We start from the raw sequence: 57671 nt of genomic DNA, 5'->3' as shown, positions 1-57671 counted from the left end.
GGGGGAATTCCATAGCGGCAGAAACAATATACAGATCGTATTGCTGGTTTAATTGCTGTACTACTTCCACACAGCCCGACATCAACGGGGCTTCCAGGAAAAATCCCGGTGAATTGACATACGTCCTTACATTTTTAAATGCCTCCCGTTCTGTTTTGCCAATAAGGGCCGCCTCTTCCTGCTCGATGCCCAGGTCTAACCGCTCATATTTCCGGAACTGGCTGTACACATCGGCCAGTACTCCGTCCATATCGATAATCAAACGTTTCATATAAATATTTTCCCATGAAGCACCGTCTTACAAGGTCATTCTTTAGGGGTTTAAACGGCTTCGAATTCTTTTGCATACACCACAATACCCGATACTTTTTTCAAACCGCATTCCACCAGTTCCACGGCCATAAAGGCCTCATCCGGTACATCAAACGGAGCCTGAATATTCCAGCGTGAAGCCGGTTGAAAACCAAATTTCGGGTAGTAGGTTTCATGTCCCAGCACAATTACAGAAAGATAGCCGATTTCCCGGGCCTTATTCAATCCGGCCTTTATCAGGGCTGCACCGATACCCTGCCGCTGAAAGGAGCTGCGGACCGCTATCGGCGCCAGCGCCAGACTTTCAAAGTGATGATTGAAACTGTCAATAATCTTTATTTTGGTAAAAAGCACGTGCCCTACAATCACGCCGTCAATTTCCGCTACCAGCGAAAGTTCCGGAACAAAAGCACCGCCGTTTCTGAGAAGGTCTACCAGGTTCGCTTCGTCTGCCCTTCCAAAAGCCTCTTCGTTTACCTCGGAAATGGCCGTTATATCTGCACTGTGCTCTTCCCGAATCAATACGTCCATTGATCTGAAATTTTACCAAATTTAAAGAAACGGGATACGGAATCAAAGAAGGACTGAAAATCTTTGCGAAATTTTAGAATTACGAAGCGGTTCAGGGTTTTATAGGATGGTATACGCGTTTTCCCGCTCCCGGCTTCAAACCCATATAAAATTCCGGTTTATCATATAGCGGTCTTTCCATACTTCTTGTACCAGCCTATAAGCCAGATCACCACTTCATCGTACGCATATTTCCCTGCGGGCTGGTTGTTGATCTTCAGATAATTGGCATACAACCAGCTGATCATGGTTTCTACCCGGCCCTGGTATTTTTCGTAAAACGCCCGGTACTCGGCCATATCCCGCTGCACCTGCGGGTGAAGGGTGCTGTCATATTGTTTCATCTTTAAAGAATCGGCCATGTATAGCATACTTTGTGCATAAGCATACATTACAAAATCGGTGGCATACTGAAAATGGATCGAAGGATGTTGCCTGCTGGCTAAAAAACTCAGGAAATTGGCCTCGCTTTCCATTCCATAACCGGCCTGGTGGCCGATTTCATGCGTCACCACTGAAGGCAGGAGGAAGGAAGGTATGGTTGTATTCACCTGTGCTTCTCCTGAAAATGGGTTATAATACCCCTGAACGCCCGTATAATTCATGAGCCGGCCAAAAAGCGAGGCCTTTACCGACACCGGCCGGCTGTCTAAAAAAGGGTATTTTTTCCGGGTAAGCTGGTAGGCTTGCTCTGCCTGATTAAAAAGATAAGCCTGGTTGGCAAGCGAATCCCGGTCCTGTACCCGCAACAAGGTTACATCATGATTGATGCGGTTATGCAGCAGCCACACCAGGGTATCCAGATCCTGTGTGGTCGGCTTTTTATCCGGAAGACCAAACTGAACGGCAATCCCCTGCCGGCTGTAATTGAGGCCCCAGGCAGCATAAAAAATCACATAAAGCAGCAACAGCGCAAGGCCTAGCTTCCGGAAACCGGCACTCCATCCGACATCTTTTTTGCGCCCGCGGAAAAGCCAGGCAAGACCACGAAGGCCGCGGTATATCAAAAAAAAGATCAGAACCGCATAAAGGATATCTCCGATACTAAAAGGAATCCACCCAAACAGAAACCGCAGCGCCTTTGAAACAAGGATATAAAAGCCGCGGGTGTACCAGGTTTCCACCAAAGCAGGAAACAGTGAAACCAGCTTAATCAAAAGCGCCGCTGCGCCCAGCAGCACCCAGGTCCTGTGTTTACGTGTCCATATCAGCCAATTCATAAAAACAAATGTATCATATTAAATGAATGATCATACCCCGGCTCTCGTTAATTTTGAGTATGAAAATCGATCCGGTTATTGTAACACTAAAGAACAAAATTACCGTTACCATAAGAGCCGCAGTAAAAACAGATGCGGAAGGATTGCTGGAGGCAGGCTGGCGTTATCTGCAGGAAAGCCCTTACCTTATTACCACCATTAATGAATTTAATTTTACCAGGCCTCAGGAACGGGCCTGGATCCGTTCGCTGAACGAAAGCGACAACAGCCTGTTATTGGTCGCCGAATACAATCATCAAATCATCGGGAACCTTCAGTTGCGCGGAGAGGCGCGCAGCAAGATCCGTCATAATGCCCTGCTGGGGATTGCCATCCGGAACCAATGGCAATCTGTTGGTCTCGGAACCTCCCTGATCCAAACGGCCATAAGCTGGGCCCGGCAAAAACGCACTCTCAAACATATCTGGTTGCATGTACACGCCACCAATGAAAAGGCTATTGCACTTTATCAGAAAATGGGATTCCGGGAAGCCGGGCGGCAACTATACTATATAAAAGAACCGGACGGCCGGTTTACAGACAATATTCTTATGGGACTATTGCTGGATGAGCCGTTCTAAGCATTTTGCAGCCACCGGAGCGCGGTATAGGCCATTAGTCCCATTCCCAGTTCCAGGGCATCCTCATCAATATTAAATGTAGGCGTATGCAATGCCGACCGGATTTCACGCGCTTCATTACCTACCCCCAGCAGATAGAAAAAAGAAGGTAACTCCTGGCTATAATAAGCAAAATCCTCTGAGGCCATCCAGATATCCTGGTGAAGGAGCTGCTCCCGGCCTGCGTATTCCTCAAAGAAAGCCCGCATCTGTGCTCCCAGCCCTTCGTCATTTTTCAGGTGGGGATATCCCTTCCGGATCTCGATCTCGCAGCGGCCGCCCATGCCTGTAACCAGTGTATGAGCCAACTCTTTTATACGGCGATGTGCCTGCTCACGCCACGATTCATCGAGCGTGCGGAATGTTCCTTCAATGAGCACCATATCCGGAATGATATTGATCGCCCCATCAGCCTTCAATTTCCCAAAAGAGAGCACGGTTGGCATTAACGGAGGTGCATTGCGGCTGACCACCTGCTGCAATGCCTGTAATAGCGAACAGGTGATCATCACCGGATCAACGCCTTTATGTGGCTCTGCACCATGGCCGCCCTTTCCGTATACTTCTATTTTTATTTCATCCATAGAAGCCATAAACAAACCGGTACGCAAACCGATCTTCCCCGCAGGGATCGCCGGCATGACATGTTGCCCCAGCACCACATCCACCTGCGGATCGGTTAAGCCACCATCTTTAATCACCTGTTTCGCTCCACCCGGCAACACTTCTTCCCCCGGCTGAAAAATCAGCTTAACCGTTCCTGAAAAATCGGCCTTCATCGATTCCAGAATCCGAGCCACGCCCAGCAGCGATGCCGTGTGCGCATCATGCCCGCAAGCATGCATCACTCCTTCATTCACGGAACGGTAGTCAACGGCGTTGGCCTCGGTAATGGGCAACGCGTCGATATCTGCCCGCAACGCGATAACCTTGTCAGAAGTTCCGCCCCCCTTTATGACCGCAAGAACACCGGTTCCTGCAATGGGCTCCCAGGTAATGCCCATTTCATCCAGCGCTTCTTTTATAAATGCTGAAGTACGGAATTCTTTAAAAGAAAGTTCCGGATGCTGGTGCAGATGCCTCCGATAACCGGTCACTTCCTCTTTGAGAGCCGCAGCCGCAGCCTTAACCTTTTGTTTTAGCTCCATTTTGTAATCCTGTATTTGCGTTTGTATACCAATAACCAGCAAGGAGTAAAATTAACACAGCTGCCTTAAATTACAACGGGAAACAGCTGTAATTTGTTCACCCGCCCTAATAATAGGCCTGCAATAACCCCTCTTCCCATAAAGATGTTAGCCCCTGTAATTTACCAAATCAAGGGCAGAACCGGATAGTTCCTTTAAAAGAACAAGCAAAAATACACGTAGAAATCAGAGCCATCATCAGGGAAAGTTATCCTCAATTATTTCAATGAAGCAATTAAGATGCTCCGGCCCTGCACGGTCTTATTCCGAAATAAATATCTTTGTTCCGGAATCCTTATTAACATGACGATGCACAACGATATTATTGAAAAAACCATTCATTTTGTTCAGCAGCAATTGCAGGGAGCGGAAGCCGGGCACGACTGGTTTCATGTAGAGCGCGTTTGGAAAACCGCAAAACAGATTGCCATGCAGGAAAAGGCCGACCTGCTTACCGTAGAGCTGGGGGCCTTATTGCATGATATTGCAGACGCCAAATTTCACAATGGGGATGAAAGCCTGGGCCCGCGCATCGCCCGGGAGTTCCTGGAAAGGGAACAGGTGGCCGAACCCGTTATCATCTCGGTGGAAAACATCATCCGGCATATATCCTTTAAAGGAAGTTATGACACGGAAAGCTACCGGACCATTGAACTGGATATTGTACAGGATGCTGACCGGCTGGATGCACTGGGCGCCATCGGCATTGCCCGTGCTTTTAACTATGGAGGCTTTAAGAACCGGAAATTGTACGATCCTGCAATCAAACCAGTACAATATGCCACCAGGGAGCAATACAAAACCAATGAAGCGCCCACTATCAATCATTTTTATGAAAAGTTGTTTTTACTAAAGGATAAAATGAACACGAAAGCGGGTAAAAAAATGGCAGAAGACCGGCACCGGTTCATGGAAACCTTTGTGGAACAATTTTACCGGGAATGGAACGGATTAAACTAATCAAGACCCTGTTAAACCAAGCACATGGCAATCATCCCCAAACATACAGCTGCAGCACTTAATATTTTTACGACCATGTCTTCCCTTGCCCGGAAAGAAAACGCCTATAATCTTTCGCAGGGCCTGCCCGATTTCCCGGTATACCCGGCATTGAGTGACCTGCTGAAAGAAGCCACTACCGAAGGGTTCAACCAGTATGCCCCGATGCCCGGCCTGATGGAACTGCGGGAAAACATTGCCACTGTTTTTAACAACCGGTACCGGAATTCCTGCTGCAACCCGGATACAGTGACCATTACCCCTGGCGCTACTTACGGTATATTTACCGCACTGGCAACCGTGCTGAATAAAGGCGATGAAGTTATTTACCTGGAACCAGCCTTTGATTGTTATGTACCTGCCATCGAGATCAATGGCGGCATTCCGGTTTGTATCCGGCTTAATGCACAGAAAAATTTTGAAATCGACTGGCAGCAGATCAGCGATGCCATTACGGCTCAAACAAGGGCCATCATCATCAACACGCCACATAATCCTACCGGCAGGGTATGGACGCAGGCAGACTGGGCCCAGCTGGCTTCGATCATTGGCGGCCGGGAAATCTATGTCATATCGGATGAGGTTTATGATACGATTGTATACGACGGCCTGCAACACCTGCCGGGGTTTCTTCAAAGAGGCCTGGAAGGTAAACTACTGTCTGTGTATTCCTTCGGCAAAATGTATCATATTACCGGCTGGAAGGTGGGGTTTGTTATTGCGGCACCGGTACTCACCGAAGCGTTTCGATCGATCCATCAGTACCTCAGCTTCAGCGTCAATACACCGGCCCAGTACGCCCTGGCAAAATATCTTTTACTGCCCGACCAGGATCCTGCCTCTGTAATGCTGCAGGCCAAAAGAGATCTGCTGATAAGCAGGATGCAACCTTCCCGGTTTCGGCTCAATGCCGTATCAAAAGGCACCTACTTCCAGCTATTCGATTATAGCGCCATCAGTGATATGGATGATGTAGCTTTTGCCCGCTGGCTGGCTATCGAGCATAAAGTAGCGGCTATTCCGTTAAGCGCCTTTTACCGGAAAGCTCCGGGAATAAAACAGGTACGATTGAGCTTTGCAAAAAGTGACGATATCCTGTACGCCGCCACGGAAATCCTCTGCGGTTTATAAATATTACCTGCTGCCGTAACTGATCTGATTGGTTTTGCAATAAGATTCAAAGGTATCCAGGATGGCCTTCCATTGCTTTTGAGTAAACGTACATGCAACCTTATGTTCTTTATCAAATACCAGTGTATACTTGAATCCTAACTGGTTGACAGTTTTAACACGCATGCCTTTAATCTCGGTGATCACTTTATCCTCATGGCTGTATTTTTCGGAGAACGCCGCAATTTCCTGCAACAGGCTATACATCTCTGCGGCGCTTCCTTTAAAATATTCCACTTCATAAGCACCGGTGGCCCAGTTGTCGTGATACAGGTGATATCCCCAAAGCGAAAACGTATCCTTTTTTTCCCGGTTTACCCCGCCCTCAAGCGGTTTCCAGTAAGAAAGGTAAGCACTGCGTCCCCTGTTAGAAAACACCGTCTCCAGTTTATATACCTGTGAAAACAATGCAGTAGAACAAAACATCCACAACAGGAAAAGCGTTAATTTTTTCATAGACGGCGGTTGCTCGTTTTAATTATAAGCAAAAATAAACCGAGGCGTTTCTTAATTTGATCCTTCAAAGCCGAATTAAGAAAAGATTAACCCGACCCACTGAGGTGAACTTAAATATGGAATGTGAAATATTAAATGAGAAAGTAGAGGTGTCGTTGCTGCTTTATGGTCTGTCCTCCGATCCAGGATATTGTAGAGCCCGGAAATTAAACGCCAGCACCGAGCGAAACGCAAGATCCGACCTGAAACGTTGAACTTTGAACGTTAAACCTTCCTCCTATCCCGTCTGCACTCCAAACAAATAACCCACCAACGCGGTTGCGCCCATCGCTACCGTACCCCAGAAACAGACCCTCAGGATCCCTTTTATGACGCTGGACCCGCCGGCACGGGCGGCCACCATCCCTGCAAGAGCCAGGAATAGGATGGCGCAAACATATTCGCTAACCACCATATATTTAACCGGAGCGAAAATGGCTACCAGCAGGGGCAGCAAGCCGCCTGCAATAAAGGACGCGCCGGATGCCATGGCCGCCTGGAAAGGCCGGGCCTGGGTTATTTCATTAATGCCCAGTTCATCCTTGGCATGCGCCTCCAGGGCATTATGCGCAGTAAGCGCCTGGGCTACTTCCATGGCCAGTTCCGGAGCCAGTCCGCGGCGCTCATATATTTTCGCCAGCTCTTTTAATTCCACCTCCGGCATGGTGGCTAGTTCTTCTTCTTCTCTTTTCAGATCGGCTGTTTCAATATCCGACTGGGAGCTTACTGACACATATTCTCCCGCCGCCATGGAAAATGCTCCCGCTACAATACCCGCCAGCGCTGCCAGCACAATCGGGTTACGCAGCTCCGTTGCCGCTGCAATACCAATCACAAGACTCGATGTCGACAGGATGCCGTCATTGGCTCCGAGTACCGCAGCGCGCAGCCAGCCGCTCCGGTTAATATAATGTAGTTCTAAAAAATGTTGACGCTCCATAATAAATCATTAAGCCGTTTGAAATAAGAATCCCGACAGACCATTTCCTGTGCCGCTCCATGCATTGCTAAATTAATCATTTATCCGGCACCCGATGCATAACCGATCCATATTCAAAGAAAGCCTTTAACTTTGTTCCGGCACCTGTTATCGGTTCATCAACAAATAATTTTTACGACTGTGTATATTCCTTCGATCAATCGAATAACCAACAACAATGAGATCCGCGCTTTTATAGAACGGTTTTCATTCGGAACTATTGTTACAGCCGGTACCGATGGATTGCCCGTTGCCACACATTTGCCCTTTCTTGTAGAGCAGGATGATGATGCGCTGGTGTTGGTTTCGCATTTTGCTAAAGCGAATCCTCAATGGAAGCACATCGAAAATAATGAGCAGGTGCTGGTACTATTCCAGGAGCCGCATGCTTATATTTCCCCCTTTCATTATGAAAAGGAACTGAATGTACCTACCTGGAATTATATGGCCGCTCATGTGTATGGCGAAGGCAGCCTCATTACTGAACAGGATGCAGTCTTCCGGGTACTGGATCAGACTGTTGCCCATTATGAAGCGGCCTACAAAGTCCGGTACGATCAGCTTCCGAATGATTTCAAATTCAAAATGAGCCAGGGCATTGTGGCATTTAAGATCCGGGCTACGGACATCCAGGCCAAACAAAAACTAAGTCAGAATAAAACCGCAGCCGAACAGGAAAGGATCATTCATACCCTTTCTCAAAGCCAGGATAGCAGCGCACGTTATATAGCAGCATATATGCAAAAAAACCGGCAGTGCCATGACGGCTTATAACACCGGCACAATAAGATGCATTTGTTTATCTGTTCCGGCGATTATGTTTTCTTTTATAGCAGGTTGTCTTCGCCCACCCGCATCCCCGGCACACCGGTTATCGAGTTCCTGCGCAGACGCCAAAACCGCCGCTGAAAAGGCCACGTTATTTTCAAAACAGCAGCCATACCGTAATGCACTGGCAGCCGTCATCAGGGCTGCAACTGATCAAAAGGAACATGCCGTATCCTTCGGTTGCATATCCACTGACAGCATCCTTTACTCTGCCGTCAGTAACGGCGCTGTGAATACGGCCATCGTCCCTGCTATTATTAATCGTTTTGCAGACCTGCACAATCACCCCGAGAACCGCCCGCCGTCAAGTGGCGACCTCTATCAGTTTATTGACCAGGCAATCGCCAGCAACGGAGAATACCAAAAATTTGTTGTGTTGCCCAACGGAACCCAATATGCGCTCGTACTGGTCAATATCGAGGCCGCTAAAGCCTTTAATACACGGTTCCCAAGGGTACGGGGCATCCGCGATAACCTTGCTCAGATGCAGTATCAGCCTACATTCCCAAAATCACTGGTGGATGAGGTCAATCAACTGAAAGGCTGGAACGGGGCCACAGAAGAAGCCGCGATGACGTATCTGCTTCAGAAATACGATGCAGGTGTGGCATTGTTAAAAAAAACAACCGATGGTAACTTCAGGAAAGTATATACAGTGGAACAGCAACAAAAGGACGGTACCCCTACTTATACTGCTTATACCTGCGCGAGGTGATGATCATTTAGAGGAGCAATAACCAATAAGAAATATTGAATGTAAAATTTAAAAGTATAAGACTCCCGTTACCCGCTTTTAGATCTGCAGCTTTACCGGAATCCGATTCCCTCCTTTTATTCCGCAGATGCCGTTCCCGTGAAAAATCACTTCTGCATGTTACATTTAATATTTTATATTTTTCACTCTAAACCAGGTCAGAACCGTTTATACTTCAAATATATCTCCAGCGCACGGGCCTGGCGCGCGCCGCCGTCCCGGACGGCTTTTGCACGAAATGTGGCCTCACTCATTTTCCGTTCCAGCCTTCTCAGGCGCCATAAAAAGAAGTAGGCGATGTTTCCCACCACCGGTTTGGGGATCTGCAGCAACCGGCAGGAATAGGTTCCCAAAAAGAAATAGTTATAAAACAGGTGCAGCTGCTGCATTAGTCTCCTTGCCCATATCGACTTGGGGAAACCGGATGTAACGGTTTCACTGATCAGCGCCTGAGCCAATGCCACAGAATCAGCATCACCTTTCGATTGCGTCATCGTCCAGTAATACAGCGCCTCAATCGCTTCCGGTTCGTTCTCCGGCAATAATTCTAACGGAATACCTAAAAGATAACCAATATATTTCCACAGGTGAAAGAGGCCATCCGTTTCTTCGGCAGAAGGCCGGAACCCCATACGCCGCAGTCCGGTAAGAAAAACCAGCGAAAAGCCCAGCTGGGTGGCCAGCATGTCCCAGATATTCAGCGGCACACCCCACTGTGCGGTGTCCCAATCGGTTTTTTCCAGGATGCTTACCCGGGAGTATGCATGAATCAGCCGGGTGCTGAGCACCTGGAACAATCCGTGTCCCCCTTCTTTGAAGGTTCCCGTGCGGGTAATGCCGATCCAGAAAAGCGTGGTTTCCGTAAGCCGTTTTGCCGCACCTTTCTTTAATGCACCGGTATAGATCAGCGGCTTGTTGATGGCCGCCGATTCATAACCGCCCATTAAACAATAATTCCGCAGTACCAGCAGGCCGGGAATGCCGGAGCGCTGGCTCAATTCAATCCCTTTATCTATTTTATCATGATCCAGCCAGGAAGGGTTGGTTTCAAAAGTGCTGAAGAAGCAGTCCAGTACCGCGGCAGCTTCGGCGCTTACCTCCTCCTTGTTCAGGTATGCTTCCAGTGCAGCATGTGCCGTTGCAAACCCCAACTGGTTATACAGCTTTTGTACAACCGTGTCTCCGTCCCGGTCCCATTCCATTAAATAGCGTTTAAACGAATCCGCATTCCGGATATCGGGTATGTATCCTAATTGCTGTAATAATGAACGACCAGCTCCTTTTTTCCAGTAGTAATCAAAGGATGTGGTATTAACCTGGTAACGGGAAGGCGTTTCCATAAAATTTCAAAACAGGAAAACCGGCAAAAAGTTCAGGTAAAAAACAGGTAACTGATGCCGATAGCCGTAATTACACCGGCCAGATCGGCTAATAACATGGTGCCGATGGAATACCGCGTATTTTTAATACCCACTGCTCCAAAATAAACCGCCACCACATAAAAAGTGGTATCCGCAGCCCCCTGAAAAACACCGGAAAGCTTGCTGGCAAAAGAATCCGGACCAAACGTGGTCATGGTGCTTACCATCATGCCCCTGGCGGCGCCGCCACTCAGCGGACGGATGAGCGCCGTTGGAAGGGCGTCAACAAAACGCGTATCGGCCCCCAACGCATGAAACATGTATTTCATGCCATTGATGACCATATCAAACGTACCGCTGGTACGCAGCATACTTACAGCCACCAGGATGCCCAATATATACGGGATAATTTTTATTGCAGTATCAAAGCCTCCCCGGGCACCATCGATAAACGCACTGAATACATCAATCTTCTTATACACCCCACCCAGCACAATAAGAATAAAGACCAGCAGGATCAGTCCGTTGCTAAGCACACCGGAAAATGATTGAATGGAGGCTGCATTCAGGGACGACACGTAAAGGACCAGTGCCACTACTGCTGCAGATATACCCAGTAGCCATACCAGGATTACGGGTTGGAACAGGTTCACTTTCTGACGGAGCGACACAATGATCAATGCTACGAGTGTACCCACAAAGGTTACGATCATACAGGGAATAAAAACATCGGTGGGATCAGAGGCATTCTGAGCGGCCCGGATAGCGATCACACTAACCGGTATTAAATTAAACCCGGCCGCATGTAAGCACAGGAACATGATCTGGGCATTGGAAGCCACATCCTTGTTGGGATTCAGCTCCTGCAAGCTTTCCATGGCCTTTAGTCCAAAAGGAGTTGCGGCATTGTCCAGTCCCAGGAAATTAGCAGAAAAATTCATTACCATATGTCCCATCGCCGGATGATCCTTGGGCACATCAGGAAAGATCTTTGAAAAGAAGGGGCCGATGATCCGGGATAAAAACCGGATTCCTCCTGCCCGCTCGGCAATGCTCATAAAGCCCATAAAAAGACAGAGTACCCCGATCAGTTTCAGACAGATCTCCACCGCCACCCAGCAGGTTTCAATCACACCATCCAGTTTCAACGGGTTGGCCGGATCACTGGCCTTACCACTGATCATATAGCTGAAAAGCTGCGTTTCTCCCAAAAAAAAGCACTTAAAAGCGGCAACAAGAATCGCTATAATGATGAATGCCGACCAGATCCTGCTCAATGCCATAATGCGTCAGATTATGATTTTAAATCGAAAGCGGGAAGTTAGGCTTTATTTGAGAATTGCGGCAGAGAATTTGTACCTTTGCGGCCGGAAAATTGAGATCAGAGATCAGAGATCAGAGATCAGAGATCAGAGATCAGAGATCAGAGATCAGAGATCAGAGATCAGAGATCAGAGATCAGAGATCAGAGATCAGAGATACAAGACCCGGATCCGGAATTTAATATTTAGAATTTGTAATTTAATCAATAATGGCATTACAGGCAGGCATCGTGGGATTACCCAATGTAGGAAAATCAACTTTATTCAACGCGGTTAGTAACAGTGCAAAAGCACAGGCAAGCAATTACCGCTTTTGTACCATTGAGCCCAATGTGGGGTTAGTGAACGTACCCGATGAGCGGCTGAGCGTGCTTACAGAACTGGTGCAACCAGAACGTGTGGTGCCTACCCAAATCGAAATTGTAGACATTGCCGGCCTGGTGCGGGGCGCCAGCAAGGGTGAGGGACTGGGTAATAAATTTCTGGCCAATATCCGCGAAGTGGATGCCGTCATTCATGTCATCCGCTGCTTCGAAGATGAAAACATCTTGCGGGATGAAGGCGCCATCAACCCCGTGGGTGATAAGGAGATCATCGACACGGAACTGCAGCTGAAAGACCTGGACAGCGTGGAAAAGCAGATCCAGAAAAAAGAAAAGCAGGCCAAGACCGATCCGAAAGCGAAAGCCGAACTGGAGGTGCTGCAGCAATGCAAGACCCACCTGGAACAGGGAAAAAGCATCCGTTCTTTAGACCTGAGCAAGGAGGAGAAAGAGATCATTGCCGACCTGTTCCTACTTACAGACAAACCGGTTTTATATGTGGCAAATGTGGATGAACCTTCCATGCATACCGGCAATAAATTTTCCGAAGCATTGAAAGAAGCCATCAAAAGTGAGAACGCAGAGATGATCGTGATGAATAATTCGATTGAAGCGCAGATTTCTGAGATGGAAGACCCGGATGACAAGGCCCTGTTTATGGATGAATACAAAATGACCGAACCCGCCCTGGATCGCCTGATCCGGTCGGCGTACAAATTACTGGGCTTAAATACCTATTTCACTGCCGGTGTGCAGGAAGTACGGGCCTGGACCTTCCACAACGGCTGGAAAGCACCGCAATGTGCCGGTGTGATTCATACCGATTTTGAAAAAGGCTTTATCAAAGCCGAAGTGATCGCCTACAATGATTTCGTACAGTACAAGTCTGAGGCGGGTGCCCGTGATGCCGGCAAGCTGCGCATTGAAGGCAAGGAATACCTGGTGAAGGACGGCGATATTATGCATTTCCGGTTTAATGTTTAAAAAAACGTGGAAATGTGAAGATGTGGGAATGAGATTAGTGCCGTTTCCTTAAAGCGGTAGATCGTACCCCGAAAAGTATAGTAGCTGCCTTTTATACATCCCATGCCCCGGCATCCTGGTGATTGAATGCAACCGTAAGAGGCTAGAGCCACGCAGGGAGAGCCAGGAGAATTCTCAATATTTAGGTTCCTCCCATTGCGACCGTTGCGAACACGTTGCGTCCATCGCGGTTAAATCAAGCCCCGGATTTGGTTGTATTCAGAGATCAGAGATCCACCACCACCTGGTTACGCGTCAGGTCTTCCAGCGTATCTCTCTTGCGAATCAGTTGTGCCTTGCCGTTGCGGATGATGACCTCTGCCGGGCGAAATCTTGAGTTGAAGGTAGAGGCCATTTCATAGCCATAAGCCCCCGCATTATAAAACACCAACAGGTCTCCTTCCCGCACTTCCGGCAGCGGCCGGTCCCAGGCAAACGTATCCGTTTCACAAATATTTCCCACCACAGAGTAGGGCTTTACGTTCCCATCGGGGTTTGAAAGATTCTCAATCCGGTGATACGCATCATAAAACATGGGACGGATCAGATGATTGAAACCACTGTTGATGCTCACAAAAGTGGTAGCGGGCGTTTCCTTAAGCAAGTTCACCGAAGTGACCAGGTATCCGCACTCACTCACCATAAATTTACCCGGCTCAAACCATATTTCCAGTTGGCGTGCAGCTTCATGGGCGTCAAAGGCTGCCAGTACCTTTTGGGAAAGATCCTCGATATTGATCACCGGGTCTTCGTCCTTATAAGCCACTTTAAATCCGCCTCCCAGGTCTATCGATTTCAGATCCGGGAAATGCGGAATGATATCGAACAACACATCAATTCCTTTTATAAATACATCGGCATCTTTAATATCGCTGCCGGTGTGGATATGCAGATTCTGAATCCGGATACCATAGGTTTTTACCAACTGCTCCAACAGCCCCAGTTGCTCTACAGGAATCCCGAATTTACTGCGATCGTGCCCTGTGGATATTTTAAGATTGCCGCCAGCCATAATATTCGGGCGCAGCCGTACACCTACCGGATATTGGCCGCCGTATTTTTCACCCAGCTTCTGAAGATTATACAGGCTGTCTATGTTTACAAATACGCCCAGCTTTAACGCTTCCTCAATTTCCGAAAAATGGATACCGTTGCTGGTATAGAGTACACGTGCAGGCTCAAAACCGGCCTGCAGGGCCAGCTTTACCTCGTTGATAGAGCTACAGTCTACATTTGCACCCAGCTGATGAATAAAACGAAGCACACTCAGGTTGGTCAGCGCCTTTGCCGCATAAAATATTTTAACGCGTCCGCCTTCAAAAGCAGTGCGCAAACGCTGGTATTGCACTTCAATTTTATCAGCATTGTATACATATACAGGGGTTCCGAATTCCTGCGCAACCTGAATCAGCTGTTCGTTTGTTAATTGTTCGCTCATAATCGTATTTACAAAAAAAGCAGTAAAACTACTGCTACATAAAAATAATGGGCCGGGCAGCAGTTACTCTTCATCCGGCGTCTTCGTATCTTCTGTTTGATCTTCAGATCCCGCTTCGGCATCATCGGCATTCTCCTGCACTGGAGCTTCTGACTCAGCCGCTTCGGTTATTTCTTCAGTTGTTATTTCGCTCTGAGTCTCCGGCAGCGTTGCAGCCTCTGCATCGGCGGCGGTATCCGTTCCGGCGGCTTCGATCAGTTCGCCGTTTTCGGCAATCACCAGTGGATGGCCGTCTTCATTAACCGGGGCATCCGGTGCAATGGCATTTCCTTCCTCATCAACCGGGGTTGGTAAGATCTCCTGCTCTGCCAGCACTTCCTTTATCTTGGGCAACTCTTCAGCCGAATTGATCCCAAAATAATCCATGAACGTTTTTGATGTAGAATATACTAAAGGATGACCGGGCAGCTTTTCGTTACGGCCACTGATGATCACCAGTTCCTTTTCCAGCAATTTCTGAATGGCATAATCTGCACTAACTCCCCGGATAGCTTCGATTTCGCCCTTTGTAACTGGCTGCTTGTAAGCAATGATCGATAAGGTTTCCAAAGCTGCCGGCGACAGGCGTTTCATAAATTTATCACCATTGATCTGGGCAACGGTTTTATGATAGTCTTTTTTGGTAAGGAATTGCCAGCCTCCACCGCTCTCGCGTACTTCAAACGGGTAAAATTCCGAGTTGTACTTTTCTACAACGCCTTCAATCGACGCTTCCACCTGGTCCAGTGTGATCTTATCTTCCATAAACCCAAATGCGCTGTTCAGCAGGTCTGTCAGCTCCAGCGGGGTAAGCGGCTTGTCGCTTGCGAAGATCAGCGCTTCAATATGGGGGATCAATCCGGTTATATCCATGAGAAACTTCGAGGTTTAACGTTCAGGGTTTAAAGTTAAGGGTAAAACAACATCGACCCTAAACCTGAAACATTGAACAAGTATCTTATCCCTGTAAGGCCGCGGCTCCGCTTACGATTTCGGTAAGCTCTGTGGTAATTGCCGCCTGCCGTGCCCGGTTGTAAGAAAGCTTCAGGTTCCGTAACATTTCATTGGCATTCTCGGAAGCTTTATCCATGGAGGTCATCCGGGCACCATGCTCAGAAGCGTTGGAGTCCAGCACGGCCTTGAATAACTGGGTATTCAGGATCTTGGGCATCAGCTCCGCGATCAGTTCTTCCTTATTGGGATCAAAAATAAAATCGGCTTTAGCAATGCCTTCCTTCTTTTCCACTTTGGGAATCGGCAAAAAAGGCTCCACCGTAAAAACCTGCGTGGCAGCGTTTCTAAACTGGCTGTACACGATCTCTACAGCATCAAATTTTTTTTCTTCAAAGGCCTTCATGGCTTCGGTAGCGATCTTTTGCACATTCTCAAATGAAAGTTGCAGAAAAATGTCCCTATAGGTGTCATTTGTTTTATACCCGGCCTTGGTCAGCGCCTCGTATCCTTTTTTACCCAGGTTCCAGATGGTTACATTACCTTTCTCAAACTGGCGCTGGTATTTTTCGCGAATCAGGGACTTGGTCAGTTTGATTACATTCGCGTTAAATGCGCCCGCCAGTCCCCGGTCGCTGGTAATGGCAATCACCAGTACATTTTCAACGGGTCTTTCCGCCGCCAGTGCAATTTCGGTATCACCATCATTGTTGCTTACAATATTGCTCAGCATTTCCTGCAGTTTCTGCGCATAGGGCCGCATCTGAAGGATGGCATCCTGTGCACGACGGAATTTTGCAGCACTTACCATTTTCATTGCCTTGGTGATCTGCTGCATGCTTTGTACCGAACTGATGCGATTCCGAACCTCTTTTAACTGACCTGCCATAGTTTTCTGACTGTTTTAATGCTGAATATCCGTGATTTTAAGGCGCAAAAGTACGCGCTAATTGCCAGATTTCCATATCTGAGCGCGGCAAATTGAATACCATGTGGAAAAAGGTCGGATAAATTCCGATATCAAGTGGATTATTTGCTGTAATACAACACGTTAGCGACAGGCCGCTCGCCTTCATGATCCCATTTTTTATTATCCGAAGGATGATTGACCACGCCCCTTTTCCGGGTCCACAAAGTGGAAGAGCCGCCCCCATCGAAATTGATAGCGGAGCTACAGTTAAGCCAACGCATGATTTTTTGTAATTCACCGAGGCTCAAGCCTGCAGCATTTGTATACCGTCCATCGGCTACCAGCAGGATCACCTTACCTCTTTTTGTAAGGCCCACCGCAGTACGGGGATGCCGGTTCCGCGAAAAAGCCGAGGCATCCATTACCTGGTCCACCGCATCCAGGGTTAGTAAAGGGCCGTTGGCCATAACCGAGCTGGCGGCAATGGCATCCGGCCAGTCTGCCTTGTCATTGCCGGCAACAATGGATAATTTTCCTCTTTTTATGGCTATGGCAGACCGCTGGTGGGCGCTGAGTTTTCCACCGCCTCCCACAAGGTTTTCGCTGATCAAACGACCATCGGTTTTCACATAGTCTACCGAACCACCGTCTTTTGTATTAAAAAAATTGCCATTCACGGCAACAATCGCATTCGCCTCCCTTGCGAAAACGGATACCGGTTTCAACATTTTTTTTTCGGCAGCTATATGAAACCGTTTTTTTCTACCCCTGTTTTTTATTACCGCATAAACAATAAACTGGTTGGAAGCAAAAAGCGCTTTATCTGTGAACTGCCGGGTGTACAACTGCACGCCGGCTCCCAAACGTTCTTTTTTCCAGGCCGCTTTTACAAACTGAACCGAATCCATATCCTGTGCTGCAGCCATTAAAAAGCCCATTGTCAACAACAGTAAAAAAGCACCCTTCCGGGCTATGCAACCGGTAAACATCGTTTTGAATTTTTTGGGGTACAAAAATGCAATGTTTTTGTCGCATTATTTTGATTAAAGAAAACTATAATGTAATTTTAATAACGGGTCGCTTTATGTATCAACAGCCTGTTTTAAATAAACCTGCACGTATTTATGATACGGTTGGGAAACAGTTGTTACCGGGGATCCGGCCCGCTACGTACCTTCATCAACCATTAAACGATCGACCATGCTACAATTTATCCACCGCGTGCTGGTGTTACCGTTGCTTCTTTGCGTATGCACCGTTACACAGGGACAATCCTTAAAAACAAAACAGGAAAAGGGCTATTTTAATATTACCACTCCGGCGGAATTACAGGTAATGTGGTCCATTGATTCTGCCATGCTGAACGAAGGGAATGCCCGGTTTAAAGCAGGGTTTGAAATGCAGACCGTCAACGGTTATTTTGTAAATCCTCAGTTTTCGATCGGCCTTGGTGTAGGTTTGCAGTTTTCGCATTACAAATATTATCCGTCGGCTGCAGTATCGGATGATACCCTGCAATTTCATGGAGCGCGGATTACTTCACTTCCCATTTTTGCCGATTTCCGGTACTATCCCAGGAACAGTATCAACGGCACAATGTTTCTTGTGAATGCCGGGTATGCCCCTTCCTTACAAGCCAGCAATAAAGACCATAAGCCTTTTTTCAACGGCGGCCCGTTCATCAAACTGGGTGCTGCCTATAAATTTTACCTGAGCGACCTTATTTCGCTGGTTCCTTCGTTGAATTTTAAAGCCCAGCGCTATGGCGATCATACAGTTGCCGGCGGAACATTGGGGTTGGGGTTGATGTTTTAATTGTTTATTGTCAACGGTTAGCTTTTGGTACCTGTACATATCTGATGCCGATGCGGCCGCTAAAACCCAAATGCGCCATCCGTATCGATTAACGCCGAAACATGAAACCAGGAACACCAGCTGTAATGCACGACTGGTAACAGGATCGATCGCCGGGAACTGGCGGCTGTCACTACCCTTTCATAAAACGCTTGCGCAGCTGCTCCGTTTTGCGGCCGATCAGCCAAAAAGAAAGCGCCAGGATGGCAAAAAAGATCCCTTTATTGGTTTTATCCCAGAAATATTCAAAATACCGGGTATAGATATTCAGCAGAAAGAACAGCAATACCAGGTCACGGAACAGCTCGTCCTTAAACTTATAAGCATATACAATAAGGCCGCACAACAGCAGGGTATAACCGAGTGCCCAAGGGAAAAGACGTCCCTGGCGGATATTGCTCCATACATCATAACTAAGGTTTCCCGATACAGACAGGAACAAACCCGACAGCAGGAAGAAGATCCAAAAGAAATAGATCGTGATCTCGTAAAAAGGTAGTTGGGTTGTTTGCAGCCGCCGGCCTGAAAAACCGGTTACCGCCAGCAGCACCGCGCAGAAAATCGTCATCCGCAACGGATAATTCATTCCCAGGAAATACAAATGCGCCGGAGCCGACCATGTCCAGGTTTGAATACACCAGCTTACGACAAGCGCCAGCAAGGCACAGACCCATACCAGTTTTGATTGCAGGTAGGTAGCTGCAAAACCATAACTGACGGCCAGTGCAAAAACGACCAACCCATAAAACCGGTATCCATCCCCCAGGCCGCGGGTCAAATAGGTAATGGCAATTCCCAGGCTTAACACTGCAAGGATGTTAAAGCTTTCATTGCTCAGGGCCGCGTCGGGATGCTTTTGTTTTCGCTTCCGGGCGAACCAGATCAACAAAATAGAAAGCAACAAAAAAATGCTCCCGATCAGAACTTCCGAAAACGCGAAGAACCGGCGAAGCCGTTCAATCCATTTTTCATCCAGTACAATGGCTCCAAATGCAAGAATAGCGCAGGAAACGGCTGCCACAAAAGCATAAAAGGTAAAAGATCCCAGGTCGTCTTTATATACAGTCACAGCGTTTCGCAACTGGTCTGCTTTTTCCGAATCAACCACCTTTTCTTCCTCCCACCGGTCAATGGCATTATGGATTATTTCTGCGTCTTTTTTGGATACCCGCATCGTTCAAAGTTCGCAATAAAAAACTAAAAAAACAGGCGGAAACAGAAAACGAACGTTCGAAAGTAATTCGCGTATATATTCTAAAAACAACTTATTATTGTAAACACAGCAAAATGCTATAACAATAATAACGTGTTTAATAAAAAGGATGAAAGGAACAATTGATCTTTTCCGGTGCATTGACGATGGTAACACCGGGTATATAAAAGAAGCCCTAACCCGCAGCCCCAACCTGGAAAGAAGCAATCCGGAAGGACAAACACCGCTGCTATATGCCTTATACAAAAAGCAGGTAGAAACGGCCCTGCTGTTGATTGCACATGGAGCCAATGTGAATGCCCAGGATATGGTACTTTATACACCGTTTTTATATGCTGGTGCACAGGGATTTACCACCGTGGTAGCAGCTTGCCTGGAACATGGCGCCGATTTCAGGATTTTTAACCGCTACGGTGGTACGGCGCTGATTCCGGCAGCTGAAAAAGCCCACCTGGACGTGGTACGGTTGCTGGCGAACACCCCTGGCTTCCCTGTTGATCATGTGAATAACCTGGGCTGGACTGCCTTGCTGGAAGCTATTATCCTGGGAGAAGGCGACGCCACACATGCCCCTGTTGTTGCAGCGCTCATTGCCGGAGGCTGCGATGTAAACCTCCCGGATAAAAAGGGCGTATCCCCTCTGGCGCATGCACAGCGCCTGGAATATCCCAAAATAGCGGCATTACTAAAAGCCGCCGGCGCTCTTCCATAACAACCTTTTGCTCCGATACTGCGTCTTACAAGAAACCAGTTGTTTAAGAATTATGAAACAGGCCGGTGTTTTTCTTTTATGGATGTTGGTAATCAATGCCACCAACGCGCAGCAGATTGAAAGCATTCATTTTCATCTGTATACAGACAGCCTGAAAAAGGGCACCTATAATTATATTAATGTAGACGGAAAAATGAGTGACGGCAGCTGGCAACCCCTTACCGACAAGGAACTGCGGTTTACTACCGACTATGGAAAGTTTGAAGGTAACAGCCTGGTATTGCCCGAAGCACCCGCCGCGCAAAAAGTTTCTATCACCGCGGCTTTGAAAAGCAATCCTAAAATGACGCGCAACATCGTGATCTGGATCAAACAAAAACCTGACCCCCCTCTACCGAAATATGAGGCCGAAGTTCCCCGCCGCGCAAGAAGGCGATAAGTTTACGGTTTCTGATTTTGATTGCTATGTAATGCATTACTGGTCTAAGAGGCCGGATCGATCCGTAATCTGTGAACGAAGACATCAACCAGGAACCTTAAACTTTTAAACCTGAAACAGCATTGGTTAGGCCTGTGCCGTTGGTCCGCCAAAGTTCACCGGCAATTGCATTTCATCCAAGTCCTTGATCACACCCTGTGTAGCCTCGAATTTCTCAATATTATCGATCAGGGCCTTCATAAAACGCTTGGCATGCTGGGGAGTAAATACGATCCTCGATTTCACCTTACTCTTGGGTGTTCCCGGCATCACATTTACAAAATCGATCACAAATTCCGCCATCGAATGAGTAATGATCGCCAGGTTGGCATACGTACCTTCCGCTACTTCTTCCGAAATTTCTATATTTAACTGGTTGGATGGTTGTTCGCTCATTGTATTGTATTTGGGCGAAGGTAGTAAAAAAGGCCGCTCTAAAAAGGCGCCCTTAATGTATTTTCTACAGCAATCCTGTTCATTAACCAAGAATCATATATATACTGGTGGACCATAGGGCCCTCTTATATAAACCAGCTTTGTAAGCGTGCCATTACAGCCCGTGAACTTGACTTTCGATACTGCAGAACCCGTGCTTGGTTTAATATTGACCTGGGTTTGGTCACTTGGAAGTACATTCAGAGCCACTATAGTAATGTTGGATTTTGAATACAACTCAACAGTCATACCGGATACGTTTTGATCTCCAATCCCAACAACACCCCCATACCAGTTTGGCCCCCCATCGTCCACCAATGCAAAACTGTAATCATCAGAGTAAATTGTCTGGCCGGATCAATGCATAGTTATTCCGTTTCACGACGGCCTTCATATCGTTCTTTGAAAACCCCAAAACTGAGTCATTATAAAATAACCGGAATTCCGAAATAACAAAAAACCGCTCCATTTTGGAGCGGTTCAATCTAACGTATTTTAAAGATATTATCTCGGACGATTATATACAGCGGTCGCCACCATATACCTGGTATTACCACTATACCCAAACTCCATATGAAACGTTCTCGTTGCTGGGTCGTAATAGTTCTTCGCAGGATCATACGGCGTCAATACAACGCTGGATGATGTGATTGCTAGTTTATTATCTGCTTTAATTTCAACATCAACCACAACCGAAAATAATGCCGTCGTATTCAACTGGAATTGCAAAGCATTTGCGCTTGTAGTGATCATTTTCCATTCCTTGTTGCTGAAATTACCACCCAGTGTCGGGTGTGTAAATACACCAGAAGCCAAATAAACTCCGTCGTATTTGTTCTTGATCACAATCGCCGCAACACCACTATTATAATTGCCAATATTATAACCCGCTTCACTAACGCTTTTTATTTTGAATCCAAGAGCGTAACTAATACCGATCAGATTGCTTGGCTTAAATTTCACCTGGAGAAATCCAACCCGGCCTCCTTTAGGAATGATAACAACCGGGTTAACAATCGTCACATTATTAGGAACCAGGTATTCTTCTTCATGCTCCTCATTATACTTGGTAACCAGACTATTGTCCTGTTCCACTGTAACATGGATGTCTTCCTGTGCATTTGAAGTGCCCCCGAGCTCCACGGGTACCAGATTAACGATTGTATCATTATTCGAATTGTCAAATGCCACAGAAGCAAAATCATCCGAACTCGTCGTAGCCAGTCCCAGGCTGATCACTTTGATTCCTTCCCGGTCTCTAACTGCCTGATAGGCCCCGCTATCATAACTATCATCCTTTAAGCAACTGATCAGCAATACCGGCAGTAATAACAGTCCGGCAATATATACAGCAAAATACTTTTTCATTTCTTATATTTTTGATTCTTATGGTTGCCAAAACAATTTTGTGTTGAAAATATTGATATTGCCTTGTGCTGAAACGTTTGCAGCGTTTGTCCTGCGTTCAATATCGGGGTATACCAACCGAACAGGCAATGTGTTTGAAACTCTCGCAGGATTTACAGAAATATAGCCGTTATCCGGCATCATATGTAACCTGTTCAAATCAAACCACGCTTCAAACACATCAATACTGTTAAGCGCTATATATTTTTGAAATGCGATAAATTTAGCCCTGGATGCTGCCGTATTTCCTGCATTCGAAAAATCAGCGATTTCGGCTCCGTCGGGGTTTTGACTTCCGTCTAAATACCATGCTGCATCTTCTTGTGCGTCTGTAACATTTAGCCATACATAATTTTCTGTTACAGCCTGCTCATAAGCCGTTTTCGCATTGGTGAGGTTGTCAACATACCATCCCCTTGCAATTGCTTCCGCTCTTAAAAACATGGATTCAAAAGATGGATAGATCCAGGCATTTTGTGTGGCGCTTCTGGCAGTGCCGGTACCAACGATTGAACTTGACGCACCTGTTGGGTTACCGTTAGCAAGACCGTAAGTACATCCAACAATATTACCGCTAATTGGACGGTAATAATATAGCCACCTGGAATCAGAGGAATTAAATAAAATATCCGCCATATAGTTATTGGCACGAACGGTTGCGCTTGCTCCGGTTCCTAATGGTGTATAAGCAAAGTTACCGTAGAAAGGCGATTGCTTGTTATCTGCATCGGTATAACCAGGATTAACCGAGAACGATTCTCCGGCAAGCAGTACTCCACCATTTGCCTTGACCTTAGCAATCTCCGGGGCGGGATTAAACCCGGCCACTTCCGATTGCCGGATACAAAGCCTTAGCCTGTAGGTATTGGCTAGCTTATTCCATTTCGCCAGGTTTCCACCAGTGGCAATATCTGATTTATTGAATGCCGCCGTTTGTGATTCATTCATGTTTGCCTTTAAATACTTTACAGCGGTATCCAATACTTTTGACAAATCTTTATAAATATCCTCAGCTTTATCATATACGGGCTGCGGTGTTCTATAAGAGTTAAAACATTGGGAATAGGGAACATTTCCAAAAATGTCCACCAGGTCCTGAAAGTATCGCACTGAAAGGATCATTGCGCATCCCGCCGTTACCGAATCCTTCTCAGCTAATGCTTTTGTTTTTGTCTGATACAAATCAAATAATAAATCGTAAGTAGAAGTCCACACTCCGTTTGTAAACGAGTTGGGAACATTATACGTTGTTTCAGATTGATCAATAGCATAGTCTCCAGGTGATGCCCAATACCCCATCCAGTGCATCAAAAAAGTGGGCCCACCTGCCTGTTGCTCAGCTGCAGACTCAAGCGCTCCGGTAAATAAAGTCCTGTAGGGTATATTTTTATCAGTAGCCTGGTTTGGATTCTGATTCACATCCAAAAACTTTTTGCATGATGCCAGCATCATCAATGCTGGAACCAGCAATAAACTAATTCGTTTAAGATTTATTTTCATCAGTCTAAAATTTAAGTGTTTAAAATTGGATAGAAATGGTTCCACCATAAAATCTTGAGGCAGGCGATTGATAACTGCTGCTTACCCCGTAGGTGTTCCCGTCCGAACTATAGTTAAATTCAGGATCACCCCATTGATTCGACTTGGGAACAAAAATCAAGAGATTTCTTCCAATAGCACTAACTGTAAGCTTTTTAATAACGCTGGAAACGTTACCTAATAATTTCTGAGGAATGATATATGACAAATTCAGTTCCCGGAGCCGTACGGCCGCCGCACTGCTTAAATAGTTGGTCATAATTAATGTGTTCACCTTTCCACCAGTCCAGAAGCCGTAGTTACCATCCTGTACCATGATGGTTTTATTATCTACATATTTCTTGGCAGCCTCATCATAGTAAACCGAATTCGGGAATACAAAGCGTTGTCTTCCGTATTCAGCACTTCTGGCTGATATACCGGAGAAATCCAGGTCGCTTCCCATTCCGGCAAAATATGTATGCCCGGTTTTATAATCCCAAGTGAGGCTCAAACTCAAATTACCATAGCTAAAGGACGGTGTGGCACCTACCACCCACAGCGGGAGTGTTCTGCCGATGTTCGAAGTTAATTCGGCTTGTGTAGGATACCCCGTAACCGCGTCAACAATTACTTTACCTGTAGCAGGGTCTCTTGCGTAATCATACCCCTGGAACATAAAGGCATGTGATCCTTCCTGCGCCACCAATGTTACACTTGGAGAGCCTACAGAATTCTGGATAAACCCGCCATTTCCTCCAATGGAAATAGTGTTACCATTTAACGTCTTTGTTACCTCGTTGTCGTTATACGTTGCATTTATTTTTAAATCAATCTTGCCTTTGGTGCCAATGTTTACAAGAGGCGTCAGCCCAAGATCCAACTCAACCCCGTAGTTTTTAAAACTGGCAGCATTGGTTAAATACCCCCTGTAACCGGTAGCAGGAGACTGATTCACCAACAATATTTGGTTATCGTTATTCTGGTTGAAATAAGTGGCTTCAACATTGATTCGGTTCTTGAAAAAACCCGCTTCAACACCCGCTTCCAGCGTTTTCACAAATTCCGGAGTCAGATTAGGATCTACATCCACATTCCCCGCTGTAAACCCGGGAGTTGTTCCATAAGGGAATCCACTAAATTGGGAATACGTGGGTTCCAAAGCGTATACACCAAGATTCACGTTCCCTGACTTAGAATACCCTCCTCTAACTTTAAGATAGGATAAAAGTGAACTGTTTTTTAAGCTGGAAATAGCATCAGATAAAATCAGCGATCCGTTCACACTTGGATAAAATACAGAATAGTTTTGCTGTGACAAACGGCTATCCCAGTCATTTCTTCCGGTAAATTCAACAAACGCCCACCCTTTATAACCCAGCAATGCGCTTCCATAAGCAGACATAATACGATTCATGAATGTTCCGTTGGCTCCTACCGTCGGTTCACCCAATCGCAGATTCACATTGTAAATGCCTTTAACAATCTGGTTGTTTCCACCAGCACCCACAGAGGAAGATTTATCCTGCCTCACGTTTCCTCCTAAAATATACTTCAGGTTAAAATCACCAAACTTATTCTCACCGTTTAAGAAATAATCTAAGTTAATCCGGCTGTTTAAAGAACTACCGTCAAATACTTTACCCGGATTGCTGGTGTACTGAGTTGCAGATCTGTTGGCATGAGCCCAGTCGCTTACCTCAATCGGTCCGGTTGTATTCCGGTAGGCCTGTGAAGTAATGGTTGAACTTAACTTCGCATTGGCTTTTAACCATGAAGTAATTTTAAAGGCCAGATCGGCATGCCCAACCAGATAATGTTGTGTTCCTTTTTGTCTCAGGTTTCCAATAATCCAATAAGGGTTTAAAGCAAAATCGTTAAAATAATTATCGTATTGTGCCCATTTATCGTTCCTCCAATCTTTGTAGCGTGTAATTGGAACGTTGTCCGGCGTTTGCATTACCGCAAAAAGCACACTACCTACATAAGAAGAACCACTCGCAAAAACATTGGGCATCAAAGCTTCGTTTACAATATCCCAATTTTGCAAGGTGTAATCCAAACCATAATTGATACTAAGACGGTTAAACTCATTTCCTGCATTCAATCTAAACGTGGTTCTCCGGTTCTTATCATCTGGCATCAATCCCTTTATTTTGGCATCTGTAAGACCAAAATAAAAGTTCTTTGCCATGTAAGAGAACTGGTTTTGCAGGGTCATACCGGTATTCCAAAACTTCTTTTTATCACTGGCAAACTGGTTCGTATAGGGAAATTCCTGAAAGCTCCCATCTTCGATTACCCGGCCAATCATTTTCATAGAGCCGTCGAAGCGGGGACCATAAATCTGATTTTCATATGGTACATACAAATAGTTTCCGTAGGGGTCTACTTCTTCACCGGCACCGGCCCCAAACTCATGTTGTAATTTCGGGAAAAATGCAACTCTCGCCATCTGAAGAGATGTGCTAAAGTTGATAATAGGACGATCGCCATTTGTCCCCCGTTTGGTATTGATAAAAATCACACCATTCACCGCGTCGGGGCCATAGATAGCAGCAGATGTTGAACTTTTTGAGATTGTTAAATCCTGAATGTCGTCGGGTGCTATTGTACTTAAAAAACTCAGCGGAGTCGGCTGTCCGTCTAATACTAACATCGGCTGGTTATTACCGGTTAAAGATCGAATACCCCGGATGTTAATTTTAGCGTCTTCAAAAACGCTGCTGTTTACCGTTGTTACGTTTAACCCTGACACCTTACCATTTAACGCTTGTTGCACGTTAGGTGCCTTGGCCTTTGTAACCGTTGCATTCGACAAGGTTGTGGCGGCATAACCCAACTCTTTAGCCTGACGCTTTATACCCAAAGCCGTAGTTACAACTACTTCGGAAATCGTTTGGCCCTGACTTGGCTCAAGATTGACGTTTACAATTGATTCATTGCCAACAAATCTCCGTAAAGTCTGATACCCGGTGGCAGAAATTTCCAGGGTGGCACCCCGCTTTACTTGAATACTGAAGTTACCAGAGCTATCTGCGGAGACAGCGTTTTTGGTATTCACTTCGGTGATTGTGGCAAAGGGAACAGCGATACCAGACTCGCCGGTAACAGTCCCTGTAACAGCCTTTGTTTGGGAAAAGGCTTCAATAGAAAATGTCGCTAGTACCAAAAGCAACAATACAATTTTTCTCATGAATTTTTTTTTGTTAAAAGATATAATTAGCAATTTTTTGATGCCCAACGGTTGTTATGATTTTTTCATAATAACCATGCAAAGTACATCGTTTTAACAAATTGTTGATCTTTTTTTAACCTTTGGCAAATACTAACAACCGTTAATTAAGAATTAGAATAGTTGCATAGCGAACATTTTTGATTGATTTACAATAATTTGCATTGCATAAATAGTTATTTGAAAAAATTAAAAAATTTGATCCAAATCAAGCCTCATTTTGAAGATTCAGCAATAAAACATGGTAAAAATTCCGAAGAATTTAGCCAACGACCCAAAACTTAAATCTCGGATAACAATCTTTCTCCAGGAGGTCTGTTAGCAATTTCCCAATAAAGCAAAAAAGTTACACCCGGCCCTCAGGCCGGTGCAACTTATGTAACGTTTTATTTGTTAAAACCCTGGTCCCTAAAATTTATCAAACCAGAGTTTGGATTCTACTTCATCACCCCCGATTTTGGAGGCGGCACTTGTATAATTGGCTTTATTTACCAATTGCTCATTTGAAGGGTAACGGAACCTGTTGGGAAAACCGGAAAAAGCATTAACGGGCAGCGTGAGCTTTGGAAAATCCAACCGTCGTACTTCAAGCCAACCGTCATAAGGGCGGTTATAAAGTGCGATCCATTTCTGGAACCCGATCTTTTGTTTCCAGCCCCCTGTAGCCGTAGCATAGGCTACCTGCGGGTTGGCTAAATAAAGATCAGCTTCTGCATTGGTTCCCCCCCAATAGACGATGGACGATTTTATCGCATTTGCATAATGCTCGGCAGCCGTACCCCCAACATTGAAGCCTCTTTCCACGGCCTCCGCGCGCAAAAATTCAAGCTCCGCATAATCTAAAAAATCAACCGGGCCTGTGGCAGCATATACTTTTGGGCCCGGCCGTGCATAATCAGAATAGGTATTTGCAGCCGGTGTACGATGATGCCGCAACAGTATATAAAGACCTGATGAGCAGATTGGTTGCCGGTATTTTCTGCAATTAAACATTAAATGAAAAACCGATCCAGATGATTTACAACAACTTATTACAAATGGTCGTTAGTTAAAAAAATGAAATAAAATTGATCTAAATCAATCTATTTTTTAATGTTTTTTTAATAAAAAGCCTAAAATGAACCGTTTTTTCCCGTTTTTCGCCTGCTGATTTTCGAAGCAGGGCAAGTAAGCAGATCCCAAAACCGGATGATATCCGACATCAATAACAATTGGGGGGAATAGTCCCTGCAATCGGGACCCACATTTTTCGGGACGGGAGTACAAATCAACCGCACGTTTTGAGCAGCCCGCATTTCAGGCCCCGTAAAACGCTGCAGCCAATTATTCATCAAAAATTTCCCAAGCCGTAACAATGGCCCTGTATTCTATGTACCACGGAAAATAGATGCGCGCTACCCCCACCGGTTAAGTATCGATTAAATATTTTAACTAGGAAGTGATTTGTTATTATCTCCATAACCTTTAAAAATTACTGTTTATGAAAACCAGCATTTTGTTCCTCCCATTGATCGTGCTTTTCAGCTGCACCAAAAAAGAAATTCCCCTTTCCGGTAACAACACACCCGAAAAGAGACCTGAAACGGTCATGACCTTGCCTGGGTACGGAGAGCTGCTTAGCGCCCAGATCTGGCTGGATCCGGCAGACGGACGTTATAAATCCAGCAACCTGGACTTTGGAACCACGCTTACCCACCCTGTCAATTATATTACCGGGCAGGCAGGTGTTGGGATCACCTCCATCACCGGCAGGAACGGCGACCTGATCACTGCGGATTTTTCCGGAGACCGGTTTACCGCCTACCTGATCGGGTATCCCAATACCACCATGCCCGATGGCCCGATCTCAAGTGTACAGAAAGTATCAAAGTTCATCGGATATGAGGTAGATGTGGATTCAACGATTTTGTTGGTTGGAAATATTCAATGGACCAAGATTGTAGAAACCACCTCCCTGTATTGGTCATTCATTAATAATCGATACTATTCCCTTGACTCTGCGAAGCTGAAGGCAAAAGGAGGAAAACTCAAAATCCCCTTAACGAGCACCGACCTTACCGGGCAGATATTCTCTCCCAATAGCGATGGAATTATTATTTATAAGGGACGGATACTGATGGATGCCAACTCGCCTTCAGGAATGTCTATTTTTAGCTATAATCAGCAGGCAATAGATGATACGCCCGCTGAGCTTGGATCCTATTATATAAATGGAGATATCAACAAGTATGTATTTTTCCGGGGAAACGCAAACGATGCACTTGTGGGTTATGGTCCGATCCTGGATGTATTTAGCTATGAGCTATTTTCCCAAACACCCACCGGAACTTTCAGGGTTGAAAAAGACAATGCTACCGGGAAGGACAAATTTTATGTCACCTGTAGAGGAGTACTTCAAGATGGCACTGATTTTATTCTAAATGACCAATTACTTTCATATGGAATTGAGTAGCTAAACCCGGTAGCCGTTTAACTTAATATACAGGGTCTTATATTCCAGTGTTTATCAAAATGGAAGAGGCTGCTTCGATGAAGCAGCCTCTTCCATTTATTATCTGTTTAGCATCAACACTTTTCTCTCATTAAAAATATCGAGGCATACTCAACTCCGCCAGGAACTTTATATAAGTATTGATCAACAGGATAGAGTTGTTCTGATACCACTAAACTTGGGGTAAGGTAGAAGCTCAAATATCTGCTACAGCCACCAACATCCAATGGGTCCATGTTTCCACATACATCAATGGGACTATTGTTTATTGTGAACGAATACTCAAAGATTTTTAAGTCTCAAAAAGCAACAACGGCCTCTTTATACAACTATAACGACAATTACACTCGTTAACACCATGTTCTGCCAAGAAAGATTAACAAAAAAGGCCGCGTTTTATTTAAACGCGGTCTCTCTCTCAGCTAAAGTTAGTACTTTTTAATTGCTATCTCGCATGTTGAAAAGTTAACGTCTCGCTTATGATTAATCGTTTAGCACCAGATTGATACATAAAATAACTTACCTCCAATTTTTGAGGTTTGCCATCTAACCCAAAAGTCATTCTATTAATTCCAGTAGGATCAATTTCCGCCGAACGAGCACTGCTATTTGTTCCCTGACCATAATAATTTATGACAGACGACACAGCTCCATTGTCATCGAAAACGAATACTGGAGCAAAATTACCATAGAAACTACCTCCACCGTTATTGAAGAAGGTATAACCATACGTACCTCCATTTAAATTAATATCAAAATATGCAACAGAATTCGGGGATTGCGTAATTAGGTTTATCGTTTTCGGATACCTTGCTGTTGCGGCAGCGCCTAACGTTAAGTCAGAATAGGTTCCGTTTGCAGTAAACTGTCCATCGTACCTGTTTTTAACCGACACATTAATAACTATTTTTGAAAAGTTTCCACTAATAGTTTCCCCGGATGCATCACTAATAACAAGAGGAACAACATAAGATTTATCAAACGCTATTTGATTTACCTTTATTGCTATTGCCAGCTCGGTTGTGTTAGACCCCTTTTTTATTACTGCATTTCCTACAGTAAGAGCATCCGGTTTCAACGCAGTTTTATATGATCCAACTGTAGTACCATATTCTTTTTCATTAAAAGTTTTTACAATGCTTGAATCATACACTACTTTGACGGGTATGTCTTTTTGTGCTAGACGTCCACCGGCATAATTAACAGGAATAATAATGGTATCCAAAGGAGACAGATCAAAAGACAACGAATACAGTCTAATGGGATTTGAGGACGAGGATGTAAACGCCTGAAAGGTTCCTAATTCAACAACACTTGTCGTCTGTTCAGGCTTTAAAATAGCGCTATCATCCTTAAGACAGGAACTAAATCCAACTAAAACGAATGATAAAGCAAGGGCACTAAATATTTTTTTCATTTTTATAGATTTCATTTATGATAATTATTAGCGGGCCCAGAAAATTTTATCCGCAAGTACATTAATACCGCCGTTTGGCGCCGTTCCCTTTTGGGCATTTACATTAGCAGAATTATACTGAAACTCATTCGTCGGATACTGAATTCTTGTGGGCAGTTTGTCTGCCGTAGTAGCTAAAGATTGCAAGGATGCAAAACTGGTGAACTTATTAGCGACAGAAGGAGCGGTCGTTTTAGGATATCCGGTTCTTCTGTATTCATTCCAAGCTTCTCCGCCAAACAACATATTAAATGCAATGTATTTCTGAGTAATGATCGCCTCCAGTCTCTGCTCGTCGGTCGTTGCCAGATCAAAATTAACAAGGTAGCTTCCAGCATTATCTGTTTTATATATATTAAACTCCCGTTGCGGGTTAAGAGAAATATGTCGACGCCTAGTAGTAAGAGAAGCTATAGACAATGTATCTGTAGCTAGAACGCCGCTGACTGTATCTACAAATAATGACGCGGTAATACCAGCCTTATTCTTATTTAAATAGGAAAATGAATTCAAAATCCCATTCTCGAAAGCCGTTTTAGCATTCACGCCATTAACAAGCCCTTTGATTGAACCTTCAGCCTGTAAAAAGTAACTTTCCGACGCCAACATGATAGGTTGAAAAGCATCTGGTCCTTTAAATATACCAACACCAAGAAAATTGGTGGCAGAAGGCGTTCCCGAAGCAAGGAACCAATCATTTGGTGCTTTAACGCGTGCCGCTGCATCAGAACCCGGGTCAAATCCAAGTTGGTTCATACCAGGATTTGGAAATGAACGATATAAGAGATTCCCACGAAATTTATCATTCAGCTTATTGCCATTGTAAAAACCAACAATATAAAAGGAAGGTACTCGTTGCTGCAAGCCTCCACCTACCTGAGCTCCTGCGACCGTATAAGTTCTTCCCCAGGTGGGGTTAACCTTCCCATCAACATTGGTATATCCCGGCTGTACAATAGCATCCTGTGCTAAAAAGCCGTCGGCGCTAAAATTGGTATTTGTAAATGCTACTTTATCCTTCGCCCTTAAAATAATTCTAAGTTTAACCGTATTTGCAAGCTGTTTCCACTTAATAATATCTCCTCCAAAAAGAGGATCTCTTGCGCTGCTCAAAGCCAAGGAAGTAGCATTAGTAGCACCGTCTGTAAAATCCTTAATAGCGGCATCAATTAAATCTGCTATAGCTTTATAGATATCTTCAGCCTTGTCATACTCAGGAGTCAAGTTTTCGCGTCCCTGATTAGCTGCGGTGTACGGCACGTTATTATAGGTATCGACCAGCTGCTGATAACTAAGCGCTTTCAATACTTTAGCAGCTCCGGAGTAATAGAGAAAATCGCGATCGGTTTCTCCTCTTCTGATGATCTCATTCAGATCCTGAATGTTGTCATAAATATTCCAGAAACCTGCAAAGTCTCCGGGGCCGTAATTGTAGGTAATGACAGACCCAAATCCAGATACCCCCCCAGGATTTACCAAATACCCTACCATGCTACCGCCATAGATATCTGCCGCGGGACCACCATTGGCATATTCTACGATCGTTTTTGGCATTAGTACTTCTTCATCAATTTTTCCTGTGGGAGCATTGGGATTTCCGTTAATATCCACAAATTTTTTACAAGCTCCTGATCCCAACAGGGAAAGTATAAATACATATAACGAAATCTTTTTCATATTCATGTCTTATTTATTAGAATTTAATGGTTAACGTACCGCCGTAGTATCGGGACGGAGGTATCTGGCCTAGATCATTCAACCCAATACTGTTTCCCGTTCCATTTGCATTGGCTGTAAATTCAGGATCAGTGTACACGTTGGACTTGGGTGTCCAAAGAAACAGATTTCGGCCAATAGCAGCAAGCACCACACCTTTGACAAATCTCGTTTTATATAGTAGATTTTTTGGTAAGCTATAGCTTAAGGACAGTTCCCGAAGTTTCCAGAAAGCACCTGAGGTGACGTAGTTCATCGTCACCGCGCGTCTCGGATCATTTTGAGTCCAGAAGTTTGCCCCACCGTCTGCTACCGTTATATTGGTATTATCAACATATTTCCCTGTTGAAGGATCCTTGTATACAGAATTTGGGAATACGAACCGTTCACGGTCATACATTACTGTATTCACACCGGCCCCCGAGAAATCCAGGGTAGCACCCAATCCGTTGTACATTACGTAGCCTCCTCTATATTCAAAAAGAGTCCTCAATGAAAAACCTTTAAAATTTGCATCCAGATTCAGTCCTAAACGGTGAAGCGGTTGGGTATTACCGGCATATTTGATATTCGGATTTAATGTAGGATACCCTGTTACCGCATCTACAATCACTTTCCCAGATGCAGAATCTCTTAAATAATCAGTTGCATACAACGCGGGAAAGGCCTTTCCCGTTGCTGCATACACACCTGTGCCATCACCAAAGAATAGCATTCTGAACAGTTTCAGATCTCCCAAGCCCAGGTCCACTACCTTATTATTATTATAAGTGTAATTTGCCCCAACCGTCACTGTAAGATCCTCTTTCTGAATCGGCGTCACTGAGAGACTTGCTTCTACACCGCTTCCCTTGGTGTTCCCTGTATTTGTTATATAAGTAGAAAAGCCTGATGATTGCGTAATACTCGCCGGCATTGTTTGATTTTTTGTTTCCTGTGCATACACAGTAAACGAAGCCGATATCCTGTTATTCAAAAGGTCAACATCGAACCCCGCTTCTTTTGAAAAGGTAAATTCAGGTTTCAAGCCTTCCTGGACAATTGTATTACCAATGCTGTAGCCAACATTACCTGAATAGGGATAGCCAGCGCCCTGACCAAAGGTGGGTTTCGTACGGTAAGGTCCAAGATTTACGTTCCCCACATTACTCATCGCCCCCCGGATTTTTAGGGAATTGATTACTTTACTGTTGGCAATCGCCGGAATTGCCTTATGCAATAATAATGAAAGGTCTCCGGCAGGATAGTAAAACACATTAAAACCGGGATCCAATACAGAAACTTCATCACGTCTTCCGGTTAAGTGCAGGGTCAGTAAGTTTTTCCAAGTTCCATAAAAATCAGCGTAAAACCCTACTGTGCGGGTTCTATAATTACTCTCTCCGGCTGTGGGTGGAGCAATCTGATTTGAGATATTAAATACATCCGGTACGCCCAATCCGTTAATACCGGCGTTCAAGCTTTTACCTTCTTCTTGAATCAATTGACTAGCGATACTTAGCTGCAGATCAAAATCAGACACCTTCTTTTTAAAGGTAGCCAGAAAATCTCCGATGAGCGTAATTTCATTTCCCATTGCATCACTAACACTGCCCGTCACATTCGATTTTTTATAAGATCCGTTTGTATGGTCTTTTGCATATTGGCTAAATCGGTAAATATTCGTCCAGTTTTTTGTATTGTTATTTCGGGAAGTAATGCCCAAACGTCCCGTTAGATCCAGCCAGTTAAGAGGAGAATATTTTAAAGACACATTACCTAACAGATATTCATTCTTGGTCCTGGAACGGTTATTATCCTTAATAAAATACGGGTTGTTGTAAAAGGCGTTGTAGTAAAAATCAGGCATGGCAAAAGAATCTACCTGCCAGTTTTTATACCTCGTAATTGGGATATGACCAGGTGTGTTCAGAATTTGATCATAAAGAGCGGCCAAAACACCTGTCTGAACGGTATTATATGCATTCTGGGTATACCTCATGGAATAGTCAAGGGTCAAACTAGGATAAATCTTCTCTGTGCCTCCCAGGCTGAACGTGGTACGTTTAAAATTGTCATCTTCAATCACTCCATTTGCGTTCATATACTGTGCACCAAAATAAATACGGCCTTTTCCAGTTGGTGTTGAAACGGACAGATCTGTTTGAGACGTCACAGACGGCTTCCAGAAATTCAATTTCCCTTCCTTACTGTTCCAAGAATAGGGCACGGTTTGCGTTTTACCGCTCGGCAGAGGAAAATCCCCTATTTCGACCATCGATCCGTCGTAAGCAGGGCCATATTGCTGGTTTTCGTAAGGCAGGTATTCCTTCAAATATGCCGTAGAACCGGATCCGTATTTTTTCTGAAGTTTTGGATAAAAAGAAACACTCTGTGCGGATATAGTCTGGGAAAGGGTCACATCCGTCTTAAGATAGGATCCCTTTTTTGAAGTGATAATCAACGCTCCATTGGAAGCTCGGGAGCCATACAGTGCAGCTGCAGAAGCGCCGTTTAAGACAGAAATATTTTCAATATCATTTGGATTCATATTTCCTACAACTTCGTTGGGAACAATTACATTGTCCAAAACAATAAGCGCCTGATTGTTTCCAGTAATAGACCTATACCCTCTCAGCACCACGCTAAAATTTGGATTTACGCCACCATTAACCGCGTTGATTTGTAAACCTGGCACTTTACCAGCTAATGCAGAAGTTACATTCTGTGGAGAGGCCTGAACCAGTTTGTCTGAAGTAAGTACGGTACTTCCATAGCCAACCTTGTTTTTGGACATCCGTAAACCCGATGCCGTAACAACCACTTCTTCTATTGTTTCCTTGCCACTTTTGTAAAGGATAATCCCTTTCAAATTTTCATTAGCTTTCTTTTCAACAGATTTGAATCCCGTAGCTGAAATCTCCAATGTTTGATTACCGGATACTTGAATTGAAAAAATTCCATTTTCATCTGCGGCGGCAGCTTTTGAAGTTCCCAATACCGTTACGGTTGCAAAAGGTATTGGGCTTCCACTTTCGTCAACCACAGTTCCTGTTACAATCCTAGTTTGTGAGTAGCCCATCATGCAAATGGACATAAGCATTGTAAGCAATACTACAATTTTTCTCATGTAATTTTTTTTGTTAAGAATGAATTAAAGTCAGATAGTATTGATCAATCATTTAGGTTGGTGGATTGTCAACATTTCTCAGGCATGAAAATACATTTTTTTAACAGTTAATTCGCCATTTTTTAACTTTTTCTTACCATTATATTCAAGGTTCTTGCTCGCAATAGTTGTATAAACAACCTTATAAATTGATTCTCATCAATTTATAAATTACCTAAAAAATTAGACATTTTCCAATAAATTGATTTAAGTCAATCTGTTTTTTAGAAAAAAATTAATCCTGTGCAAGATTTTCGCAGATTCGGTGTTCTGCCTAAAATTTTTCGCACCCCTCCTAAACTTTCTGTAGGTTTGCAGCCTATGCAACTACTGAACGGAAAAGAAACAGCAAAACTGATCCTGGATTCCCTTGAGATCGATGTAGCACAGCGCGCGGCCACGGGTAAAAAAGTCCCCCACTTGGCCGCCATCCTAGTGGGTAATAACGGGGCCAGCGAAACTTATGTGGCATCCAAGGTAAAGGCCTGCAATGAGATTGGCTTTATATCCACCCTTATTCATTACGAGGAAGATGTAACGGAACTGAAACTGTTGGAAAAAATAGAGGAGCTTAACGAGGATATGGATGTAGACGGAATCCTGGTACAACTGCCGCTTCCGGAGCATATTTCTGAAAAAAAGGTTATTGAAGCCATCGATCCGGGCAAGGATGTGGACGGATTTCACCCGGTGAACATCGGGAAAATGACCCTGGGAGAAAAAGAGGCCTTTATTTCAGCTACGCCTTATGGTATTATGCTGCTCCTGGAGCATCATAAAATCGAAACCAGGGGCAAGCATGCGGTGGTAATCGGCCGGAGCCATATTGTGGGCCGCCCGATGAGCATTTTGCTGAGCAATAACTCCAACCCCGGCAATTGCACGGTAACACTTTGCCATTCAAAAACAACCAACCTGAAAGAGATCTGCCTGCAGGCCGACATTATTGTGGCCGCGATCGGCATTCCTGAATTTGTAACCGCCGATATGGTGAAGGATGGTGCCGTGGTCATTGACGTGGGTATTACCCGGATCAAAGACGCCAGCAAAAAATCGGGGCACCGGTTGGTGGGCGATGTTGCATTTAAAGATGTTGCGCCCAAAACAAGCTTTATTACCCCGGTTCCGGGTGGCGTGGGCCCCATGACCATTGCGGCATTGATGAAGAATACATTTAAGGCCTGTGACAACCGGAACTAAGGCGGGTTAAATCCTAAATCTCAAATTCTAAATTCCAACTATCAAATCCCAGACAGCAAATACCGCCCCGGCAATATTTAACGGCAGTTACCCCGTAATGGAACATTTTTATACCATCCAGGGCGAGGGATATCACCAGGGAAAAGCGGCTTACTTTATTCGCCTTGGCGGATGTGATGTGGGCTGCACCTGGTGTGATGTGAAAGAAAGCTGGTCCTTTGATATACACCCGCACCAGACGGTTGCTGCTATTGTGGAGGCCGTAAAAAAAACCAATACGCCGATTGCCGTAATCACCGGCGGCGAACCGCTCCTGCATCCGCTGGATGCGTTGACCACGGCGCTCCGGGAAAATGGTATCGCTACCAATATCGAAACATCGGGATCCGCCCCCCTTTCCGGTATCTGGGACTGGATCTGTCTTTCTCCGAAAAAATTCAAACAGCCTTTGCCGGAGATCCTGCCGCTGGCCAACGAATTAAAGATCATCGTGTATAACAAAAGCGATTTTGCCTGGGGAGAACAATTTGCCGCGCAGGTTGCGCCTGGTTGTAAACTATACCTGCAGCCCGAATGGAGCAAGGCCGCTGTTATGACCCCGCTGATTGTTGACTACATCAAACAGCACCCGAAATGGGAACTGAGCCTGCAGATCCACAAGTACATTCATGTACCATAATTTTTTTGTTTAAGGTTTCAGGCGTGCCCGCCGTGACGGGTCGGATCCGTTTTCATGCTTGATGTCAGATTTTGGATGCTGGATACCAGATGTCCAACATCAGCCATTTAGCGTCTATGAATATCAGCCCAAGGAAATTCACGAAGCAGGAACGGCAACTGCACGTTTACATTTAATATTCCTTATTGGTGATCACTTTCCGAAGGACAGATCAGGAAGCAGTAGTGGTATCATCACTTCTACATTTCTTATTTTGTATTCGTTATTCCACATTCCCGGCACGGGCGTTTCACGCTGGCCTGCCGTGGGCAGTTAGTTTCATCTTACACCCGATGCGGGCGGCCAAACCTGTGATCCCGGGCATAATCGGCTGAACGCTCAACTGATGGCTGAACGCTGATAGCAAATGCCGAACGTATTCTTTCAAAAACGGTTAGCACCCTCCCCTTGCCGATTCTTAATAAAATTTATGTACGTTTGAGGATCTTAAATGAGCATTATGGCAAAATCAACAACAAAAGAGAAAGGAAAAAAGGGCAAGGCCTCCAAACCGATATTGACAGACGAAGCACTACAGTTTCTCAAGAACTATATTAACAATGCTTCCCCGGTCGGATTTGAATCCTGGGGACAGAAATTATGGCTCGACTATCTGAAGCCGTACATTGATACGCATTTTGTAGACCCTTACGGCACCGCGGTGGGCATCATCAATCCCGACCAACCCTTTAAAGTGGTTATTGAGGCGCATGCGGATGAGATTGGATGGTTTGTGAATTATATTACCGATAAAGGATTGATCTATGTAAAACGGAACGGCGGCGCCGATCACCAGATTGCCCCGGCACAGCGGGTGTTGATCCATGGTAAAAAGGGGGCGGTAAAAGCCGTGTTCGGATGGCCTGCCATTCATACCCGCATTGGCAAGGAAAATGAAACCCAACCCAAAACGGAAAACATCTGGCTGGACTGCGGAGCACGCAGCAAAAAAGAAATTGAAGCCCTGGGTATCCATGTTGGCGCCGTGATTACTTACCAGGATGGCTTTGATGAACTGGCGGGCGACCATTTTGTAGGCCGTGCTTTTGACAATCGCGTTGGCGGGTTTATGATTGCGGAGGTGGCCCGGTTGCTGAAAGAAAATAAAAAAACCTTGCCGTACAGCCTGTATGTAGTGAATGCCGTACAGGAGGAGATCGGGTTACGGGGCGCGGAGATGATCGCACGCCGGATTAAACCCGATGTGGCGATTGTAACCGATGTTACCCATGACACCAATACCCCCATGATCAATAAAAATATTGAAGGTGATGTATGGTGTGGCAATGGTCCTTCCCTGGCTTATGCGCCGGCGGTACATAATAAACTGCTGGGCTTTGTGGAACAAGTTGCCGAAGAAAACAAGATACCGGTGCAATGGCGGGCGCTGAGCCGTAGTACCGGTACTGATACGGACTCGTTTGCCTACGCCAATGATGGCTGTCCTTCCGTGCTCATTTCCATGCCGCTTCGGTATATGCATACGACTGTGGAAATGATCCACAAAAAGGATATTGAAAATACGATCCGGCTGATGTATGAAACCTTACTGGCATTAACGCCGAAAACCAATTTGCGTTATTTGTAACCCATACTTCAAAAAGAGAAGCCGTTTCCTTCAGGCCTTTTCAGGACGCAGGAAACGGCTTTTACATTGAGCTTTTAACAGTTTAATACCCGGTATTATTAGGTAACAGGTTCGGATTCACATCGGTTTCCTGTTTAGGCACGGGGAATAATAATTGCTTTTCCGAGAACGTGGCATTGAATACCGTTTTATGGCCAACGAAATTATCCCAGTTGCCGGTTACATCATTGTGCACCTTCCTCGTCCGCAGCATATCAAACCACATTTTATTTTCAAAGCATAGTTCAAAATAGCGCTGCAGCCATACTTCTTTTTCAAAAGCATCCTGTCCGGTTCCGATAAACGGAGTGAGCTGAGCCCGGGCCCGGATATCATTTAAGGCTTTCCGGGCAACAGCATTGGGTCCTCCTTCGGCCCGGTTAGACGCTTCTGCGTACATCAGCAGTACATCGGCATACCGGTACAGGGTATAGTTCAGATCCGATTTAACCGTGTTGGTTACCGCATTTACATCAAACCATTTATACAGGTAAGGATGTGAAAAAGTAACGAGCTTGCCATCCTTGGCACTGGGATAACTGCTGTAAAAAAACTGACGCTCCTTTGCCCGCTTATCCCCCGTCGGAAAGGATGCGATGAACTGTTTTGCAGGGTAAACCGATCCATACTCATCAGAATACTTGGAGATGCCGGAGTAGTTCGGAATGGTAAGGGGTGTTAATGGATTATTTTGATTGGCGGCAGCGGAATACTGTACCTGTAATATAAATTCTTTCGTATTCTTATTGGCCGGGTTAATCATATCGGTATATTCCGGAAACAGACTATACCCGCCATTATTAATGATCTCCAGGGAGCGCTTGGCAGATTCCGCATAATAAGCGTTACCGCCATTGATGGCCGCTCCGGCATAGGTCAAATACACATCTGCCAGGATCGCTTTAACGGCGCCCATGGAAATGGCTCCGGTGCTGCTTCTCCAGCCCAGCGTAGATTTTTCTGCAATAAGCAGATCCGGAATGATCACACTGTCATAAATAGCCTTGGCAGGCGTTCTTGGTAGTCTCAACTGGTCGAAACTAGTAGCCAATTCCGTCACTTTTGGAACCGCTCCGTACATACGAACCAGGTAAAAATAATAGAGCGCTCTTAAGGTATGGGCTTCCGCCAACATATTGGCTTTTGACTCATCACTTAGATCCCCGGCTACTATTTTCGGAATCGAAACAATGGCTTCATTGCAGGCCCCAATGCCTTTATATAAGTACTGCCACCAGGTATCAAAATAAAACGAAGTGTTGTTATAGGTGAGGTTCTGGAACATCGTATAATTTGTTTGTCCCAGGTCGCTTCCGGATTTTCCGGTCATATATTCCATCAGGTTCCAGGTATTGCCCCCGTAAGATGAAGGCTGCCCCCCCAACACTGCTTTGCTCAAATTCTGATAGCAGCCGTCTGCGAAAGCCCGTGCCACCTTACCACTGGTGAGCTTGGAGTCGGGTGTAATAAAAGAAGTAGGCTTTTCTTCCAGAAACTTGGTACAGGACGCAAGCAGCAACACCAATACCGCACCTGTTATATATTTTCTATTTTTCATTATTTATGTTTTATTGTTAGAAAATGAGGCTCACCCCAAGGTTCCATACACGCGGGCGCGGGTAGGAAAAGAAATCGAGGTTTTGCGAAAAGGTTCCATTGCTCCCCACTCTTGTGTTATACGTATCTACTTCAGGGTCATAGCCGGTATATTTTGTACTTAGAAACAGGTTCTGAACACTTGCATAAATTCTTAACTTTTGAATATTCCAGCGATCAACGGTTGTTTTAGGAATGGAATAACCCAATATAAAGTTCTGTCCGCGGATAAATGACCCGTCTTCTACCCACCAGGTATCAAATTTGGAATCCTGGGCAAATTTATAGGGCCGCACCTGGGAGATCATTGTATTCTGATGATCGGGAGTCCAGGCATCCAATACCGTTGCCAGGCTGTTGGCGATTGTTTGCCGGTCTTCAGTTGAATGTTTAAAAGTGGCCGCCGTATTCATTCCCTGAACAAAACGGATATCAAAAGAAAAGTCAAAATTCTTGTAGTTGATGGTGCTTGAAAAGGTTCCCGTCCATTTGGGATTTGCTCTGCCGATAACACCGTAATGCTCTTTACCATCTGCATCTAACAGGTATTTCCGGTCGCCTGGTTTCAACCCCTGTGTGGCAGCCAGCGCTGCCTCGTCCTCACTATAGGTACCCAAACGGGTTCTTCCCCAGAACGTGCCGATCGCTTCTCCTACACGCAGGATATTGGTCTGTCCCAAAAAGTTCGGACCCGGAAAAATATCTGCATTGCCGTCATTCAATTGCAGAATCCGGTTACGGTTGGTGGCAAAGATAAAATTGGTCGACCATTTGAAATCGGGGCGATCAATATTCACTGTGTTCAGGCTGACCTCCAACCCTGTATTCCTTACCGACCCGATGTTGCGGTACACATAGGCCTGGTCAAACCCGGCCGACCAGGGGATCGGTGTTTGCAACAACAGGTCTTTTGTGGTACGCGAATATACATCTGCGGTCAGGTATACGCGGTTGTTCCAAAGTCCCATTTCAACACCAGCATCGCCCTGCCAGGATACTTCCCATTTTAAATCGGGGTTTCCCATATTGGTAGGAACCAGGGTGGTGGCCTGACTGCCCCGCAATATGGTAGAGCCGGGCTGGATTTTTTGCAGTGAGGTGTAGGGATCAATTTCCTGATTACCGGCAGCGCCATAGCTTGCCCTGATTTTCAGATCGCTGACAACATTGCTGTTCTTCAGGAAATCCTCTTCAGACGCCCGCCAGGCAACACCCAGTGAAGGGAAGAAGGCATATTTATTGTTTTTGCCGAACTTGGACGAACCGTCATAACGGCCCGTAGCCGTAAATAAATACTTGTTCTGGATATTATAAGTGACCCTTGCATAATAAGAGTTCATCGCCCACTGGTAGTCTTCAGACTCCGAAGCATTTCTTACAGCACCTGCCTGTAAATAATGCCACTGGAAAATATCATCGATGAATTGCTGATTATCTGCCCGCAGGCGCTCCTGGTTATATTTCTGCCAGGACGCTCCCAGCATGGCAGTCATCCGGTGCCCGGTTGAAAACTCTTTGTTCCAGGTCAGGTAATTCTCCGATTGCCAGTATACGTTCTGATAAGTATTTAAATTTGCTTCTCCTCCTGCGTCCATCGACAGATTATGTAAGTCCATCGCTGAATAAAAATTATTTTTCAGGTTATTGAGGTTGTAACCAAAATCAGATTTGAACTCCAGTCCTTTGGCGAGCCGGAATAACAGATAGGTATTACCCAGGGCCTGAATGGTATTATTGAGGGAATAACGGTTGGAGGCTATATGCACCGGATTGGCGCCACCTTCCATACCCGCTATATCACTGTTGCCGGCCCATACGCCATTTGAATATTTAACCGGCAGGATCGGAAGCGCCTCCGCTACCATCCGGGGAACGTTCAGGCCTCCGTTTCCATCAGATACCATCCGTTGCAATCCTTTTACAACACCGATGCTTCCCCCAACCTTTAACCACTTGTTTACCTCATTATCCAGAGTAAACCGCGCCGAATAGCGCTTAAACCAGGATTGGGTCATAATCCCGTTCTGATTCAAATAGCCCAATGAAAGTCCAAAAGTCGTTTTTTCATTTCCTCCCTGAAAATTCAACTGATGGCTGGTCGAAACAGCAGGTTTATACACTTCCGACTCCCAGTTGGTATTATAAATGGGCTGATCGTTTGCATCAAACAAATTGGGATAGTTTTGGTGGTTTAGTGCGGGCGGCGGTATATAGGGGCTGTTTACCGGATCCGGATTAAATTTATTGGCATTTGCCATGGCATCGTTATACACTTTCATGAACTCGGAGGCATTCAACGAGCGCAGGTGCCGGGACAATTGCGACACATTCACATTTCCTTCATAAGACACCTGCGTTCCTCCGCGACGTCCTCTTTTTGTTGTGATCATTACCACACCATTAGCTCCCCGGGCACCATAAATAGCCGTAGATGATGCATCCTTCAGTATCTCCATGGACGCAATATCATTGGGGTTTAAAGTATTGGCGTCAACACCCACCACACCATCCACTACATATAGCGGATCGAGGCTGGAATTAATGGATCCAAGCCCCCTGATGCGTACTTTAGCGCCTGCCCCCGGCGCATTATTGTTCACGCTTACTTCAACTCCCGCAACCTTTCCCTGCAATGCCTGAGTAATATTGGGCACAGGCGCATCCATCAGCTTATCCGATTTTAAGGTGGCCACCGCTCCCGTCAGATCCGATTTCCTTGCCGTACCATAACCAATCACCACTACCTCATCCAATGAAGTTGTTTTGGATGGCTGCAGTACGATGGCACCCAGATCGCTTCTGCCGTTCACGGGTTCTTCGCGGTTCGCATATCCAACAGCGCTAAATACCAATGTTGCATTGGCATTGTCCAGATTGATCGAAAACGCGCCGGTTTCGTTGGTAACTACGGCTGTTTGCGTACCTTTCACCTGAACGGTTGCTCCCGGCAGTGCCCCCCCCTTATCATCGGTTACCTTGCCGGTTACGGTTGTTTTTGTTTGCTGAAATGCAATGGCAGGCGTTGCCGTTATTGTTACCGCAGGGGCCACTCCCATTATAGCGGTTGCAACAAGACATCTCCTCGCTCTTGTACAGGCTCCTGAGATAAACCCAGGCAAGCGTTTACGATTTCTCATATATAATAAAAAATGATTTAAAGGCTCAATGTGTTCTGCAATAGTGTATCAATTTTTAGGGGTTCAAAAGCTTCTCTTCTCAACATGGATTGAATCCATCAGCACCGAATGGATTTACATCCTGTTTAATCCTGTGGTATCCATGGCCGGTTACACGGACGGGCTCAATCCTGCAAACAGAGATGGATCTGTTCAAAAAAATTTGTTCCAGTACAATTGATTCATGGCAACAGGTTATGCATTCGCGCTTCAAGTAAGGTTCGCTAAAACGTTATTGCAAAAATCACCAATTATTACAGCAATCTGTATGCCAATACATTTGTACAAAAAATTTTAATTCAAAACAGCCGTATTCTTTTATCCACAAATAAGACCAATGAAGAGGGAAGCTCCTTCTTTTTATCGGAATAGCGGCGTTGCCGGTTCGCTGTGTCCGGAAGCGCAACCAGAAATGCGATTGCCCCGGGGAACATTATCAAAACGTAAAAAAGACACTTATCGTATTTTCTGAAAAAAAATTCAGGCATTTTGTTTTAGCAGCTGATGAAAATAAAGGCAGATCTGCTGTAGCCCGCATTCCCTGCACCTGGGATTTCTTGCCAGGCAGGTATACCGGCCATGCAGAATAAGCCAGTGATGTGCCTTGTGGATCAGTTCCGGGGCAATGTTCTTTACCAGCTCCTTCTCAACGGCCAAAGGTGTGGTAAGCTTTTGAGGAACGAGCCCGAGCCGCTTACTTACGCGAAACACATGCGTGTCTACCGCCATATTGGGTTGTTGCTCCACCACCGAAGTGATCACGTTTGCTGTTTTTCGCCCCACCCCCGGAAGCGTGATGAGCTCCTTTACTGTCATGGGGATTTCCCCGCCGTAATCCTGCATCACTTTCTGAGCCATGCCGATCAGGTGTTTGGTTTTATTATTGGGATAAGAAATACTGCGGATCAGCGGGAACAATTCGTCAAAACTTGCTTTGCTCAGGCTGGGCAGATCGGGATATTTTTCAAAAATAAACGGAGTAGTCATATTGACCCGCTTGTCGGTGCATTGTGCAGAAAGGATCACCGCTACCAGCAGCTGGTAAGGATTATCATAGACCAGCTCGGTTTCAGGGTTGGGCATATGCTCCTGGAAATAATTGACTACAAACTGATAGCGCTCTTTTTTTGTCATCAAACAAACCTACAAAAATACGGGGATATGGCCTATTGCCACTGAGGCATTGAAAATACTGAAGCCTCTGGCTTTTCTAAATTAAAAACAGCCACCAAGGTTGTTGCATTAAAAGAATCTGTGTTCTGTACCGCAGTGGCTTCATCCCGGAAATTTGCCTTAACTTTCCTCCATGGGTATTATTGAATGCAGTAACAACACCGTGCAGGTCCTTTCGCATATTATTACATATGGCAATGCGGCCGACACTGCGCTTACCGGGCAGATCAGGGAAGAGATCGAAACCATGTGGAATGAACCGCAGGGAACTGTTTGGCTGGAGGGAACCGAACGGCGGGTACAGTTCCGTATTACCGCAGCCTATGCACCTGAGATTGCCCCCGAAGAAATACTGGGCAACGATGATCCGCGGAATAATTATTTCAGGATCGAAGCGTATGCGCATGGCAATATCTCCTTTGTGGATGGGCTGGGTTGTAATACCGGGTATTTTAAACTGGAAAACCTGTATAAAGGTTCCACTACTGCCGCGCATGAATATGGCCATACGCTGGGGCTGGAACATCCCGCGGATCTTGACTTCCGGGGCAAAGGCATTCCGGGTATTATGTACCCACGCGGCACATTGGTGGATGCGGCATACCAGTATGAACCGGATCAACCGGCAGGTGCCAAGGGAGGCACCCTTTTCCCGGTTTACCGAAAGGTAAGAAAGGAAGATATTGCGCTCTTAAAAATCGAACGTCTTTCTTTTAAAAACAACAAGGCTGTTATCGGAGATTTCAGCAGCATCTGGCACCCCGATCATCAAACCCTGCTTTAATTTTTGATCAGCCTGTAATGCCCGGCAAAGCTACCCTGTATTTCTTTTCCGTTCATGTCCAGTTGGGTAAGGGCATTGGGGGTTACAGTGTACATAACAGGCCGCTCCACACCGGCCCCATCTATTTTTAAATAAAGAACCTGGTCCTTAATTTCGTATTTGCCCTTATTGATAAAAGAATCGGGCTGCTCCCCTTTATAAATCTCCTTCATCAGGAACGACCGGTCCGCATACAGCGTAATTGCCGTTTCGATCCCTTCACAGCTTGCGCAGGGCAACAGACCGGAGTAGGTACCTTCTACCGTAGTGGCATCCGCATGTTGCGCTTTGCCGGAATCCGGGGGCGCAGATAATGTATATGTATATGCTGCCGAATCCCGCCCTGGTTTGCTTTTGCCGCTATCCGCAACACAGCCTGCAATGCAGCAGGCCAGTATGATATATATGCATTTCATTCCGGTTCCATTTATTTAGGATGTACTGCTATCGGCTCCGTGTCCGCCGTTAAAACCATGGTTCCGGGATATCAGCGGGCATCTGTTTCCAACGGAAACTCCAGGGTAAACACACTTCCCCGGCCCAGTGTGCTTTCTACCTTTATGGATCCGTTGTGTGATTGAGTTACGGATTTAACGTAATTCAATCCCAGGCCAAAGCCTTTTACATTATGGAGGTTACCGGTATGCGCCCGGTAAAACTTTTCAAAAACCCGCTTCTGTGTTTCCCGCGTCATGCCGATCCCATTGTCTTCAAATTTCAGGATGAGCTTATCACCCGAATTATAGGAGCTGATCTTCAGATGAATGGGCACATGCTCCTTTGAATATTTTACTGCATTGTCAATGAGGTTGTTAACCAGGTTGGTAAAATGCACTTCATCTCCTTTGATAAGATCATTGGAAGCGCCTAAAGCCAATTCTGCGCGGCCATTTTTTTCCTGCAGCTGCAGCAGGAATTTATCGGCCACCAGCTTTATAATTTCATGCACATGCACCGGGCCTTTATCCAGCTCCACTTCCTGTTTTTCAAACTGGGAGGCTTTCAGAATGGCTTCAACCTGCTTGTTCATGCGCTGATTCTCTTCTTTGATGATACCACTGAAATACGACATCCGTTCCCTGCTCGACATTACCTTCTCGTTCTTCAGTGCATCCACGGCCAGCGAGATCGTAGCGATCGGCGTCTTGAACTCGTGGGTCATATTATTGATAAAATCATTCTTTATCTCCCCAAGTTTCTTTTGCCGCAACATGGTATATACCGTTACAAAAAAGGCAGCAATAATGACCAGGGTAAAGAGGATGGCCAGCAGGATGTTGCCGGTGAGCGACCGCAATACCAGCTTTTTGTAATCGAGTGCAACTACAAACAATGCCTCATCCGGGTTTTCAAACGCAGAACCGCTTGATACTACGATCCCCACCCCTTTTGCAGAATAATTATGTACGGTATCTGCATTTGCCTGAACATAGTTGGGCGTCTGTTTTTCGACCGGGTCGAAAGGTTGATCACTTCTCAGCATAAGCATAAACTCAAACCCCAGGTCTTCCAGTCCGGCACGATCAAATGCCTTCCGGATCCGCTCATACAGTTTCTGGTGGCTCATCTTGGCATGAATGGTATTACGCTTAAAGAAGTCGTGCGCCGACCGCGGGAACAACGGGATGTCGTTGTTATAAGGCGTACTGTATTGCGTTTTAAACTGAATCAGTTCCAGCCCCACTTCATTCACCGCATTGTCGATCCTTTGGCGTACCTGGTCTTCCCTCAAAATGGCTGCGTTCTTCAGCCAGGAAACCTGGAAAAGGATAATCCCCAAAAGCGAAAGCGAGATCAGAACGGTTATGAGTACAAATAATTTTTTCACGAACGTTAAAAACTGGGTAAAAGCAAATATAATCATCGATCCGCATCTGTAAAAACCATAAATCTGTTTACCTTTATACTTTAACTTGCTTTTATAGAAGCATTCAATGTTATTATTATATAATCGAAGCAACTAATGGAACCGGAAAGCGGCAGTTTTTTGATAGCCAATCCACATTTGAACGACCCCAATTTTGTACGCACCGTGGTGTTCCTCTGCGAGCATGATGCCACCGGAACAGTAGGGTTTGTGATGAACCGGAAAACCCGTCATACCATCGGAGACCTGGTACCGGATTTTGAAGGTTTTGATTTCCCGGTATATGAAGGCGGACCGGTTGGACTGGATAACCTGCATTTTTTGCATCAGTATCCCGATGCGATCCCCGGCGGCAAGGAAGTACTGGAAGGTGTTTACTGGGGCGGCGATTTCGAAATACTGGCAGCCCTTTTATCCGAAGGCCGTATCGAACCGCAAAAAGTACGGTTCTTTCTGGGGTACAGCGGCTGGGGAGAAGGCCAGCTGGACTTTGAAATGGAAGAAAAAACCTGGATTGTTGCAAAAGCTACCCGTGAATTCCTGTTTGGCGATGATGAAACAGCGCTTTGGAAAAACATTCTTACACATCTTGGCGGCGATTATAAACTCATCGTCAACGCGCCGATCGATCCGCGGTTGAATTAGTTTTCGGCAAATAACCAGAGTGCCTATACCCGGCTCGCTGGTACGTATTCACGTATTCTTCGTACCTTAACAGGTTGAAATCTCAAATCTCAAATCTCAAATCTCAAATCTCAATCCATATCCATGAAACGCTTATTATTTTCTATCGTATTAGGATTATCTGTTTGTTTCTCGGGCTGCGACACCCTGCAATCCGTCGCCGGTGGTCTCTCGCAGCTGGAAATGGCCAATGGCCTTCGGGCAGCGCTTACCCAGGGACTCTTTAGCGGTTTTGAAGCTTTTGCGAATCCCAACCAGGGCAACCCGCTGGTTCGTTTTGCCTTTCCCGGCGATGCTGCAAAAATTGAGAAAACCCTGCGTGACCTGGGACTGAGCTCGCTGGTAAATCAGATGACTTCCAAATTCACCAATGCCATGGGCCAGGCCGTTACGGAGGCAAAACCGGTATTTGTAAACGCTGTTAAAAATATGAGTATTACAGATGCGGCTTCCATTTTACTGACCAACAACCGGCATGCAGCTACCGAATTCTTCAAAGCGCAGATGTCGCCCGAGCTGATGACCAAATTCCGCCCGATTGTAGACAACACTGTTCGCACCAGTGGTGCCGACCGGGATTACCAATCGGTTGCCAAAGCATACAATGCCATTCCCTTTCTCGGAAAAAAACTGGAACCCAACCTCAATGATTTTATAGCAGCCCGTGCAATCGATGGAATGTTCCTTTATGTAGGAAATGAAGAAGAAAAGATCCGCACCAACCTGGCCTTCCGCAAAACCGATCTCCTAAAGCGGGTATTTGGATATGCCGACCAGCAAATGCGGCTGAGGGGCGGACAATAATACGGCCATCAACCGGCAAACGGTACGTTTTTAAACTACTAAATCAATACTTATGAACGAAAACAATCCCAACTACCAACAGCCTGGCTTTAACCGTCAGCAGCAATCAAATCTCTTTAACGAGGCGCCGCCCGCCGTATACGGCACATTTTGGGAGCGCCTGGGCGCGGTCCTGATTGACGGGGTAATCCTTGGAGTGGCGGGTGCTGTTCTCAATAACATTTTTGGCCTTGGCTTTTCCCGCGAAGTACTTTATAATGCCGATACCGGGGCTATTTATGCAGCCTACTGGAAAAGCAACAGTGTGCCACTGGTCATTCAATGGCTTTATTTTGCGCTGATGGAATCCAGTGCCAAACAGGCTACCCTGGGTAAAATGGCGCTTGGATTAAAAGTAACCGGTATGAATGGGCAGCGTATCAGTTTTCTGAATGCCACAGGTCGTTATTTTGGTAAAATCATCTCCGCCATCATCGTGTTTATCGGATTCCTGATGGTGTTGTGGGACGATAAAAAGCAAGCCTTGCACGATAAAATGGCGGGCACGCTGGTCGTTAAAAAATAAACAGGCGCTTTTTCTATCTCCTGTATTCAATAAAAAAGCCGGACACTACCCGGCTTTTTTATTGAGATTTCATTCTTTTACCACAACTGGTTGCTCTTCTGCAGCGAGTAGGAAAATCCAAGTCCGAGTGAATAATACTTGTTGGGGTTATTGCTCCCATCCGGATTATGATTATCCAGGTTTTTTGAAAGGAACCGTACATTGCCCTCCAGGAAAATGCGCCCCCGGTTACTTACCCGGTATTTAACACCACCCCCTACCGGAAGAATAAAACCCAGTTTATCTGAGCGCTCTTTAAACCCGTTGGTAGATGCGTAATTAAACAGTCCGTAAGCTCCCGCCCCAGCCAGTACATAGGGCGACCAGCGGGTAACCGCATCATTCAGGATATCATATTCTGCTTTAACCGTAGCCTCCAGAATGTTGGCATTAAACTTTCCTTTGGGCCCGCTTACATCTTCGTCGAGATTATTTCCCCGCAATGCGCCAAATAACAACTCCCCTCTTACAAAGAGCTGGGAAGGCAGGATCATGCTATGATCATAGAAGGCGGAAACTGCATAAGAAGTATGCGTACCCAGCGGGGTTTTTACGGCATACCGACCTGAATAGCCCAGCCCGCCAGCCGTAATCCCGACATGGCTTTTTTGGGCGATATAATCTTTCTGCCCGTTACTTTGGGCTACCGAACACAAACTGCTGCCAACAAATCCTGCAAAAAGGATCCAATCTTTTACTTTCATAGTTTATTATTATTTGCCCCACATACGCCGACTCAGGTTATTCAACTGCTGCTGAATTTCAGCTGCATGCGCCTCCGTAAGCGGGTTTTCATTAAATCCGTTCTCTGCATCCAGTGAAGATTTGATCACCTTGCTGTCGAACAACCGGTTTTCAAATACTTCCTCCCAGGTAATGCGGCCACCCATATCCAGCGGGTTTACGATATTGCTTCTAACCAGTGTTTTTCTCAAGTCCGGATAATACAGCCAAAACAGCGCGTGTTCACTGTTTGCAACCGTATACCCATCAGAAGTGGTATAGGAAGACAACGGAGCAATCCCCAGGATACGGATATAGGTTTTACCATCTCTTTTATTAAACACCCATTCTTCTTTGATCCGGAATTTATAAACCGAATCTCCGGACACCATGCGGCTTCTCACCTGGTAACCCACGATATTCCCGTCCATATCATATTTTGCAGCCGTGTCTTTTCCCCCACCAAAGGAAGCCACCACTTCATCGTAGCTGATGGGTGTGGTAAACCGGTCGTCGATATTACTAAATGCCTGTACACCGTGGTCCTTTACCGCCTTCAGCATAATATTAATCAACCGGGCATTTTCGTCACCATCGATCGCTTTGTTAAAGAAATAGCGGGCATTCTTTTGTGTCCGCGCATCAATCGTACGCCATACTCTTACCCGGTATAAGGCATCCGAGGCATACAGGGCCGTATAAGGCAGCGGAGTGGCGGTACTGTCGGACATATCATCTTCCAGTACATTGTCTTTACGGAGCGATTTTGAAGATCCGCTAAACAAACCGCCTCCCTGCGCCTCTTCTACCACTTCAATGGGAAGATTTGCCTGGATGCTATCCGTTACCGGGGATTTATCCGGATCCGGCTGTCCGGGCGTTGCAGCGTCCTTAGGCGTGTTGGCTTTGGGAGCCGCCGGCTTTTTAGCGGAGGAGGAAATGGGCGTATCGTACGCACTCCGTTGAGCAAAGCTGTTTACTGAAACAGAAAGCAATCCTGTTGTCAGACAAGCGGCCATAAACATGTTCAATTTCATCAGTATATTTTTTTTCTTCCGGGCCGGCGCCCGGAAAACGATCCATTAATATAAGTTAAACGCAATAGGCGGCAGCGTTCTTGTGCCACCTGGTCCGGTAGCCCTGATCTCATCAATCGTGATGGTGCTTCCGGGCTGTGCCCGTTCAATCAGCGACCGGGCTGCATTAAATGAGTTTCCGGAAACGGCCTTGTGCATAAACTCGGGGTAACCTGCTCCGGCAAAGGTCATGGTATAACTGGACACGGTAAACTTCACTCCTTCAAATACAAAGTTCTCCAGTTCGGCTCTTACGCCCGCCTGTGCTTTGAAATCGTTCACCCGCATCCGGCCGCCCTTGCTGGCCCCAACCATGGCGGTGGGCGAGGGTACCGATTTTACCCGGAACTCAAAATTACTGGTGTGTTTTCCATCATTTACAGAAACAGTTGCTGTGCCCGGTGTGGTTACACGAGCCGTATATTTTCCGCGCGAACCGGAAATACTGCCCTGGCTGATGGAAACCCGCAGCTGATCGGCGCTGGTACCACTTCCGCCACCTACGGAGATGGGGTTATCCAGCCCTACATACAATACTTTTACCGCATCGGCACTCACCGTTAACCCCGTTGGAGAGGCCACCGTATAGGTAATATCCCGGGTGATTACTGAAGTCGTGCCATCGGGCTTTACAAAAGAGATATTTACCTTTTTGGTATAGGTGCCCGGGCCTCCGGCAACGGTTTTATATTCGGCCAGTCCGTTTGCATTGAGGGGCACTGCCGCGCCATCGATGGTTACGGTTGGACGTGCATTTTTACTAAACGCCCCTACGCCCGCGGTGATATTAAACTCCTGGCCCGGCAGCAGGTACTGTGCATTGGCGGTTGCCAGGGCCTGAAACTCATCGTACACCACTTTTACCGCCCCGATCTTATTGTGACAAAACTCGATTACCTGAGATTCGGCATTCTTAACGTCGTTCTGGAATTTAGAAAGAATGGTAATAGCGGCAACAGAAGGCGTGCTTCTGAAATAGGCGGCGGACCAGGTTTTATTATTGCTGTTCTTTACTTCGGGCATGCTCAGATCCAGGGGCAGGGCATGCTGGAACTCGTTGTTGATTTCCGGATCGATCGATAAGATGGCTGTTTTATATCCCGTCAGCTTTTTCAGCAGATCCTCACCCTGTTTTTTATCCACCATGATCCGGGTAGGTACATCCAGGTTGCTTTCTTTGTAAGCTCCTGTTTTGGGATTGAGCCCGGATGCGGTTTTGATCTGGGTCTTTAAGGACTCAATATAGGTAACCAGGTCATCGGAAAGCTGGCGGGCTTTTTCCGCTTTTGGCATCCAGATCTGGGCCAACTCCTGGGTTTTGGGATCGTTTGCTTTTTCTTCCAGTGAAACAAAGATGGTCTTATTTTTCTTATCGATGGTTTCATTGGCATTCGTCAAGCTCTTATCGATCGTCTTAAATGCATTCAATACCTCCGATGATACATTCAGCGCCAGCAATGCTGTCAGCACCAAATACATCAGGTTGATCATCTTCTGCCTCGGCTCTCGTGGTAAAGCCATAATAGAATTCCTTTACTTGATTTTGATAAATTACAGGATAAACGGATTATCCGTTTTTCATTTGCATGGCGGCGATCATGCCACTATACATCTGGTTCAACCGGGCAAGATTTTTTGAAAGGTCGGCAATCTCCTTTTGCGTATTCTTGGCATCTTCTGCGCTGTTTACCAGGGCATCGGAAGTTTCCGCCAGTTTTTTATAATACATGTTCATCTGGCTGATAGAAGCACTGGCCTGTTTGATCTGCCGGGAATACTCTTCAGTATCCACAATGCTTTCTGAAGCATGGCTGATCCGGGTGATATTGGCCTCCAGGCTTTTAAAACCGGCGCTCAGCCTTCCCAGGTTCTCGGGCGTAATATCGGCGGCTTTCAGCATTTCATCAACAGAAACCAGGGCACTGTCCTTCGCCATTGTTTTCTTCACCACCACTGTGTCCTCGGCTCCGGCCGGGTTGCCCATCTCATCTACCTTTTGCGGAGGATTGAACAGGTACATCAACCCAAAGCTCAGGAATACCAGCACCTCGGTATATAAACCGATCTGCAGCCACACATTGGGGTCTCCGAACGGGGAAGTACCGGTAAGTTTAAACAACACCCCCAGCAATACAGGAACCGCACCCAACGAATAAAAGATCTCCAAGTAACGGTCTATCGGGCGAACTTTTTCAACAGCCATACGCGCTAATTTTTATTGATAAATTGTTTGATGAAATACAAATTGATTATTCAGGCAGGTTCACCACAATGCGAAACCCGAGGTAGGAATGCGATGCATCCAGGTCTTCAAACGAGCGGTTCTCCGCGGTCATGAATGTAGGCGTATCTTTCCAGCTGCCGCCGCGGATCACTTTCCGCCGCTGTGCCCTGGATTCTGATTCCGGTGTACCCCACTGAATATCGGGGTTAAACCGGTTCTGGAAATTCTCCCCGCCTTCATAGTAGGACGTAGTCGTCCATTCAGATACGTTATCCGCAAGATTGAATAACCCGAAATTACCTTTTTTAGCCCCCTTTACATATACCGGGAAAATTTTGCCTTCACCTGGTATGGCGGCGTTTGTATTGTTACCGATTTCGTCACTGGCGGTATCCTTTGGCCCGTTTTCTTTTTTAGGCTCGTTTTTGCTGTTCAAACTGGCAGCATATTCCCATTCGGCTTCTGTAGGAAGCCTTGCCTTGCCGCCAGCATTTCCCTTATTACGGGATTGCTGTGCCAGGATCTTGTGCTTGGTCATCCAGTCGCAATAAGCACTGGCCTGCTTCCAGCTTACACCCACCACCGGGTAATTCTGGTATTTGGGACTGCTGAAATAGTTTACTGCCATCTGCTCATTGTTGGAATATCCAAAATCCCGCATCCATGCCAGGGTATCGGGGTATACCTGAACCGTGTAGCGGTATACAAAATCCTTGGCGTCCCGGCCTTTATTTTCTCTTTTTGCCGCTTCCTGGTAATTGAATCCCTCCAGTGCATAGATGAGTTTATCCGGGTTCAGCATGCGCTTCTGACTGATCGTTTTAGAAGGGTCCAGCACCAGGTCGCCCAGTTGCGAAAGGATGGCCGGGTCGGAATAATTGATCCGGGAGGCCATTTTCCAGTTCACGGCGCTATCATTCCCAACAATGGTCACATACTGTCCGCCAAGCCGTTTTGCAGCAATAGAGTCGCGCACCCAGTTTACAAATTCCCGGTACTGGGCATTGGTAACCTCGGTTGCCGACATATAAAAACCACTGATCAAAACCGGGCGTTGCTGGTCCTGACTGGTAGGCGAGGTAGAGTCGCCGTGATTTCCCATGATAAAGGTTCCGGTGGGGATTTCGACCACCGACATCGGCAGCGTAGCACCGATTTCGGACTTCTTACCTACAACTTTTCTTAAACTAACACTTTTCTGGGAATATGAATGCACACACAGCAAGGACGCAACAATGAAAAAAAGAAGATGATTCCTCATGGGAAGATTTAGGTTTAAAAACTTTTGATTCGCAAAATGTCTGCCAGAATCCGAGCAAATTAAACCTCTTTTCCAAAAAAATGGAAAGTTTTTTCCCCAGATCGTTGCAGAAGCAAGAATTATACCCCAAATAGGGTATACACAGCCAGCCGGAAGAAACACTGATACTTTTTAACGACCAGATTATTAGTCCTTTAAAGGCGATTCCATTGGTTGGCCTTATCTGAGAATGAAGGCTATCGCTTCGGCGGACTATTACAGATTTCTGTGATCCGGGGCATAAAAAAGCCCGTTCTTTCAAACGGGCTCCATATAAAGATTTTCGATTATTTATAAAGAAAGGGCTCCTTCGATGAGCACGGTTACCTTGTTGTTCAGCACTTCTACAAATCCGCTTTGGATCTGAAAATAGCTGGCGTCGTTGTTGCGGTCCTTTAAGATCTTCAGCTTTCCTTCCTGCAGTGCCGCGATCAGGGGCGCGTGTTTGTCCAGTATCTCAAACGAACCGGAAATTCCGGGCATCTGCACACCATAAACATCGCCGCTGTAGATCTTTTTCTCGGGAGTTAATATTTCTAATTGCATAGAGTATTTAGTATTTAGACCATTAGTATTTAGACAGGCTATTTAGTCTTCCTTCAAACCGTTATAGAAAACAAGGATCATTTTATAAATCTGCAACCCTTCGTCAACCAGCCCCACACTTTCAAAACCTTTAAGATATTTTAATCGAATGGCCAGTTCCAGTTGTGTTTGCACCTCATTTATAGAACCCATTGCAAATTCCAGGAACCGCCTAAACTGTTTGTTAGTACCTCTGCCTGCACCTTCTGCGATATTACTCGGAACCGAAATTGCGCAATCTCTCAATTGTGCCCTTAATCCGTACCGCTCGTCATTGGGAAAACTTTCACTGATCTCATAAACCCGCTCTACAAAATCCATAGAGCGCCGCCAGATCCTCAGCTCTCTGAAATTGTGCATTCCCATAGTAGTTAGATTTTAGTGTTTAGCAATTCAGTGTTTAGATTCTGATACAATATTAAGACACTCCGGCCAATATATATCTTCAAAATCTTTTTTATCTGAATACTAAATACAATCCATCTAAATACTAAGACGCTGCCAGTAATTTCTTTCCTTTCTCGATGGCGTCATCAATATTACCCACCAGGTTGAACGCCGCTTCCGGGTATTCATCCACTTCACCGTCCATGATCATATTAAATCCGCGGATGGTTTCATCGATGGGAACCAGTACCCCCTTCAGACCGGTAAACGCTTCTGCCACATGGAAAGGCTGCGAAAGGAAACGTTGTACCTTACGGGCACGGGCCACGGTCATTTTATCTTCGTCGCTCAGCTCATCCATACCCAGGATGGCGATGATGTCCTGTAATTCTTTATAACGCTGCAAGATCCGTTTTACGCGGTTGGCGCACTCGTAGTGGGCATCCCCTACTACCTGCGGCATCAGGATACGGGAAGTAGAATCCAGCGGATCCACAGCCGGGTAAATACCAAGGTCAGCAATTTTACGGCTTAATACGGTAGTGGCATCCAGGTGGGCAAAGGTTGTTGCCGGCGCCGGATCGGTAAGATCATCCGCAGGTACATAAACCGCCTGTACCGAGGTAATGGAACCGCTCTTTGTAGAAGTAATTCGCTCCTGCATCAATCCCATTTCGGTAGCCAGCGTAGGCTGGTATCCCACCGCTGAAGGCATACGACCCAGCAGCGCCGATACCTCAGAGCCGGCCTGTGTGAACCGGAAGATATTATCAACGAAGAACAGGATGTCCTTTCCTTTGCCTTCGCCATCTCCATCGCGGAAGTATTCAGCGATGGTCAAACCACTCAGCGCCACACGTGCACGTGCACCCGGGGGTTCGTTCATCTGTCCGAACACAAA

General features: G+C 45.8%; 51 protein-coding genes (2 of these 51 cut by a window edge). 17 read left to right on the top strand and 34 right to left on the bottom strand.

The window, feature by feature from the left end; all coding sequences use genetic code 11:
- The 3 genes from LL912_RS24020 to LL912_RS24010 form a co-directional block, all read right to left on the bottom strand.
- A protein-coding gene (locus tag LL912_RS24020; RefSeq protein ID WP_235556174.1) for a 5' nucleotidase, NT5C type crosses the window boundary here: on the bottom strand, positions 1-271 show its 5' portion. Its footprint begins 245 nt before the window's first position; 271 of the gene's 516 nt are visible here — the first part of the coding sequence; its start codon is at positions 269-271; the stop codon falls past the left edge of the window.
- Positions 272-321: 50 nt separating this feature from the next.
- Positions 322-843 (bottom strand): GNAT family N-acetyltransferase, encoded by a 522-nt coding sequence (locus tag LL912_RS24015; RefSeq protein WP_235556173.1) that lies wholly within the window; start codon positions 841-843, stop codon positions 322-324.
- Positions 844-1004: 161 nt separating this feature from the next.
- A complete protein-coding gene (locus LL912_RS24010) occupies positions 1005-2102 on the bottom strand; it encodes a DUF3810 domain-containing protein (protein WP_235556172.1) in 1098 nt (365 codons plus the stop codon).
- Between the two features lie 59 nt (positions 2103-2161).
- Between LL912_RS24010 and LL912_RS24005 the strand changes: the two genes are divergently transcribed.
- Positions 2162-2722, top strand: coding sequence for a GNAT family N-acetyltransferase (locus LL912_RS24005; protein WP_235556171.1), 561 nt, complete (start codon positions 2162-2164; stop codon positions 2720-2722).
- Here the strand turns inward: LL912_RS24005 and LL912_RS24000 are convergent.
- Entirely contained in the window at positions 2719-3909 is a 1191-nt protein-coding gene (locus tag LL912_RS24000) for a M20 metallopeptidase family protein (RefSeq protein WP_235556170.1), read from the bottom strand. The genes LL912_RS24005 and LL912_RS24000 overlap by 4 nt on opposite strands.
- A 342-nt stretch (positions 3910-4251) precedes the next feature.
- Between LL912_RS24000 and LL912_RS23995 the strand changes: the two genes are divergently transcribed.
- Both LL912_RS23995 and LL912_RS23990 read left to right on the top strand, forming a co-directional pair.
- Positions 4252-4908 carry an HD domain-containing protein gene (locus LL912_RS23995; protein ID WP_235556169.1) on the top strand — a complete coding sequence of 219 codons (657 nt, stop codon included), beginning with the start codon at positions 4252-4254 and terminating at the stop codon, positions 4906-4908.
- 24 nt (positions 4909-4932) lie between these two features.
- A complete protein-coding gene (locus LL912_RS23990; protein ID WP_235556168.1) occupies positions 4933-6078 on the top strand; it encodes a methionine aminotransferase in 1146 nt (381 codons plus the stop codon).
- A gap of 3 nt (positions 6079-6081) precedes the next feature.
- Here LL912_RS23990 and LL912_RS23985 read toward each other — a convergent pair whose 3' ends face one another.
- Positions 6082-6573 (bottom strand): hypothetical protein, encoded by a 492-nt coding sequence (locus tag LL912_RS23985; RefSeq protein ID WP_235556167.1) that lies wholly within the window; start codon positions 6571-6573, stop codon positions 6082-6084.
- Between the two features lie 277 nt (positions 6574-6850).
- Positions 6851-7552 (bottom strand): VIT1/CCC1 transporter family protein, encoded by a 702-nt coding sequence (locus LL912_RS23980; protein ID WP_235556166.1) that lies wholly within the window; start codon positions 7550-7552, stop codon positions 6851-6853.
- A gap of 180 nt (positions 7553-7732) precedes the next feature.
- On the opposite strand from LL912_RS23980, the gene LL912_RS23975 reads away from it, so the two are divergent.
- Complete coding sequence (locus tag LL912_RS23975; RefSeq protein ID WP_235556165.1) at positions 7733-8365, top strand: FMN-binding negative transcriptional regulator; 633 nt, start codon at positions 7733-7735, stop codon at positions 8363-8365.
- A gap of 43 nt (positions 8366-8408) precedes the next feature.
- Positions 8409-9134: a hypothetical protein gene (locus LL912_RS23970; RefSeq protein ID WP_235556164.1), complete on the top strand. Its 726-nt coding sequence runs from the start codon at positions 8409-8411 to the stop codon at positions 9132-9134.
- Between the two features lie 197 nt (positions 9135-9331).
- Here the strand turns inward: LL912_RS23970 and LL912_RS23965 are convergent, their stop codons facing one another.
- Together LL912_RS23965 and LL912_RS23960 are read right to left on the bottom strand one after the other, a co-directional pair.
- Positions 9332-10513: an oxygenase MpaB family protein gene (locus LL912_RS23965; RefSeq protein WP_235556163.1), complete on the bottom strand. Its 1182-nt coding sequence runs from the start codon at positions 10511-10513 to the stop codon at positions 9332-9334.
- A 32-nt stretch (positions 10514-10545) separates the two neighbouring features.
- Positions 10546-11817: a nucleoside recognition domain-containing protein gene (locus LL912_RS23960; RefSeq protein ID WP_235556162.1), complete on the bottom strand. Its 1272-nt coding sequence runs from the start codon at positions 11815-11817 to the stop codon at positions 10546-10548.
- Positions 11818-12065: 248 nt separating this feature from the next.
- Here LL912_RS23960 and ychF point away from each other — a divergent pair, with 248 nt between their 5' ends.
- The gene (gene ychF / locus LL912_RS23955) at positions 12066-13163 is read left to right on the top strand and encodes a redox-regulated ATPase YchF (RefSeq protein WP_235556161.1); all 1098 of its coding nucleotides are present in this window, start codon (positions 12066-12068) and stop codon (positions 13161-13163) included.
- Positions 13164-13428: 265 nt separating this feature from the next.
- On the opposite strand, the gene lysA is transcribed toward ychF, so the two are convergent.
- From lysA to LL912_RS23935, 4 genes are all read right to left on the bottom strand, one after another.
- On the bottom strand, positions 13429-14640 hold the full coding sequence (gene lysA, locus LL912_RS23950; protein WP_235556160.1) for a diaminopimelate decarboxylase: 1212 nt from the start codon (positions 14638-14640) through the stop codon (positions 13429-13431).
- Between the two features lie 63 nt (positions 14641-14703).
- Positions 14704-15552 carry an SMC-Scp complex subunit ScpB gene (gene scpB, locus LL912_RS23945; RefSeq protein ID WP_235556159.1) on the bottom strand — a complete coding sequence of 283 codons (849 nt, stop codon included), beginning with the start codon at positions 15550-15552 and terminating at the stop codon, positions 14704-14706.
- An 85-nt stretch (positions 15553-15637) separates the two neighbouring features.
- Entirely contained in the window at positions 15638-16519 is an 882-nt protein-coding gene (gene atpG / locus LL912_RS23940; RefSeq protein WP_235556158.1) for an ATP synthase F1 subunit gamma, read from the bottom strand.
- A 140-nt stretch (positions 16520-16659) separates the two neighbouring features.
- A complete protein-coding gene (locus LL912_RS23935; RefSeq protein WP_235556157.1) occupies positions 16660-17529 on the bottom strand; it encodes a phosphodiester glycosidase family protein in 870 nt (289 codons plus the stop codon).
- Between the two features lie 211 nt (positions 17530-17740).
- Between LL912_RS23935 and LL912_RS23930 the strand changes: the two genes are divergently transcribed.
- A complete protein-coding gene (locus LL912_RS23930) occupies positions 17741-18355 on the top strand; it encodes a hypothetical protein (RefSeq protein ID WP_235556156.1) in 615 nt (204 codons plus the stop codon).
- A gap of 172 nt (positions 18356-18527) precedes the next feature.
- Here LL912_RS23930 and LL912_RS23925 read toward each other — a convergent pair whose 3' ends face one another.
- A complete protein-coding gene (locus LL912_RS23925; protein ID WP_235556155.1) occupies positions 18528-19568 on the bottom strand; it encodes a hypothetical protein in 1041 nt (346 codons plus the stop codon).
- A gap of 148 nt (positions 19569-19716) precedes the next feature.
- On the opposite strand from LL912_RS23925, the gene LL912_RS23920 reads away from it, so the two are divergent.
- Positions 19717-20319, top strand: a complete 603-nt coding sequence (locus LL912_RS23920; RefSeq protein ID WP_235556154.1) for an ankyrin repeat domain-containing protein — start codon at positions 19717-19719, stop codon at positions 20317-20319.
- Between the two features lie 52 nt (positions 20320-20371).
- Entirely contained in the window at positions 20372-20758 is a 387-nt protein-coding gene (locus tag LL912_RS23915; protein ID WP_235556153.1) for a hypothetical protein, read from the top strand.
- Between the two features lie 126 nt (positions 20759-20884).
- Here the strand turns inward: LL912_RS23915 and LL912_RS23910 are convergent, their stop codons facing one another.
- The 5 genes from LL912_RS23910 to LL912_RS23890 all read right to left on the bottom strand — a co-directional run bounded on the left by LL912_RS23910 (position 20885) and on the right by LL912_RS23890 (position 28328).
- Positions 20885-21193, bottom strand: coding sequence for a DUF3467 domain-containing protein (locus LL912_RS23910; RefSeq protein ID WP_235556152.1), 309 nt, complete (start codon positions 21191-21193; stop codon positions 20885-20887).
- Positions 21194-21736: 543 nt separating this feature from the next.
- Positions 21737-22600: a DUF1735 domain-containing protein gene (locus LL912_RS23905; protein WP_235556151.1), complete on the bottom strand. Its 864-nt coding sequence runs from the start codon at positions 22598-22600 to the stop codon at positions 21737-21739.
- Positions 22601-22618: 18 nt separating this feature from the next.
- Entirely contained in the window at positions 22619-24187 is a 1569-nt protein-coding gene (locus LL912_RS23900) for a SusD/RagB family nutrient-binding outer membrane lipoprotein (protein WP_235556150.1), read from the bottom strand.
- Positions 24159-27401 carry a SusC/RagA family TonB-linked outer membrane protein gene (locus LL912_RS23895; RefSeq protein ID WP_235556149.1) on the bottom strand — a complete coding sequence of 1081 codons (3243 nt, stop codon included), beginning with the start codon at positions 27399-27401 and terminating at the stop codon, positions 24159-24161. The genes LL912_RS23900 and LL912_RS23895 overlap by 29 nt, the downstream gene beginning before the upstream one ends.
- 399 nt (positions 27402-27800) lie before the next feature.
- The gene (locus LL912_RS23890; protein WP_235556148.1) at positions 27801-28328 is read right to left on the bottom strand and encodes a SusD/RagB family nutrient-binding outer membrane lipoprotein; all 528 of its coding nucleotides are present in this window, start codon (positions 28326-28328) and stop codon (positions 27801-27803) included.
- Positions 28329-28872: 544 nt separating this feature from the next.
- Between LL912_RS23890 and LL912_RS23885 the strand changes: the two genes are divergently transcribed.
- On the top strand, positions 28873-29844 hold the full coding sequence (locus LL912_RS23885) for a hypothetical protein (protein WP_235556147.1): 972 nt from the start codon (positions 28873-28875) through the stop codon (positions 29842-29844).
- A gap of 484 nt (positions 29845-30328) precedes the next feature.
- On the opposite strand, the gene LL912_RS23880 is transcribed toward LL912_RS23885, so the two are convergent.
- The 3 genes from LL912_RS23880 to LL912_RS23870 are packed head-to-tail and all read right to left on the bottom strand — an operon-like array spanning position 30329 to position 36164.
- Positions 30329-31315, bottom strand: a complete 987-nt coding sequence (locus LL912_RS23880) for a DUF1735 domain-containing protein (RefSeq protein WP_235556146.1) — start codon at positions 31313-31315, stop codon at positions 30329-30331.
- A 12-nt stretch (positions 31316-31327) separates the two neighbouring features.
- Positions 31328-33016, bottom strand: coding sequence for a SusD/RagB family nutrient-binding outer membrane lipoprotein (locus LL912_RS23875; protein ID WP_235556145.1), 1689 nt, complete (start codon positions 33014-33016; stop codon positions 31328-31330).
- A gap of 16 nt (positions 33017-33032) precedes the next feature.
- Positions 33033-36164 carry a SusC/RagA family TonB-linked outer membrane protein gene (locus tag LL912_RS23870; RefSeq protein WP_235556144.1) on the bottom strand — a complete coding sequence of 1044 codons (3132 nt, stop codon included), beginning with the start codon at positions 36162-36164 and terminating at the stop codon, positions 33033-33035.
- 360 nt (positions 36165-36524) lie between these two features.
- Between LL912_RS23870 and folD the strand changes: the two genes are divergently transcribed.
- The 3 genes from folD to LL912_RS23855 all read left to right on the top strand — a co-directional run bounded on the left by folD (position 36525) and on the right by LL912_RS23855 (position 39709).
- Entirely contained in the window at positions 36525-37403 is an 879-nt protein-coding gene (gene folD, locus LL912_RS23865) for a bifunctional methylenetetrahydrofolate dehydrogenase/methenyltetrahydrofolate cyclohydrolase FolD (RefSeq protein WP_235556542.1), read from the top strand.
- A gap of 97 nt (positions 37404-37500) precedes the next feature.
- Positions 37501-38082, top strand: coding sequence for a 7-carboxy-7-deazaguanine synthase QueE (locus tag LL912_RS23860; protein WP_235556143.1), 582 nt, complete (start codon positions 37501-37503; stop codon positions 38080-38082).
- 499 nt (positions 38083-38581) lie between these two features.
- Positions 38582-39709, top strand: a complete 1128-nt coding sequence (locus tag LL912_RS23855; protein ID WP_235556142.1) for a M42 family metallopeptidase — start codon at positions 38582-38584, stop codon at positions 39707-39709.
- 82 nt (positions 39710-39791) lie between these two features.
- On the opposite strand, the gene LL912_RS23850 is transcribed toward LL912_RS23855, so the two are convergent.
- The 3 genes from LL912_RS23850 to nth all read right to left on the bottom strand — a co-directional run bounded on the left by LL912_RS23850 (position 39792) and on the right by nth (position 45654).
- The gene (locus LL912_RS23850) at positions 39792-41306 is read right to left on the bottom strand and encodes a RagB/SusD family nutrient uptake outer membrane protein (RefSeq protein ID WP_235556141.1); all 1515 of its coding nucleotides are present in this window, start codon (positions 41304-41306) and stop codon (positions 39792-39794) included.
- A gap of 16 nt (positions 41307-41322) precedes the next feature.
- Positions 41323-44481: a SusC/RagA family TonB-linked outer membrane protein gene (locus LL912_RS23845; protein ID WP_235556140.1), complete on the bottom strand. Its 3159-nt coding sequence runs from the start codon at positions 44479-44481 to the stop codon at positions 41323-41325.
- A gap of 519 nt (positions 44482-45000) precedes the next feature.
- The gene (gene nth / locus LL912_RS23840) at positions 45001-45654 is read right to left on the bottom strand and encodes an endonuclease III (protein ID WP_235556139.1); all 654 of its coding nucleotides are present in this window, start codon (positions 45652-45654) and stop codon (positions 45001-45003) included.
- A 172-nt stretch (positions 45655-45826) separates the two neighbouring features.
- Here nth and LL912_RS23835 point away from each other — a divergent pair, with 172 nt between their 5' ends.
- A complete protein-coding gene (locus LL912_RS23835) occupies positions 45827-46477 on the top strand; it encodes a peptidase M10 (protein WP_235556138.1) in 651 nt (216 codons plus the stop codon).
- On the opposite strand, the gene LL912_RS23830 is transcribed toward LL912_RS23835, so the two are convergent.
- A complete protein-coding gene (locus tag LL912_RS23830) occupies positions 46474-46932 on the bottom strand; it encodes a copper resistance protein NlpE (RefSeq protein WP_235556137.1) in 459 nt (152 codons plus the stop codon). The two genes, LL912_RS23835 and LL912_RS23830, sit on opposite strands and share 4 nt — an antisense overlap.
- Positions 46933-47003: 71 nt before the next feature.
- Positions 47004-48344, bottom strand: coding sequence for a sensor histidine kinase (locus tag LL912_RS23825; protein WP_235556136.1), 1341 nt, complete (start codon positions 48342-48344; stop codon positions 47004-47006).
- Between the two features lie 135 nt (positions 48345-48479).
- On the opposite strand from LL912_RS23825, the gene LL912_RS23820 reads away from it, so the two are divergent.
- From LL912_RS23820 to LL912_RS23810, 3 genes are all read left to right on the top strand, one after another.
- On the top strand, positions 48480-49028 hold the full coding sequence (locus tag LL912_RS23820) for a YqgE/AlgH family protein (protein ID WP_235556135.1): 549 nt from the start codon (positions 48480-48482) through the stop codon (positions 49026-49028).
- Positions 49029-49151: 123 nt separating this feature from the next.
- Positions 49152-49871: a DUF4197 domain-containing protein gene (locus tag LL912_RS23815; protein WP_235556134.1), complete on the top strand. Its 720-nt coding sequence runs from the start codon at positions 49152-49154 to the stop codon at positions 49869-49871.
- 52 nt (positions 49872-49923) lie between these two features.
- The gene (locus LL912_RS23810) at positions 49924-50436 is read left to right on the top strand and encodes an RDD family protein (protein WP_235556133.1); all 513 of its coding nucleotides are present in this window, start codon (positions 49924-49926) and stop codon (positions 50434-50436) included.
- Between the two features lie 77 nt (positions 50437-50513).
- Here LL912_RS23810 and LL912_RS23805 read toward each other — a convergent pair whose 3' ends face one another.
- From LL912_RS23805 to atpD, 8 genes are all read right to left on the bottom strand, one after another.
- On the bottom strand, positions 50514-51179 hold the full coding sequence (locus LL912_RS23805) for an outer membrane protein (RefSeq protein WP_235556132.1): 666 nt from the start codon (positions 51177-51179) through the stop codon (positions 50514-50516).
- A gap of 9 nt (positions 51180-51188) precedes the next feature.
- A complete protein-coding gene (gene porN / locus LL912_RS23800) occupies positions 51189-52235 on the bottom strand; it encodes a type IX secretion system ring subunit PorN/GldN (protein ID WP_235556131.1) in 1047 nt (348 codons plus the stop codon).
- Between the two features lie 45 nt (positions 52236-52280).
- On the bottom strand, positions 52281-53795 hold the full coding sequence (gene porM / locus LL912_RS23795) for a type IX secretion system motor protein PorM/GldM (protein ID WP_235556130.1): 1515 nt from the start codon (positions 53793-53795) through the stop codon (positions 52281-52283).
- Between the two features lie 46 nt (positions 53796-53841).
- The gene (locus LL912_RS23790) at positions 53842-54477 is read right to left on the bottom strand and encodes a GldL-related protein (RefSeq protein WP_235556129.1); all 636 of its coding nucleotides are present in this window, start codon (positions 54475-54477) and stop codon (positions 53842-53844) included.
- Positions 54478-54523: 46 nt separating this feature from the next.
- Positions 54524-55759 (bottom strand): T9SS ring complex lipoprotein PorK/GldK, encoded by a 1236-nt coding sequence (gene porK / locus LL912_RS23785; protein WP_235556128.1) that lies wholly within the window; start codon positions 55757-55759, stop codon positions 54524-54526.
- A gap of 330 nt (positions 55760-56089) precedes the next feature.
- On the bottom strand, positions 56090-56344 hold the full coding sequence (gene atpC, locus LL912_RS23780) for an ATP synthase F1 subunit epsilon (RefSeq protein WP_235556127.1): 255 nt from the start codon (positions 56342-56344) through the stop codon (positions 56090-56092).
- A gap of 42 nt (positions 56345-56386) precedes the next feature.
- Complete coding sequence (locus LL912_RS23775) at positions 56387-56749, bottom strand: four helix bundle protein (protein WP_235556126.1); 363 nt, start codon at positions 56747-56749, stop codon at positions 56387-56389.
- Between the two features lie 124 nt (positions 56750-56873).
- Positions 56874-57671 carry the 3' portion of a F0F1 ATP synthase subunit beta gene (gene atpD, locus LL912_RS23770; RefSeq protein WP_235556125.1) on the bottom strand. It continues 696 nt past the right edge of the window, so only the last 798 of its 1494 coding nucleotides appear in the window; the start codon falls outside the window, past its right edge; its stop codon occupies positions 56874-56876.

Origin of the sequence: Niabella agricola (assembly GCF_021538615.1) — a bacterium.
GTDB classification, from domain to species: domain Bacteria; phylum Bacteroidota; class Bacteroidia; order Chitinophagales; family Chitinophagaceae; genus Niabella; species Niabella agricola.
The sequence above is the reverse complement of the archived record's forward strand: the minus strand, read 5'-3'. Positions and strand labels throughout refer to the sequence as shown.

What these genes read in the sequence shown, in the direction of transcription:
- LL912_RS24015 (WP_235556173.1), bottom strand. Translation starts at nt 843, where the DNA reads ATGGACGTATTGATTCGGGAAGAGCACAGTGCAGATATAACGGCCATT.
- LL912_RS24010 (WP_235556172.1), bottom strand. Translation starts at nt 2,102, where the DNA reads ATGAATTGGCTGATATGGACACGTAAACACAGGACCTGGGTGCTGCTG.
- LL912_RS24005 (WP_235556171.1), top strand. Translation starts at nt 2,162, where the DNA reads ATGAAAATCGATCCGGTTATTGTAACACTAAAGAACAAAATTACCGTT.
- LL912_RS24000 (WP_235556170.1), bottom strand. Translation starts at nt 3,909, where the DNA reads ATGGAGCTAAAACAAAAGGTTAAGGCTGCGGCTGCGGCTCTCAAAGAG.
- LL912_RS23995 (WP_235556169.1), top strand. Translation starts at nt 4,252, where the DNA reads ATGACGATGCACAACGATATTATTGAAAAAACCATTCATTTTGTTCAG.
- LL912_RS23990 (WP_235556168.1), top strand. Translation starts at nt 4,933, where the DNA reads ATGGCAATCATCCCCAAACATACAGCTGCAGCACTTAATATTTTTACG.
- LL912_RS23985 (WP_235556167.1), bottom strand. Translation starts at nt 6,573, where the DNA reads ATGAAAAAATTAACGCTTTTCCTGTTGTGGATGTTTTGTTCTACTGCA.
- LL912_RS23980 (WP_235556166.1), bottom strand. Translation starts at nt 7,552, where the DNA reads ATGGAGCGTCAACATTTTTTAGAACTACATTATATTAACCGGAGCGGC.
- LL912_RS23970 (WP_235556164.1), top strand. Translation starts at nt 8,409, where the DNA reads ATGTTTTCTTTTATAGCAGGTTGTCTTCGCCCACCCGCATCCCCGGCA.
- LL912_RS23965 (WP_235556163.1), bottom strand. Translation starts at nt 10,513, where the DNA reads ATGGAAACGCCTTCCCGTTACCAGGTTAATACCACATCCTTTGATTAC.
- LL912_RS23960 (WP_235556162.1), bottom strand. Translation starts at nt 11,817, where the DNA reads ATGGCATTGAGCAGGATCTGGTCGGCATTCATCATTATAGCGATTCTT.
- ychF (WP_235556161.1), top strand. Translation starts at nt 12,066, where the DNA reads ATGGCATTACAGGCAGGCATCGTGGGATTACCCAATGTAGGAAAATCA.
- lysA (WP_235556160.1), bottom strand. Translation starts at nt 14,640, where the DNA reads ATGAGCGAACAATTAACAAACGAACAGCTGATTCAGGTTGCGCAGGAA.
- scpB (WP_235556159.1), bottom strand. Translation starts at nt 15,552, where the DNA reads ATGGATATAACCGGATTGATCCCCCATATTGAAGCGCTGATCTTCGCA.
- atpG (WP_235556158.1), bottom strand. Translation starts at nt 16,519, where the DNA reads ATGGCAGGTCAGTTAAAAGAGGTTCGGAATCGCATCAGTTCGGTACAA.
- LL912_RS23935 (WP_235556157.1), bottom strand. Translation starts at nt 17,529, where the DNA reads ATGTTTACCGGTTGCATAGCCCGGAAGGGTGCTTTTTTACTGTTGTTG.
- LL912_RS23930 (WP_235556156.1), top strand. Translation starts at nt 17,741, where the DNA reads ATGCTACAATTTATCCACCGCGTGCTGGTGTTACCGTTGCTTCTTTGC.
- LL912_RS23925 (WP_235556155.1), bottom strand. Translation starts at nt 19,568, where the DNA reads ATGCGGGTATCCAAAAAAGACGCAGAAATAATCCATAATGCCATTGAC.
- LL912_RS23920 (WP_235556154.1), top strand. Translation starts at nt 19,717, where the DNA reads ATGAAAGGAACAATTGATCTTTTCCGGTGCATTGACGATGGTAACACC.
- LL912_RS23915 (WP_235556153.1), top strand. Translation starts at nt 20,372, where the DNA reads ATGAAACAGGCCGGTGTTTTTCTTTTATGGATGTTGGTAATCAATGCC.
- LL912_RS23910 (WP_235556152.1), bottom strand. Translation starts at nt 21,193, where the DNA reads ATGAGCGAACAACCATCCAACCAGTTAAATATAGAAATTTCGGAAGAA.
- LL912_RS23905 (WP_235556151.1), bottom strand. Translation starts at nt 22,600, where the DNA reads ATGAAAAAGTATTTTGCTGTATATATTGCCGGACTGTTATTACTGCCG.
- LL912_RS23900 (WP_235556150.1), bottom strand. Translation starts at nt 24,187, where the DNA reads ATGGTGGAACCATTTCTATCCAATTTTAAACACTTAAATTTTAGACTG.
- LL912_RS23885 (WP_235556147.1), top strand. Translation starts at nt 28,873, where the DNA reads ATGAAAACCAGCATTTTGTTCCTCCCATTGATCGTGCTTTTCAGCTGC.
- LL912_RS23880 (WP_235556146.1), bottom strand. Translation starts at nt 31,315, where the DNA reads ATGAAATCTATAAAAATGAAAAAAATATTTAGTGCCCTTGCTTTATCA.
- LL912_RS23875 (WP_235556145.1), bottom strand. Translation starts at nt 33,016, where the DNA reads ATGAAAAAGATTTCGTTATATGTATTTATACTTTCCCTGTTGGGATCA.
- LL912_RS23870 (WP_235556144.1), bottom strand. Translation starts at nt 36,164, where the DNA reads ATGAGAAAAATTGTAGTATTGCTTACAATGCTTATGTCCATTTGCATG.
- folD (WP_235556542.1), top strand. Translation starts at nt 36,525, where the DNA reads ATGCAACTACTGAACGGAAAAGAAACAGCAAAACTGATCCTGGATTCC.
- LL912_RS23860 (WP_235556143.1), top strand. Translation starts at nt 37,501, where the DNA reads ATGGAACATTTTTATACCATCCAGGGCGAGGGATATCACCAGGGAAAA.
- LL912_RS23855 (WP_235556142.1), top strand. Translation starts at nt 38,582, where the DNA reads ATGGCAAAATCAACAACAAAAGAGAAAGGAAAAAAGGGCAAGGCCTCC.
- LL912_RS23850 (WP_235556141.1), bottom strand. Translation starts at nt 41,306, where the DNA reads ATGAAAAATAGAAAATATATAACAGGTGCGGTATTGGTGTTGCTGCTT.
- LL912_RS23845 (WP_235556140.1), bottom strand. Translation starts at nt 44,481, where the DNA reads ATGAGAAATCGTAAACGCTTGCCTGGGTTTATCTCAGGAGCCTGTACA.
- nth (WP_235556139.1), bottom strand. Translation starts at nt 45,654, where the DNA reads ATGACAAAAAAAGAGCGCTATCAGTTTGTAGTCAATTATTTCCAGGAG.
- LL912_RS23835 (WP_235556138.1), top strand. Translation starts at nt 45,827, where the DNA reads ATGGGTATTATTGAATGCAGTAACAACACCGTGCAGGTCCTTTCGCAT.
- LL912_RS23830 (WP_235556137.1), bottom strand. Translation starts at nt 46,932, where the DNA reads ATGAAATGCATATATATCATACTGGCCTGCTGCATTGCAGGCTGTGTT.
- LL912_RS23820 (WP_235556135.1), top strand. Translation starts at nt 48,480, where the DNA reads ATGGAACCGGAAAGCGGCAGTTTTTTGATAGCCAATCCACATTTGAAC.
- LL912_RS23815 (WP_235556134.1), top strand. Translation starts at nt 49,152, where the DNA reads ATGAAACGCTTATTATTTTCTATCGTATTAGGATTATCTGTTTGTTTC.
- LL912_RS23810 (WP_235556133.1), top strand. Translation starts at nt 49,924, where the DNA reads ATGAACGAAAACAATCCCAACTACCAACAGCCTGGCTTTAACCGTCAG.
- LL912_RS23805 (WP_235556132.1), bottom strand. Translation starts at nt 51,179, where the DNA reads ATGAAAGTAAAAGATTGGATCCTTTTTGCAGGATTTGTTGGCAGCAGT.
- porN (WP_235556131.1), bottom strand. Translation starts at nt 52,235, where the DNA reads ATGAAATTGAACATGTTTATGGCCGCTTGTCTGACAACAGGATTGCTT.
- porM (WP_235556130.1), bottom strand. Translation starts at nt 53,795, where the DNA reads ATGGCTTTACCACGAGAGCCGAGGCAGAAGATGATCAACCTGATGTAT.
- LL912_RS23790 (WP_235556129.1), bottom strand. Translation starts at nt 54,477, where the DNA reads ATGGCTGTTGAAAAAGTTCGCCCGATAGACCGTTACTTGGAGATCTTT.
- porK (WP_235556128.1), bottom strand. Translation starts at nt 55,759, where the DNA reads ATGAGGAATCATCTTCTTTTTTTCATTGTTGCGTCCTTGCTGTGTGTG.
- atpC (WP_235556127.1), bottom strand. Translation starts at nt 56,344, where the DNA reads ATGCAATTAGAAATATTAACTCCCGAGAAAAAGATCTACAGCGGCGAT.
- LL912_RS23775 (WP_235556126.1), bottom strand. Translation starts at nt 56,749, where the DNA reads ATGGGAATGCACAATTTCAGAGAGCTGAGGATCTGGCGGCGCTCTATG.